This is a genomic window from Bradyrhizobium sp. PUT101, from assembly GCF_052043945.1.
Lineage (GTDB): Bacteria > Pseudomonadota > Alphaproteobacteria > Rhizobiales > Xanthobacteraceae > Bradyrhizobium.
This window is the reverse complement of the sequence record NZ_CP197207.1, coordinates 3,286,433-3,342,166: the sequence shown is the minus strand read 5'-3', so window position 1 is coordinate 3,342,166 and position 55,734 is coordinate 3,286,433. Positions and strand designations below refer to the sequence as shown.

The 55,734-nt window shown below is 65.2% G+C and carries 54 protein-coding genes (2 of these 54 only partly in view); 27 read left to right on the top strand and 27 right to left on the bottom strand.

Features of this window, described 5'->3' with window-relative positions:
• Positions 1-79 carry the 3' portion of an urease accessory protein UreG gene (ureG, locus tag ACSHT2_RS16420; protein ID WP_440642468.1) on the top strand. The gene continues 545 nt to the left of window position 1, outside the view, so 79 of the gene's 624 nt are visible here — the last part of the coding sequence; the start codon falls outside the window, past its left edge; its stop codon occupies positions 77-79.
• 298 nt (positions 80-377) lie between these two features.
• Positions 378-2,039, top strand: coding sequence for a CHASE domain-containing protein (locus ACSHT2_RS16415; protein ID WP_440642467.1), 1,662 nt, complete (start codon positions 378-380; stop codon positions 2,037-2,039).
• Here the strand turns inward: ACSHT2_RS16415 and ACSHT2_RS16410 are convergent.
• From ACSHT2_RS16410 to ACSHT2_RS16390, 5 genes are all read right to left on the bottom strand, one after another.
• Positions 2,036-2,680, bottom strand: a complete 645-nt coding sequence (locus ACSHT2_RS16410) for a TetR/AcrR family transcriptional regulator (RefSeq protein WP_440642466.1) — start codon at positions 2,678-2,680, stop codon at positions 2,036-2,038. The two genes, ACSHT2_RS16415 and ACSHT2_RS16410, sit on opposite strands and share 4 nt — an antisense overlap.
• Before the next feature lie 46 nt (positions 2,681-2,726).
• Positions 2,727-3,866: an OpgC domain-containing protein gene (locus tag ACSHT2_RS16405; RefSeq protein ID WP_440642465.1), complete on the bottom strand. Its 1,140-nt coding sequence runs from the start codon at positions 3,864-3,866 to the stop codon at positions 2,727-2,729.
• Positions 3,867-4,054: 188 nt separating this feature from the next.
• Positions 4,055-4,510, bottom strand: coding sequence for a hypothetical protein (locus ACSHT2_RS16400; protein ID WP_319328964.1), 456 nt, complete (start codon positions 4,508-4,510; stop codon positions 4,055-4,057).
• Between the two features lie 87 nt (positions 4,511-4,597).
• Complete coding sequence (locus tag ACSHT2_RS16395) at positions 4,598-4,969, bottom strand: DUF883 family protein (protein ID WP_440642464.1); 372 nt, start codon at positions 4,967-4,969, stop codon at positions 4,598-4,600.
• Positions 4,970-5,047: 78 nt separating this feature from the next.
• On the bottom strand, positions 5,048-6,160 hold the full coding sequence (locus ACSHT2_RS16390; protein WP_440642463.1) for an AI-2E family transporter: 1,113 nt from the start codon (positions 6,158-6,160) through the stop codon (positions 5,048-5,050).
• Positions 6,161-6,368: 208 nt separating this feature from the next.
• Between ACSHT2_RS16390 and ACSHT2_RS16385 the strand changes: the two genes are divergently transcribed.
• The 3 genes from ACSHT2_RS16385 to ACSHT2_RS16375 all read left to right on the top strand — a co-directional run bounded on the left by ACSHT2_RS16385 (position 6,369) and on the right by ACSHT2_RS16375 (position 8,224).
• A complete protein-coding gene (locus ACSHT2_RS16385; RefSeq protein ID WP_440642462.1) occupies positions 6,369-7,154 on the top strand; it encodes a L,D-transpeptidase in 786 nt (261 codons plus the stop codon).
• A gap of 16 nt (positions 7,155-7,170) precedes the next feature.
• Positions 7,171-7,821, top strand: coding sequence for a DUF2865 domain-containing protein (locus tag ACSHT2_RS16380; protein ID WP_440642461.1), 651 nt, complete (start codon positions 7,171-7,173; stop codon positions 7,819-7,821).
• A gap of 247 nt (positions 7,822-8,068) precedes the next feature.
• A complete protein-coding gene (locus ACSHT2_RS16375; protein WP_007599832.1) occupies positions 8,069-8,224 on the top strand; it encodes a Thivi_2564 family membrane protein in 156 nt (51 codons plus the stop codon).
• Positions 8,225-8,358: 134 nt separating this feature from the next.
• Here ACSHT2_RS16375 and ACSHT2_RS16370 read toward each other — a convergent pair whose 3' ends face one another.
• From ACSHT2_RS16370 to cysD, 4 genes are all read right to left on the bottom strand, one after another.
• A complete protein-coding gene (locus ACSHT2_RS16370; protein ID WP_024340516.1) occupies positions 8,359-8,559 on the bottom strand; it encodes a CsbD family protein in 201 nt (66 codons plus the stop codon).
• A gap of 174 nt (positions 8,560-8,733) precedes the next feature.
• Positions 8,734-10,899 (bottom strand): malate synthase G, encoded by a 2,166-nt coding sequence (locus tag ACSHT2_RS16365; RefSeq protein ID WP_440642460.1) that lies wholly within the window; start codon positions 10,897-10,899, stop codon positions 8,734-8,736.
• Positions 10,900-11,228: 329 nt separating this feature from the next.
• Positions 11,229-13,145, bottom strand: coding sequence for an adenylyl-sulfate kinase (gene cysC / locus ACSHT2_RS16360; protein WP_440642459.1), 1,917 nt, complete (start codon positions 13,143-13,145; stop codon positions 11,229-11,231).
• Positions 13,146-13,167: 22 nt separating this feature from the next.
• Entirely contained in the window at positions 13,168-13,962 is a 795-nt protein-coding gene (gene cysD / locus ACSHT2_RS16355) for a sulfate adenylyltransferase subunit CysD (RefSeq protein ID WP_440642853.1), read from the bottom strand.
• 244 nt (positions 13,963-14,206) lie between these two features.
• Here cysD and cysG point away from each other — a divergent pair, with 244 nt between their 5' ends.
• The 12 genes from cysG (at position 14,207) to ACSHT2_RS16295 (ending at position 25,500) form a co-directional block, all read left to right on the top strand.
• Positions 14,207-15,640, top strand: a complete 1,434-nt coding sequence (cysG, locus tag ACSHT2_RS16350) for a siroheme synthase CysG (protein WP_440642458.1) — start codon at positions 14,207-14,209, stop codon at positions 15,638-15,640.
• A complete protein-coding gene (locus tag ACSHT2_RS16345) occupies positions 15,637-15,954 on the top strand; it encodes a DUF2849 domain-containing protein (protein WP_440642457.1) in 318 nt (105 codons plus the stop codon). Before cysG ends, ACSHT2_RS16345 begins: the two co-directional genes overlap by 4 nt.
• Positions 15,955-15,965: 11 nt before the next feature.
• Entirely contained in the window at positions 15,966-17,621 is a 1,656-nt protein-coding gene (locus ACSHT2_RS16340; RefSeq protein ID WP_440642456.1) for a nitrite/sulfite reductase, read from the top strand.
• Positions 17,608-18,123: a DUF934 domain-containing protein gene (locus ACSHT2_RS16335; RefSeq protein ID WP_271529756.1), complete on the top strand. Its 516-nt coding sequence runs from the start codon at positions 17,608-17,610 to the stop codon at positions 18,121-18,123. The genes ACSHT2_RS16340 and ACSHT2_RS16335 overlap by 14 nt, the downstream gene beginning before the upstream one ends.
• On the top strand, positions 18,120-18,845 hold the full coding sequence (locus ACSHT2_RS16330; protein WP_440642455.1) for a phosphoadenylyl-sulfate reductase: 726 nt from the start codon (positions 18,120-18,122) through the stop codon (positions 18,843-18,845). Before ACSHT2_RS16335 ends, ACSHT2_RS16330 begins: the two co-directional genes overlap by 4 nt.
• 108 nt (positions 18,846-18,953) lie before the next feature.
• Positions 18,954-19,955, top strand: coding sequence for a sulfate ABC transporter substrate-binding protein (locus ACSHT2_RS16325; protein ID WP_440642454.1), 1,002 nt, complete (start codon positions 18,954-18,956; stop codon positions 19,953-19,955).
• Positions 19,956-19,992: 37 nt separating this feature from the next.
• On the top strand, positions 19,993-20,829 hold the full coding sequence (gene cysT, locus ACSHT2_RS16320) for a sulfate ABC transporter permease subunit CysT (protein WP_440642453.1): 837 nt from the start codon (positions 19,993-19,995) through the stop codon (positions 20,827-20,829).
• 9 nt (positions 20,830-20,838) lie between these two features.
• Entirely contained in the window at positions 20,839-21,750 is a 912-nt protein-coding gene (cysW, locus tag ACSHT2_RS16315) for a sulfate ABC transporter permease subunit CysW (RefSeq protein WP_440642452.1), read from the top strand.
• Complete coding sequence (locus ACSHT2_RS16310; protein WP_440642451.1) at positions 21,740-22,774, top strand: sulfate/molybdate ABC transporter ATP-binding protein; 1,035 nt, start codon at positions 21,740-21,742, stop codon at positions 22,772-22,774. The genes cysW and ACSHT2_RS16310 overlap by 11 nt, the downstream gene beginning before the upstream one ends.
• A 178-nt stretch (positions 22,775-22,952) precedes the next feature.
• Positions 22,953-23,456: a CAP domain-containing protein gene (locus ACSHT2_RS16305; RefSeq protein WP_131872080.1), complete on the top strand. Its 504-nt coding sequence runs from the start codon at positions 22,953-22,955 to the stop codon at positions 23,454-23,456.
• Between the two features lie 78 nt (positions 23,457-23,534).
• Positions 23,535-24,710: a DUF3734 domain-containing protein gene (locus ACSHT2_RS16300; RefSeq protein WP_440642450.1), complete on the top strand. Its 1,176-nt coding sequence runs from the start codon at positions 23,535-23,537 to the stop codon at positions 24,708-24,710.
• A gap of 1 nt (position 24,711) precedes the next feature.
• A complete protein-coding gene (locus tag ACSHT2_RS16295) occupies positions 24,712-25,500 on the top strand; it encodes a 3-hydroxybutyrate dehydrogenase (protein ID WP_440642449.1) in 789 nt (262 codons plus the stop codon).
• Positions 25,501-25,655: 155 nt separating this feature from the next.
• On the opposite strand, the gene ACSHT2_RS16290 is transcribed toward ACSHT2_RS16295, so the two are convergent.
• The 6 genes from ACSHT2_RS16290 to ACSHT2_RS16265 form a co-directional block, all read right to left on the bottom strand.
• Positions 25,656-26,480, bottom strand: coding sequence for a sulfite exporter TauE/SafE family protein (locus ACSHT2_RS16290; protein ID WP_440642448.1), 825 nt, complete (start codon positions 26,478-26,480; stop codon positions 25,656-25,658).
• Positions 26,481-26,649: 169 nt separating this feature from the next.
• Complete coding sequence (locus ACSHT2_RS16285) at positions 26,650-27,354, bottom strand: ABC transporter ATP-binding protein (RefSeq protein ID WP_194389927.1); 705 nt, start codon at positions 27,352-27,354, stop codon at positions 26,650-26,652.
• Positions 27,341-29,215 carry a branched-chain amino acid ABC transporter ATP-binding protein/permease gene (locus ACSHT2_RS16280; protein WP_440642447.1) on the bottom strand — a complete coding sequence of 625 codons (1,875 nt, stop codon included), beginning with the start codon at positions 29,213-29,215 and terminating at the stop codon, positions 27,341-27,343. Before ACSHT2_RS16280 ends, ACSHT2_RS16285 begins: the two co-directional genes overlap by 14 nt.
• Complete coding sequence (locus tag ACSHT2_RS16275) at positions 29,212-30,087, bottom strand: branched-chain amino acid ABC transporter permease (protein ID WP_014439677.1); 876 nt, start codon at positions 30,085-30,087, stop codon at positions 29,212-29,214. Before ACSHT2_RS16275 ends, ACSHT2_RS16280 begins: the two co-directional genes overlap by 4 nt.
• Before the next feature lie 9 nt (positions 30,088-30,096).
• Positions 30,097-31,416, bottom strand: a complete 1,320-nt coding sequence (locus tag ACSHT2_RS16270) for a substrate-binding protein (protein ID WP_440642446.1) — start codon at positions 31,414-31,416, stop codon at positions 30,097-30,099.
• 66 nt (positions 31,417-31,482) lie between these two features.
• On the bottom strand, positions 31,483-32,505 hold the full coding sequence (locus ACSHT2_RS16265; RefSeq protein WP_440642445.1) for a carbon-nitrogen hydrolase family protein: 1,023 nt from the start codon (positions 32,503-32,505) through the stop codon (positions 31,483-31,485).
• A 136-nt stretch (positions 32,506-32,641) separates the two neighbouring features.
• On the opposite strand from ACSHT2_RS16265, the gene ACSHT2_RS16260 reads away from it, so the two are divergent.
• Positions 32,642-33,616 carry a LysR family transcriptional regulator gene (locus ACSHT2_RS16260; RefSeq protein WP_440642444.1) on the top strand — a complete coding sequence of 325 codons (975 nt, stop codon included), beginning with the start codon at positions 32,642-32,644 and terminating at the stop codon, positions 33,614-33,616.
• Between the two features lie 11 nt (positions 33,617-33,627).
• Here the strand turns inward: ACSHT2_RS16260 and ACSHT2_RS16255 are convergent, their stop codons facing one another.
• Together ACSHT2_RS16255 and ACSHT2_RS16250 are read right to left on the bottom strand one after the other, a co-directional pair.
• Entirely contained in the window at positions 33,628-35,004 is a 1,377-nt protein-coding gene (locus ACSHT2_RS16255; protein WP_440642852.1) for a flippase, read from the bottom strand.
• 215 nt (positions 35,005-35,219) lie between these two features.
• The gene (locus tag ACSHT2_RS16250) at positions 35,220-36,059 is read right to left on the bottom strand and encodes a protein-disulfide reductase DsbD domain-containing protein (RefSeq protein ID WP_440642443.1); all 840 of its coding nucleotides are present in this window, start codon (positions 36,057-36,059) and stop codon (positions 35,220-35,222) included.
• A gap of 142 nt (positions 36,060-36,201) precedes the next feature.
• On the opposite strand from ACSHT2_RS16250, the gene ACSHT2_RS16245 reads away from it, so the two are divergent.
• On the top strand, positions 36,202-36,846 hold the full coding sequence (locus ACSHT2_RS16245) for a YqgE/AlgH family protein (protein ID WP_440642442.1): 645 nt from the start codon (positions 36,202-36,204) through the stop codon (positions 36,844-36,846).
• 210 nt (positions 36,847-37,056) lie between these two features.
• Here the strand turns inward: ACSHT2_RS16245 and ACSHT2_RS16240 are convergent, their stop codons facing one another.
• Both ACSHT2_RS16240 and ACSHT2_RS16235 read right to left on the bottom strand, forming a co-directional pair.
• Positions 37,057-37,944, bottom strand: a complete 888-nt coding sequence (locus tag ACSHT2_RS16240; RefSeq protein WP_440642441.1) for a TauD/TfdA dioxygenase family protein — start codon at positions 37,942-37,944, stop codon at positions 37,057-37,059.
• Between the two features lie 98 nt (positions 37,945-38,042).
• Positions 38,043-38,822, bottom strand: a complete 780-nt coding sequence (locus ACSHT2_RS16235; RefSeq protein ID WP_440642440.1) for an SDR family NAD(P)-dependent oxidoreductase — start codon at positions 38,820-38,822, stop codon at positions 38,043-38,045.
• A gap of 98 nt (positions 38,823-38,920) precedes the next feature.
• Here ACSHT2_RS16235 and ACSHT2_RS16230 point away from each other — a divergent pair, with 98 nt between their 5' ends.
• Both ACSHT2_RS16230 and ACSHT2_RS16225 read left to right on the top strand, forming a co-directional pair.
• Positions 38,921-39,658 carry an SDR family NAD(P)-dependent oxidoreductase gene (locus ACSHT2_RS16230; protein WP_440642439.1) on the top strand — a complete coding sequence of 246 codons (738 nt, stop codon included), beginning with the start codon at positions 38,921-38,923 and terminating at the stop codon, positions 39,656-39,658.
• A 61-nt stretch (positions 39,659-39,719) separates the two neighbouring features.
• Positions 39,720-40,088: a CsbD family protein gene (locus ACSHT2_RS16225; RefSeq protein WP_271529738.1), complete on the top strand. Its 369-nt coding sequence runs from the start codon at positions 39,720-39,722 to the stop codon at positions 40,086-40,088.
• Between the two features lie 78 nt (positions 40,089-40,166).
• Here ACSHT2_RS16225 and ACSHT2_RS16220 read toward each other — a convergent pair whose 3' ends face one another.
• A complete protein-coding gene (locus ACSHT2_RS16220) occupies positions 40,167-41,879 on the bottom strand; it encodes a DUF459 domain-containing protein (protein WP_440642438.1) in 1,713 nt (570 codons plus the stop codon).
• A 167-nt stretch (positions 41,880-42,046) separates the two neighbouring features.
• A complete protein-coding gene (locus ACSHT2_RS16215) occupies positions 42,047-43,432 on the bottom strand; it encodes a lytic murein transglycosylase (protein WP_440642437.1) in 1,386 nt (461 codons plus the stop codon).
• A 205-nt stretch (positions 43,433-43,637) separates the two neighbouring features.
• Here ACSHT2_RS16215 and ACSHT2_RS16210 point away from each other — a divergent pair, with 205 nt between their 5' ends.
• The gene (locus ACSHT2_RS16210) at positions 43,638-44,513 is read left to right on the top strand and encodes a UTP--glucose-1-phosphate uridylyltransferase (RefSeq protein WP_440642436.1); all 876 of its coding nucleotides are present in this window, start codon (positions 43,638-43,640) and stop codon (positions 44,511-44,513) included.
• A 112-nt stretch (positions 44,514-44,625) separates the two neighbouring features.
• Here ACSHT2_RS16210 and ACSHT2_RS16205 read toward each other — a convergent pair whose 3' ends face one another.
• Positions 44,626-46,122 (bottom strand): sensor domain-containing diguanylate cyclase, encoded by a 1,497-nt coding sequence (locus tag ACSHT2_RS16205; RefSeq protein WP_440642435.1) that lies wholly within the window; start codon positions 46,120-46,122, stop codon positions 44,626-44,628.
• A gap of 144 nt (positions 46,123-46,266) precedes the next feature.
• Here ACSHT2_RS16205 and ACSHT2_RS16200 point away from each other — a divergent pair, with 144 nt between their 5' ends.
• Complete coding sequence (locus tag ACSHT2_RS16200) at positions 46,267-46,527, top strand: DUF7662 domain-containing protein (RefSeq protein ID WP_440642434.1); 261 nt, start codon at positions 46,267-46,269, stop codon at positions 46,525-46,527.
• Complete coding sequence (locus ACSHT2_RS16195; RefSeq protein WP_440642433.1) at positions 46,524-46,787, top strand: hypothetical protein; 264 nt, start codon at positions 46,524-46,526, stop codon at positions 46,785-46,787. The genes ACSHT2_RS16200 and ACSHT2_RS16195 overlap by 4 nt, the downstream gene beginning before the upstream one ends.
• Here the strand turns inward: ACSHT2_RS16195 and ACSHT2_RS16190 are convergent.
• Entirely contained in the window at positions 46,784-49,660 is a 2,877-nt protein-coding gene (locus ACSHT2_RS16190) for an EAL domain-containing protein (protein WP_440642432.1), read from the bottom strand. The two genes, ACSHT2_RS16195 and ACSHT2_RS16190, sit on opposite strands and share 4 nt — an antisense overlap.
• A gap of 151 nt (positions 49,661-49,811) precedes the next feature.
• Positions 49,812-50,810, bottom strand: coding sequence for an NAD(P)H-quinone oxidoreductase (locus ACSHT2_RS16185; RefSeq protein WP_440642431.1), 999 nt, complete (start codon positions 50,808-50,810; stop codon positions 49,812-49,814).
• A 113-nt stretch (positions 50,811-50,923) separates the two neighbouring features.
• Between ACSHT2_RS16185 and ACSHT2_RS16180 the strand changes: the two genes are divergently transcribed.
• Both ACSHT2_RS16180 and rcdA read left to right on the top strand, forming a co-directional pair.
• Positions 50,924-51,115 carry a DUF1192 domain-containing protein gene (locus ACSHT2_RS16180; protein ID WP_440642430.1) on the top strand — a complete coding sequence of 64 codons (192 nt, stop codon included), beginning with the start codon at positions 50,924-50,926 and terminating at the stop codon, positions 51,113-51,115.
• A 618-nt stretch (positions 51,116-51,733) separates the two neighbouring features.
• Positions 51,734-52,243 (top strand): protease adaptor protein RcdA, encoded by a 510-nt coding sequence (gene rcdA, locus ACSHT2_RS16175; protein ID WP_440642429.1) that lies wholly within the window; start codon positions 51,734-51,736, stop codon positions 52,241-52,243.
• A 187-nt stretch (positions 52,244-52,430) separates the two neighbouring features.
• Here the strand turns inward: rcdA and rpmE are convergent, their stop codons facing one another.
• On the bottom strand, positions 52,431-52,658 hold the full coding sequence (gene rpmE / locus ACSHT2_RS16170) for a 50S ribosomal protein L31 (RefSeq protein WP_028182497.1): 228 nt from the start codon (positions 52,656-52,658) through the stop codon (positions 52,431-52,433).
• Between the two features lie 196 nt (positions 52,659-52,854).
• On the opposite strand from rpmE, the gene ACSHT2_RS16165 reads away from it, so the two are divergent.
• Positions 52,855-54,705, top strand: a complete 1,851-nt coding sequence (locus ACSHT2_RS16165) for an ABC transporter ATP-binding protein/permease (protein WP_440642428.1) — start codon at positions 52,855-52,857, stop codon at positions 54,703-54,705.
• A 75-nt stretch (positions 54,706-54,780) separates the two neighbouring features.
• Here ACSHT2_RS16165 and ACSHT2_RS16160 read toward each other — a convergent pair whose 3' ends face one another.
• Positions 54,781-55,227: a GNAT family N-acetyltransferase gene (locus tag ACSHT2_RS16160; RefSeq protein ID WP_440642427.1), complete on the bottom strand. Its 447-nt coding sequence runs from the start codon at positions 55,225-55,227 to the stop codon at positions 54,781-54,783.
• A protein-coding gene (locus ACSHT2_RS16155; protein WP_440642426.1) for a peptidoglycan -binding protein crosses the window boundary here: on the bottom strand, positions 55,227-55,734 show its end. 521 nt of this gene lie beyond the right edge of the window; the window shows 508 of its 1,029 coding nt (coding positions 522-1,029); its start codon lies beyond the right edge, outside the window; its stop codon occupies positions 55,227-55,229. The genes ACSHT2_RS16160 and ACSHT2_RS16155 overlap by 1 nt, the downstream gene beginning before the upstream one ends.

Below are 55,734 nucleotides of genomic sequence, written 5' to 3'. Positions count from 1 at the left end.
CAACCTGAAGAAAAGCGAGGGGCTCGACCGAATCGTCGGCTTCATCGAGGCCAAAGGTGGCCTGAAACGGCCGAGCTGACGGCACGCGACCACTTGGCGCAGGCGTTTTTCGCCGTCAACGTCTGGGTAGCGCCGTAACCGCGGAACAAATTTCGGACACGGCGATTAACTACCTCCGGCGCCCGGGGCAAATACATCCCTGCCAGGCCATCGGCCGGGCGGATTAAGCTTGTCAGGCGACCCAAGTTGCGTAGTGATGCCTCCTCCTCCATTATCTCCGCCACAGTGGTCTATCCTGTTTCGGCAGATGGCCGTTCAAGCGGCGTTCATATGCTCCGTGTTTGTTGCCGACCTCCTGCTTTCGCCTGAGTAATCGCGTGGTCAGGCTGGGTTTCATCATCGGCTTCATCGCTTTGCTCGGGGTCTTGCTCTCCGGGCTTGCAGCCTATCGCGTCCATGACCAGGAGCTGGCGCTGGATCGGATCGCGCTCGCGCGCGCGATCGACGTTCATGCGAGCCTGGTGCAGGACCGCCTCACCGAGCGGGAGCTGCTCGCGCGTGTCGCCTCAGGCCTGTTCCGCGCGCCATCCGTGATCAAGCCGAACATGCTGGAGCCGCTGCGCTCGGCGATCTACGCCTTCAAGACCGATTTCGTGGTGGCCGGCTGGATTGCCCGGCTGAAGCCGAACGAGCTCGCGGCGGCGCAGGCCGCCATCGCCGGCGCCGGCTTCCCAAATCCGCAGATCCGTTCCTACGATGACAAGCCGATCAATCCGGCCGAAATCACTCAGCCGATCGACGTGCTGATGGACCTCGAGCCACGCAGCAACGAGACCAAGACGCTGCCCGGCCGCAGCTACGATCAGGATCCCGTTCGCAGCGCCATGCTGACGCGTGCGCGCGCCGAGAAGAGGTCGGTTGCCTCGGACCCGGTGCCGCTGATCCGCGGGAGCGGCGCGGTCGGCATCATCGTGGCTGCGCCCGTCATCCCCGAGGGAGCAACGGAGCCTGCCGGCTTCGTCACATTCTCCTACGAGCTCGCCACGCTGATGCTCACCAATGACGACATGTCGTTGTTCGCGGTCGCGCTTAGGGATCCGCGCAAGGAAGGCGGCGAGCTGATCGCCAACGATCAGGGCGTGGTCTCGACGCGCAGGGTTGCAGCGGACGGGCCGGCGCCGTCGGCGACGCGCACCGTGAGTTTCGGCGGGCGTGACTGGCAGCTCAGCTACTACGCGAAAACCAACTCGGCGCGTCGTGCCGAGCAGACCGCGATCATCGTGGCGGCGATCGGCTTCGCGATCACGGCAATGGTGTGCGGCCTGTTCGGCTATGTCGCCTACAACAATCTGCGGCTCAGCCGGGAGATCCAGGTCAGGATCGGGTTCGAGCGCCGGCTGACCGCGGTCATCGACGAGCTCAACCACCGCGTCAAGAACATCCTGGCGGTGATCCAGTCGATCGTGACGCGCACCTTGCGCCACGGCTCGGACATCGACAGCGCGCGCGAGCTGCTGATCGGGCGCATCCACGCCATGTCCAACGTGGTCTCGCTGCTGAGCGAGAGCCAGTGGCAGGGCGTCAAGCTGAAGGGCCTGTTCGAGGCGCGCGCCATCCCGCATGCCGACCGCATCGCCGTCACCGGTCCTGATATCGCGGTCAGCGCACGCGCGGCGCAGAGCCTGTCGCTGCTGTTCTTCGAGCTTGCCTCGCATTCCGACGAGGGCCTCTCGCTGGTTGGAAAGCATCCGCACATCACCGCGAACTGGACGGTGACGGGAGAGGACGGCAACGAGGTCTTCCATTTCCGCTGGGAGGAGTTCAACACCAGCGAGGCGACGCGCCGGCCCGATTCCGATTTCGGCCTGATCCTGCTTGATCGCGTTGCGCCCGAGGCGCTAGGGGGCACCGCCAAGCGCTTCTTCACCGACGTCTCCTACGTCTATGAATTGACCGCACCGATGGAGACGGTGGTCGACATGACCGAGCGCGACCGCACGGACAAGATCTCGGCGCCGGTCAGGCCCGTGCGCAACTAACCCTTCGGCCGCAACACGAGATCGACGAGGTTGCGCGCGTAAGCCGGCGTGACCGGCGTGATGCCGAAGACGTAGCGATAGAACAGGCTGCCATAGATCGCATCGTAGAGATCCTCAGGAAGCGCCTCGGCCAGAATGCTGCCATCCTTCTGGCCCGCGGCGATCATCTCGACGAGCGCGTCGCGACGGAATTGCAGATAGCGCGCGTAGAACAGCTCCGCCGAGCCGGTCTTCGAGATGCATTCGGAGATGACGGCGAGCTGGACCTTGCCGAACTCACCCTGGAGCGCTTCGGCATAGGCCGCGGCATGGCGGCGCGCGCGCGCCGCGGGGCTGCCGGAGCTCGCCGGAGGCAGCGGCAGCATCTGCGCGGCGTGGTGGAGAAAGGCGTCGATCAAAAGCGCCTCGCGGGACGGCCACCACTTGTAGATCGTCATCTTGGAGACGCTGGAATGGCGCGCGATCGCGTCGATGGTGGTGGCGGCAAGGCCGGTGGAGGCCATCAGAGCATAGGCGCTCTCGAGAATGGCGTTGCTGGTCTCGATTGACCTTGGCCGGCCGCGCCGGGGCGCGCTGTCAGCCTCGTCACTTCCGCCTTTCGCCCTCGCCACGCCCGGTCTCCTCACGCAGACTTTCGGCATAGCGCAGCCATAGCCTTCGGCCTAGCAGAATCGCACGATTTTGCGACTAGGCCTGCCTCAGGGCGGCAGGCATGTCCTGCCGCTTCGACCAGGCGACGTAGTAGGCGACGGCGGTCATCGCCGCGAAGCCGACGATGCTTACCGCGATCTGCATCACCACCAGGTTGGGGCCGGTGATCAGGATGAGATGGCCGGCAAAGGACAGGAACACGCCGACGCAGAACACGGCGAGCCATTCCTCGCCGCATCGTATGACCGCCTGAAGCGGCTTCAATCGCAGGCCGGGGTGATCGGCCGGAACCAGATGGGTCGCGAGCAAGGCGAGCGCGAGGAAGTGAACCACGCGATAAGGCGCGAGATTCTCCTTGTCGGTCGGCCCGATGCTGTCGAGGAGCGGGCCCGGCAGATAGGCGGACAGTTCCGGCGAATGGCGCGACAGGGTGACCGCCATCGCGAAGACGAGATAGCTCCCTGCGAGTATCCGCAACCAGGGAAGGTCGCGCAGCGCCCGCCCCGGTGCGCCCGTGACGGCGAACCATCCGCCCAGCACCATCAGCATCTGCCAGCAGAGCGGATTGAAGATCCACTCCTGGTCCGGAGAGACGCGAAAATTCCACTCGAACCAGCGTGCGGCAAGGTACAGCGCGACAGATGCCGCAAGCGTCAGGTTCGGCCGTCGCAACAGACCCCACAGCGCGAACGGAAAGAAGGCCATCAGCGGAATCATTAGCTGCAGAAGGTCGAGGTTCAGCGGCTCTTCCTGGAGCACGAGACCGCGAATCAGGATCCGCAGCGGGTGCTCGAGAATCCCCGAGATGTTGTATTCGTGGATGATCTCCGGCGCCATCGATTGCGAGGCGACATAGGCGATGGCGTCGATATAGATCACGAACAGCACGACATAGGCGGCATAGAGCCGCCAGACGCGGCGAAAGATTCGCGTCGCCGCCACCAGGTAGCCGCGCTCCAGCGCCATCCTGCCGTGGATGATCGCGACGCCATAACCCACCACGAACACGAACAGGTCCGCAGCACCGCTGAAGCCGAAGTTGCGCAGCGTCAGCAGGTTGACGACGTTGTTCGGAATGTGGTCGACGAAAACCGACCAGTTGGCAATGCCGAGCGTCAAATACAGCCTGGCGTCGTGATGGAATGCGGCGAGGTTCGCCTTGACGGACGTTTTCATTGAGTAAAATAGCTTTTGGAATCAGGATGATGCTTTTAGCGGCAACCGCCTGCCCATCCGAGTAGCGTTTGCGTGAGTGAGGGTCGGTTTGCACTGGCTGGCGCAAAATTGCGCGGCGTCGCCTCTATCGAATGCGGATAGATGCGCTCGCGGGACTTGCGACGAAATTTTCTAACCGGCTCTGACCGCTACTCGGCAGGTTCAGCCGACACCTCGTCGGGCACACCGGCGCGGCTCGCCAGGATGCCGAGGGCGACGCCGCCGATCGCCAGGATCGGCAACAGCCGCTTCATGCCGATGGCGCGAACGATCTGGAGCCCGGTGGCGAGGAGCATCGGATCTGCAAGCATGCTCTGCGCGGCCGACTTCGCAGCGCGCTCGGCCGCGATCCGGGCACGCTTCTGCACCTCGCGCTTGTAGCCCCAATAAGAGCCTGCCGCGGCCAGAGTCAGCAGGAAGAAGATGCCCGCGCCGGCAAGGCAGGCCTGCACCGGGCCATATTTCTCCAGGACCGAGACGAAGGCGGCGGCACAAAGGAAGCCTGTCGTCACCAACAGCGCGAAGGCCGCGCCAGCGGCAAGGGAGGTCAGCCGAACAGTCGTGCCGGCGGATGCACTGATCCCGTCTATGATGCGCTGAAACATGGCCTTACTCCTCAATCCCCACCAGCCGAATCGTCACGGGCCGACAGCGGCGGCGCGCCGCCGCCGCTTCGATATGCGCTAGCGATCCTACCGGCGCCAGGCGACGCCGATCAGGAAGCCGATGCCGAGCGCCAGTCCGACGGTCGCGAGCGGCCGCTGCGTGATCGCGTCTTCCAGCGTCTCCTCGATGGAGCCGTAGGCGTCCTGTGCTGCCTCCATCATCGCGCTGCCGCGCTCCGACACGTCGTCGATCGCGGTATCCATGTTCTCGCGCGCCTGGCGATAGCCGCGGCGAGCCTGCTTGCTCGTGGAATTGGCAAAGGTGTTGAGCGCGTCGGTGATCTGGTCGGTGAGGGCGGCGATATCGCTTTTCACGGCTGCTACATCCTTCTCAAGGCGTTCTCTGGTGGCTTTGTCGGTCCAGTCTCTCATCCCGGCTTCGGCATTGGTCGTGGACATCAGGAACTCCGAGCTGTTGACGGCTGAGTTGGGCGGAGAACGTTTCGTCGCCGGGTAAGTTCCGTTCAGGGAAACCGGTCAAGCTTGCGGGAGCTGCGGCGAATTCTCCGGCAACAGGTGCTCCTTCAGGATCAGCGCGACGATCAGGAGCGGCGACGACAGGAACGCGCCCATCGGCCCCCACAGCCAGGTCCAGAACGCGAGCGCGAGCAGCACGGCGAGCGCATTCAGGGCCAGCCGCCGTCCGATGATTGTCGGCGTGATGAAGTGCCCCTCCAGAAAGGTGAGGCCGCCGAAGGCGAGTGCGGCTATCAGGCCGCCGCCGATGGTCGGAAAGGCGATCAGCCCCACCACGACCAGCACCGCGAACATCGCCACGGGCCCGATGATCGGGATGAAGTTGAGCGTCGCTGCCAGCGCGCCGAGCCCAGCCGGGTTGGGCATTCCGGTGAGCGCGCAGATGAGGCCGGTGGCGACACCGACGCCGACATTGATGACGGTGACGGTCAGGAGATAATTGCCGAGATGGACCTCGATCTCGTTCAGGATCCGGAGCGTGCGCAGCCGCGCATCATGATCGCTGAAGGTCATGATCATGGTCCGTCGCAGGTCGCGCCAGCTTGCGATGAACAGGATCAGCGTGACGAAGAACAGCAGGAATTCGGTAAAAGTCGGTGACAGGAACTCCAGCGTCGGCTGCACCCACTCAACCTTGGGCATATGGAAGCTCGGCAACCCTTCCGATCCGCCGAGCATGACCTGCATTTCCCGCCACAGCGAAAGTGGCCGATCGAACACGTGCAACTTGTCCTTCAGTTGCGTGCCGAACTCCGGCAGGCGCGTGCTCCATTCCATCACGGGCGAGGCGATCAGCGCCACGATGAAGGCGACCACCGCGGTCACCGCGACCACGATCAGGACGGCACCGAGGCTGCGTGGGACCTTGCTCCGCTCGAGGAAGTTCGCCGCCGGAGACAGCATGGTGCCGATGACGAACGCCATCACCACCGGCAGGAAGAACGCTTTGCCGACATAGAGCACGGCAACGATGGCAATCAGCAAGAGGCCGGCAAGCGCGAACGCGACGAATTCGGTGCGGCGGATCACCGGCGGCAGCTCGGCATGGCTCTCGGGAAGCGGATCGCCTTCGCTGTTGCCGGAAATCAGACGTTCACTTGGAAGGACGCGCACAATATCTCTCCTGCACGGAAACCGCGATCCGCGCGCCCATTGACGACTTCACAACGCAAGGACGGCGCACCGGTTCCATCGCGGCTTCGTGAGCAGCTGCTCGCTTGACTGTGACGTCGGTGCCGCATGCTGCGCCGGAACTTCGAACCAGCCGGCGGAGTTGTTCGGCAGCGCATCACCCTGATGCACCTATCCAACGGGGCAGCACATGACAAAGTTGTTTGCAGTCCGTCGCAGCTTCTCGCCGCGCGTCGTCACCGCCTTCGCTTTCGCAACCGCTCTGCTCGCAGTGCCCTTGGGCAGCGCGAGCGCGCAAACGTTCGGCTATGCGCCGTTCCAGCCACGGGCGTACCCGCAGGACCAGGGTTACTCCCAGAGCGACGTCAACGAGGCGCCGCAGCCCGCCGACGAGGACGCCCGGTTGCCCGACCGGCTTCGCAAGCAGATCGTCAGCTTCGACAGGAGCGAGCCCGCCGGTACCATCGTCATCGATACCAACAACACCTATCTCTATTACGTGCTCGGCAACGGCCGCGCGATCCGCTACGGCGTCGGCGTCGGCCGCGAAGGCTTCACTTGGTCGGGCGTGCAGAGCGTGAGCCGGAAGGCCGAGTGGCCGGACTGGCATCCGCCAGCCCAAATGATCGCGCGCCAGCCCTATCTGCCGCGCTTCGTCGCCGGCGGTCCCGGCAATCCGCTCGGTGCGCGCGCGATGTATCTCGGCTCCAGCGAATACCGCATCCATGGCACCAACGATCCCTCCACAATCGGCAAATTCGTCTCGTCCGGCTGCATCCGCATGACCAACGAGGACGTCATCGACCTGTTCAACCGAGTCAATGTCGGCGCCAAGGTCGTGGTGCTGCCGAAGAACGCGCCGCTGATGGCCAAAGGAGGCGACAAGGCCGGCGAGCCCGTGCGCAAGCGTCCGGCCGTGACGACGTTGTCCTCGGGCCGGCAGGCGTTGAACATCACGACGTCGGCCGTGAACTAGGAGCGAGCGAGGTCATATGAGCAGACGCCTTGTTGGCAAGGTGGCCGGCGGTACGGCGATCCTGGTGGTTGTCTCCGCCGGTCTGGCGTCGGCACCGTCGGCGCATGCGGAGGATTTCTTCTCGGCGTTGTTCGGCGGCTTCCGGATGCGGCCGCCGCCGGAGATCCGGATGCCGTTCCCGCGTGACGACATGCCGCGCTACGATGCGCCGCGCCAGCGGGCCTCCTATGGCGGCGGCACGGCCTATTGCGTGCGCGGCTGCGACGGCCGCTATTTCCCCGCGCAAGGCAGCGATGCCGAGAGCAAGGCGCAGTCCTGCAAGACCTTCTGCCCGGCCTCCGAAACCTCGTTGGTCTACGGCAGCAATATCGACGACGCCACGACGGAGAACGGAAAATCCTATTCCGACCTGCCGAACGCGTTCCGCTATCGTAACGAGATCGTAGCGGGGTGCACCTGCAACGGCAAGGACCCGGCTGGGCTCGCCCAAGTCAAGGTCGAGGATGATCCCACCCTGCGCAAGGGCGATATCGTCGCCGGCGCCGGCGGCCTCGTGGTCGCCAGCCGCAACGCCAACGACCGCCGCGGCGTCGCGATGAATTTCTCGCCGCTGCCAGACTCGGTGCGCGCCAAATTCCGCCAGGTCCCCGTGGTGGCGAAGGAGTAGGGTTGCCGCAGCGCAGGAGATCCTCGCCCCATCGGTCGTCGTCTCCGGACAAGCTCGCCGCGACCGCACGCAGGTCCGGATCTGCGATGGCGGACGCAACCTCGTCGGAAGAATGAAATCGTAGGTGGCTCGACCGATCGTAGAATGACGGATTCTGCGAGAGACTACAGCAGGTTGCCGAAATGGAACCGATCAGAGTGCAGCGCGTTAAGGACGGCGGCGCATTTTGCCACAAGGGGGTCCTGCAATGCTGGTGGGCGTACTCGTTACCTTTCTCGTCGTCATTCTCGTGCTTTATCTCATCAACATGCTGCCGATGGATGGCCGCGCCAAGCAGATCGCGCGCGTGGTTGTCATCATCATCGGCATCGTGTCGCTGCTGAAATATCTCGCAGTGTTCTAGCCCGGACGCAGCGAAAGCGAAATCCGGGACGTGCCTCAACCGACACAAGTGCCGGATTCGCTTCGCATCATCTGGGCTACGAATCTCCTAAAACAAAAAGCCCCGGCCTGAGCCGGGGCTTCGTGGTGCTGCGCTTAGTGCAGCCCTTTGAGCCAGTCGTCGACGTCCTGTCGAACCTGGTCCTTGGCCTTGCCGTAACGTTCCTGCAGCCGGCCCTCGAGCTGTTCGCGGCGGCCCTCGATCAGTTGAAGGTCGTCGTCTGTGAGCTTGCCCCACTTCTCCTTGGCCGAGCCCTTGAACTGCTTCCAGTTTCCTTCGATCCGATTCCAGTCCATGACCATCTCCCGTTGTTGATGGCCGGACAACGCCAGGCGCGAGCAGCCGGTTCCGCGGCGTATCGCGACGTTTCGTCCGCGCTACGATGCGCAACAAAAAGCCCCGGCGCTGGCCGGGGCTTTTGGCCTTCAACAGATCCGCTCGGCCAAGCGCCTTGTCAGCCAAGCGCCTTCTCAACCCAGCGCCTTGGCCTCGCGGCGGCGGGCGGTGAGGATGTATTCGGTGTAACCGTTCGGCTGCACGCGGCCTTTAAAGATGAGGTCGCAGGCCGCCTTGAAGGCGACGCCGTCGAAGGCGGGCGCCATCGGCTTGTAGATGGGATCGCCCGCGTTCTGCTTGTCGACGACGACGGCCATGCGCTTCAGCGATTCCATCACCTGCGCCTCGGTGATCACACCCTGGTGCAGCCAGTTGGCGAGATGCTGGCTGGAGATGCGCAAGGTGGCGCGGTCTTCCATCAGGCCGACATCGTGGATGTCGGGCACCTTGGAGCAGCCGACGCCCTGGTCGATCCAGCGCACGACATAGCCAAGAATGCCCTGGCAATTGTTGTCGATCTCCTGCTTGACGTCGTCTGGCGCCCAGTTCGACTTCGATACCGGAATGGTGAGGATGTCCGAGAGCTTTGCGCGCGGCCCGCCCTTGGCGAGCTCCTGCTGGCGCGCGATGACGTTGACCTGGTGGTAGTGCAGCGCGTGCAGCGTCGCGGCGGTCGGGGAGGGGACCCACGCGGTGGTGGCGCCGGCCTGCGGATGGGCGAGCTTCTGTTGAAGCATATCCGCCATCTTGTCCGGCGCGGCCCACATGCCCTTGCCGATCTGGGCGTGGCCGGGCAGGCCGTCGATCAGGCCCATGTCGACGTTCCAGTCCTCATAGGCCTTGATCCAGGCCTGCGCCTTCATCTCGTTCTTGCGGATCATCGGGCCCGCTTCCATCGAGGTGTGGATCTCGTCGCCGGTGCGATCGAGGAAGCCTGTGTTGATGAACATGATGCGCTTGGAGGCGCGCTGGATGCAGGCCTTGAGGTTGACGGTGGTGCGCCGCTCCTCGTCCATGATGCCGACCTTGAGCGTGTTCTCGGGCAGGCCCAGCATCTTCTCGACGCGGTCGAAGATCTCGCAGGTCAGCGACACCTCGTCGGGGCCGTGCATCTTCGGCTTGACGATATAGGCAGAGCCGGTGCGGCTGTTCCTGACCTTGGAGTTGCCCTTGAGGTCGTGAATGGCAAGCAGGCCCGAGACGGCGGCATCGAGCAGGCCCTCGGGGACTTCCTCGCCCTTCTCGTCCAGCACCGCGTCGGTGAACATGTGGTGACCGCAATTGCGCATCAGGAGCAGGCTGCGACCGTGTAGCTTGAGCTCGCCCTTGCCGTCAGGCGTCTTGTAGCTGCGGTCGGCGTTGAGCGAGCGCGTTAGCGTCTTGCCGCCCTTCTCGAAATCGGCCGAGAGCGTGCCGTTCATCAGGCCGAGCGTGTTGCGGTAGACCAGCACCTTGTCCTCGGCATCGACCGCGGCGACCGAGTCCTCCATGTCGAGGATGGTGGAGACCGCAGCCTCCATGATCATGTCGGCGACGCCGGCCGGATCGTCCTTGCCGATCGCGCTGCTGCGATCGATCTTGACCTCGATATGCAGGCCGTTGTTGACGAGCAGCACCGCGCTCGGCGCCGCCGCATCGCCCTGGAAGCCGGCGAACTGTGCGGCGTTCTTCAGCGCGGTGGCGTTGCCGCTCTTCAGCTTCACCGCAAGCTGGCCCGCGACGACGCTGTAGGCGGTGACGTCGGTGTGGCTGCCGGTCGCGAGCGGCACGGCCGCATCGAGGAACGCCTTGGCCTTGGCGATCACCTTGTCGCCGCGCGCCTTGTTGTAGCCCTTGCCGCTCTCGGCAGCGTCGTGAGGAATCGCGTCGGTGCCGTAGAACGCGTCATAGAGCGAGCCCCAGCGCGCGTTCGCCGCGTTCAGCGCGTAGCGCGCATTGGTGAGGGGCACGACGAGCTGCGGACCGCAGATCTTGCCGATCTCCTCGTCGACATTGGCGGTCTCGACCTTCTGCGTCGCCGGCTCCGGGACGAGGTAGCCGATCTCCTTCAGGAAGGCGGTATAGGCGTCGAGGTCGAACGCCTTGCCCTTGTTGGCGCGGTGCCAGTCGTCGATCTTGGCCTGCAGCGTGTCGCGGAATGCGAGCAGCGACCGATTCTTCGGCCCCACTTCCTTGATGATGGCGGCAAGCCCGGCCCAGAACGCATCCGGCGCGATCCCCGTTTTCGGGGCCGCTTCCTTGGCGATGAAGTCAAACAGGACGGGAGCGATCTTCAATCCGTGGGCGTCGACGCGTTTCATGATGGGCTTTCTTGTTGGAAATGGCTGTTTTTGGCTGCTTTTGACCCGAAAGCAGCAAAATGCGCCCACGCGGGGCGACTTTCGGGGCCTATTAGCCCCAAAATCAAGGCCGTGAGAAGACCCCCAGGGGGTTGTCAAAATGTCAAGGAATAGGGGTAGCCGCACGCCGCGCTGTCATTCCCCGCAAAAGCGGGGAATCCGGTGCGCCGAATACTGGGGCGCCCGGTCCCCGCTACGCCAAGGCTTCGCCGGGCTCTTTGGTGTTGGGCCGGCGAAGCCTTGGCGTAGCCGGCAAGCCTGGCGGACGACGGCGAGGGGCTGGGGCAGAATCAAATATTCGCCGCGAGGTCCACGACCTCGTCGAACAGCACGCCGGTGGTCTTGAGCATGTGCTCGATCTCGTCGGCCGCCTCCGCGACCGTCCGGGCCGACGTGTCGATCACGAGTTCCGCCGCCTCCGGCTTCTCGTAGTCGTTGCCGATGCCGGTGAACGAGGCGAGCGCGCCGGCGCGAGCCTTCTTGTAATGGCCCTTGGGATCGCGCTCCTCGCAAATCCCCGCCGGTGTCGCGACGTGGATCTCGCGGAATGCGGTATCGGCAATGCGGCGTGCGGCGGCGCGGTCCTCGCGAGCGGGCGAGACCGCGGCGACGATCGCGATATGGCCGTTGCGGGCGAGATGCGTCGCGACCTCGGCGAGGCGGCGGATGTTCTCGCTTCGGTCGGCGGCGGAAAAGCCGAGATCGCTGTTGAGCCCGGCGCGCAGCGTGTCGCCGTCGAGCAGAACCGGCGAGCCGCCATTGGTGAAGAGCCGCCGCTCCAGCGCTTTTGCCAGCGTCGACTTGCCGGAGGCCGGCAGGCCGGTCAGCCAGACCACGGCACCGTTGTGGCGGTAGCGCGCCGAGCGCTCGTCCGGGCGCAGCGCCGATTCCACCGGCACGATATCGACCGGCACGGCGCGCTGGCCGGCATCGACCGACAGCACCAGGCCGCCGCCAGCGATGCGTCCCGAAACCTCGATCACGAGACGGCCGGTGCGCGGGTTCTCGGTGTAGGGATCGGTGGCGATCGGATTCGAAAGCGAAATGTCGATCTCGCCGACATGGTTGCGGCCGATCGCCTTGTTCTCGGTGCTCGAGAGCTCGCCGGGATCGACCGCCTTCTCGATGGCGACGACGGTGGCGCGGCTCTCCTTGGGACCGCTGCGGACCAGGATCTGCTCGCCCTTGGCAAGCGGCTTGTCGTGCAGCCAGAAGATGCGTGCGCGCAGCCGGCGCGTTTCGCGCGGAGCACTGCCTGCATGCGCGATGATGTCGCCGCGCTCGATGAACAGCTCGCGGTCGAGCGTGATGCCGACCGAGCGGCCGGCGCCCTGCCGTCCAGCCACCGGCGTCACCGGCCAACTCTCGACGGTCCTGATCCTGGCGATCTTGCCCGCCGGCATGATCACGATCTCGTCGCCGGCAAGCAGGCTGCCGGATTCGATGCGGCCGGCGACAATGCGCCGGTCGTCGAACTTGTAGATCGCCTGCACCGGCAGCCGCAGCGCCAGCGCTTCCAGCGGCCGCGCCGGCTCGAGCCTGTCAAGTGCCTCGACCACGGTAGGTCCCTTGTACCAGCCGATCCGGCCGGTGCGCTCGGCGACGCCGTCGCCGTCGCGCGCCGAGATCGGGATCACCGCCGTCGGCGTCACGCCGAGGCCGCTCAGATGCGCGGAGATCTCGTCGCTGATCGCCTTGAAGCGCAGGTCCGAGAAATCGACGCGGTCCATCTTGTTGACGACGACTGCGACCTGCTTCACGCCGAGCAGATGCAGGAGATAGCCGTGCCGCCTTGTCTGGTCGCGCACGCCTTCGAGCGCGTCGATGATCAGCACCGCGCCGTCGGCCTGCGAGGCGCCGGTGATCATGTTGCGCAGGAACTCGGCGTGGCCGGGCGCGTCGATCAGCACGATGTCGCGCGAATTGGTGCGGAAGCGGATCTGCGTGGTGTCGATGGTGATGCCCTGGTCGCGCTCGGTCTGGAGCGCGTCGAGCAGGAACGACCATTCGAACGGCATGCCGCGGCGCGCGCTGACGGCTTTCAGCATTTCGAGCTTGCCCTCGGGCAGGCTGCCGGTCTCGTGCAAGAGGCGGCCGACCAGCGTCGACTTGCCGTGGTCGACATGGCCGACGATGACAATGCGCACCTGGGGACGCGTGGTGCCGTTCGGAGTGGCGGACGAAGCCGGGGTGACGATCATGTTCATGCGGGCGCTCGCGTCCTTGAGGTCAGAGATAGCCGGCGACGCGCAGGCGCTCGAAAGCGTCCTCGGTCTCGTGGTCGAGAGCGCGTCCGGCGCGCTCCGGCACCTTGGTCTGTTCGAGCTCGATCAGGATTTCGTCGATGCTGGACGCTGTCGAGGCGACCGGGTTGGTGATGTCCTGATCACCCAGCGAGCGATAGCGCTTGCCATCCCTGGCGAGATACAGCGGGATGATCGGAATGTTCTCGCGCTTGGTGTAGGCCCAGATGTCGGCCTCGGTCCAATGCAGGATCGGATGAATGCGCAAATGCGCGCCTTGCGGCGGCGACGCGTTGAAATGATCCCAGAATTCCGGCGGCTGGTCGCGCACGTCCCAATTGCCCTCAAGGCCGCGCGGCGAGAACACGCGCTCCTTGGCGCGCGTTGCCTCCTCGTCGCGGCGGATGCCGGCGATCAGGCCGTCAAAGCCGTATTTGGCGAGCGCCATCTTGAGGCCTTCGGTCTTGCGCGCAGCGGAGCGCGCGGCCGGCGGCAGCGTCGGGTCGACGGCATCGATCGGCGGGCAGGGCTCGACCCGCAAATCGAGATCCCACTTCTTGCCGTAATGATCGCGGAAGCGATACATCTCCGGAAACTTCTTGCCGGTATCGACGTGAAGGGCGGGAAACGGCATCTTGCCGAAGAAGGCCTTCCGCGCCAGCCAGATCATGACGTTGGAATCCTTGCCGAGCGACCACAGCAGGGCGATCTTCTTCAGTCGGGCGAAGGCTTCGCGGAAGATATAGATGCTTTGCGCCTCGAGCTGGTCGAGATGGTCCATGCTCGGGGCAAGCTCGGCAGAAAATTCTTGCGCACGCACGCGCTCGGCCAGCGCCGGGTTGCTCATCCGATCAGCAGCGGAATCGTTCTTGAGAAGATGCATCTCTGCCACTTTGCGTTTGGAGGCGAAAATTCTATAGTTGCAGTGCGGAGGAGAAGAAAAAATTTTCTCTTTGCGCGCTCGAAACGAGACATATATAGAAAATAATTCCAGTCAACCCCGTTTGTGGGGAAGCGAGTAGCGCATGCGGTTCTTGCCGGTGTTTCTCGATCTCAAGGCCGGTCCGGTGGTCCTCATCGGCGCGGGCGAGCTATTGCGCGCCAAGCTGCGCGTGCTCGCCGCTGCCGGCGCGCGCATTCGCGTGCATGCGATCGACGGCAATCCGGATTTTGGCCTCAGCTCCGAGGACGCTCGCGTTGAACTCGCGGGCGGGGATCCGCTCACCGCCGATCTCTCAGGTGTCATCGCCATTGTCTGCGCGGGTGCCGGCGATGTCGGCGTTGCGATGTCCGGGCGGGCGAAGGCGCTCGGCCTGCCCGTCAACGTCATGGACGATCTGGAGCACTCCAGCTTCATCTTCCCGGCGATCGTCGACCGCGGCGATGTCGTGGTTGCGGTCGGCACCGGCGGGACCTCGCCGGTGGTGGCGCGGCGCGTGCGCGAGAAGATCGAGGCGCTGCTTCCGGCCCGCATCGGCGAGCTTGCCGAGTTCATCGGTACCTTCCGCAAATCCATCAACGAGCGCATCGCCGAGTTTCCGCTGCGTCGTCGCTTCTGGGAGCGCGTCATCGACGGTCCGATCGGCGCGGCCGTGCTCGCCGGTCGCAAGGGCGAAGCGGACGCATCGCTCAAGGCTATCTCCGATCCGTCCGAATTCGCGCGCGCCGACAAGCCGGAAGGCTCGGTCGCGCTGGTCGGTGCCGGCCCCGGCGATCCTGACCTTCTCACCATCAAGGCGTTGCGCGCCTTGCAGGATGCCGACATCGTCTTCCATGACGAGCTGGTCTCGCCCGAGATTCTCGACCGCATCCGCCGCGACACCACGCGCGTGCCGGTCGGCCGCCGTGTCGGCAAGCCCGGCATCGGCCAGGACGCCATCAACAAGCGTATGATCGAGGCCGCGCAAGCCGGCCAGCGCGTGGTGCGGCTGAAGGGCGGCGACCCCTTCGTGTTCGGCCGTGGTGGTGAAGAGGTCGAAGCGCTGCGCGCCGCCGGTGTCGCCTATTCTATCATCCCCGGCATCACCGCGGGGCTCGGCGGCGCCGCCGATTTCGAGGTGCCGCTTACCTACCGCCATGAGGCGACCCGCATCACCTTCCTCACCGCGCACAAGGCGCGCGATGCCGAGAACGTGGATTGGTCGACGCTGACCGACACCAAGATGACCGTCGTGGTCTACATGGGCATGACGGCGGCGCCGGCCGTGCGCGCCGGCCTGTTCGCGGCCGGCCGCTCGCCGGAAACGCCGGTTGGCGTGTTCGCCCGTGTCACGCGGCCCGATGCGCAGGGCGCGATCGGCACGCTACGCGATCTGCCCGAGCTCGTACGGCGGATCCAAGGTGGTCCCGCCATCCTCATCATCGGCGACGTGGTCCGGCATGCCGGCTCGCTTGGCCGTCAAACCTCCAAGAAAACCCCGAAGCAAATCATCTCTGACCTCCTGGATGCAGCCGAATGACCTCCCCGCTTGAACAGAAGAAGATCAAAATCGCCGGCCCCTCGGTCGTGACCGCCAACCGCACCTGGGACGGCATCGTCGTCTACCGCACCGCCACCAAGGGCTGGTCCGCGGAGCTGTCGGAAGCCGCGATCGTGCGCAACTCCGACGAGGCCAGGGCGTTGCTTGCGGAGTCCGTCGCAGATGATGTCGGTGCGATTGGTCCCTATATCGCGCCGGTGCAGATCGGCGAGGATGGCAAGATCCTGCCCGGCAATCTGCGTGAACAGATCCGCCGCACCGGCGTCACCATCGGACAGCCGGCCCAGGTTTAAGGCACGCACTTATGTATGCTTACGACGAAATCGACCGCACGCTCGTCAACGAGCGCGTCTCGGAGTTCCGCGACCAGGTGAAGCGGCGCCTCTCCGGCGAGCTCACCGAGGACGAGTTCAAGATCCTGCGGCTTCAGAACGGCGTCTATCTGCAACTGCACGCCTACATGTTCCGCGTCGCGATCCCCTACGGCACGCTGGCGACGAACCAGCTGCGGGCGCTTGCCCATGTCGCGCGCAAATACGACCGCGGCTACGGCCATTTCACCACGCGGCAGAACATCCAGTTCAACTGGATCAAGCTCGCCGAGCTGCCGGATGCGCTGGCTGATCTCGCCGAGGTCGGCATCCATGCGATGCAGACCTCCGGCAACAACATGCGCAACGTCACCTCGGACCAGTGGGCCGGCGTCGCGCCCGGCGAGATCGAGGACCCGCGCATCTGGTCGGAGCTGATCCGCCAGCATACCACGCTGCATCCGGAATTCTCGTTCCTGCCGCGCAAGTTCAAGATCGCGATCACCGCGTCGGACCATGACCGCGCCGCGATCAAGATCCACGATATCGGCCTGCGGCTGATCAGGAACGAGAAGGGCGAGACCGGCTTCGAGGTGCTGGTCGGCGGCGGTCTCGGCCGCACGCCGTTCATCGCCAAGACCATCAAGCACTTCGTGCACGGCCGCGACATCCTCAGCTACATCGAGGCTATCTTACGCGTCTACAACCAGTACGGCCGCCGCGACAACATCTACAAGGCGCGTATCAAGATCCTGGTGCACGAGCTCGGCATCGAGAAGTTCTCCCGCGAGGTCGAGGAGGAGTGGCAGCACATCCGCAACTCCTCGCTCCAGATCGACGACGAGGTGATCGAGGACATCCGCTCGCGCTTCACCTATCCCGCCTACGAGAAGCTGCCGCACATGCCCGACGAGCTGCGCCAGGCCGCGGCCGATCCGGATTTCGAGGCGTGGCGCAAGAACTCGGTGGCCCCGCACAAGGTGCAGGGCTATTCGATCGTCACGATCTCACTGAAGCCGACCGGCGGGCCTCCGGGCGATGCCACGGCCGAGCAGATGGACGCGCTGGCCGACCTCGCCGACAAATATTCCTTCGGCGAAATCCGCGTCGGCCATGAGCAGAACCTGGCGCTGCCGCATGTCGCCAAGCGCGACCTGCCGGCGCTGTGGAAGGCGCTGGACAGGCTCGGGCTCGCGACGCCGAACGTCAATCTGATCACCGACATCATCGCCTGCCCCGGGCTCGATTATTGCTCGCTGGCGAATGCGCGCTCGATCCCGATCGCGCAGGAGCTGACGCGGCGCTTCGCCAATCACGAGCTCGCCAATCTGATCGGCCGGCTCCACATCAACATCTCCGGCTGCATCAATGCCTGCGGCCATCACCATGTCGGCCATATCGGCATTCTCGGCGTCGAGAAGAACGGCGAGGAAGTCTACCAGATCACCATCGGCGGCCGCGCCGACGAGAACGCGGCGCTCGGGACCCTGATCGGGCCGGGCGTCAAGTTCGACGAGGTCGCCGATGTCGTCGAGGACATCGTGGAAGCCTATCTGGCGCTGCGTGAGCGGCCCGAGGAGCTGTTCATGGACACGGTGAAGCGCCTCGGCGTCGAACCCTTCAAGGAGCGCGTCTATGCCACTCGTTAACGGCGGAAAGATCGTCGACGACGGCTTCGTCAAGCTCGCCGTCGATACGCCGCTGCCCGAGCGCGGCGACATTCTCGTGCCGGCCGAGCGTTTCCTCGGCGAGGCCGAGGGCTTGCTCCAGCGCGCCGGCAAGGTCGGCGTGATCTGGCCGAACAATCGCGACATCGCCGAGCTCGTGCCGTATCTCGGCAGGATCGCGGCCGTCACGCTGGTGTTCCCGACCTTCCGCGACGGGCGTGCCTACAGCCAGGCACGGCTGCTGCGAGAACGTTACAATTACCGCGGCGAGTTGCGCGCCACCGGCCAGGTGCTGCGCGACCAGTTCGTGTTCATGCTGCGCGCCGGCTTCGATGCCTTCGAGGTCAAGAAGCAGGCGGACGCGGAAGCCTTCATGCAGACGGCCAGGCGCTATTCGGTGTTCTACCAGCCGACCGGCGATGGCCGCATCACGGCGCTGCACCGGCGCATGCAGCTGCGCCATTCCGAAGGCGTCGGCACGTGAACGCGATCGCGCCTCAGATTTCGACGGTCTCTGCGTTGCCTTCGGCGGACGAGCTCGATCGGAGCTTGCGCGATGCCTCGCCCGCCGAGATCATCGCCGCGGCGCTGAAGACGGTCGGGCGCGACAGGCTCGCGCTGGTATCGTCCTTCGGCACGGAATCGGCGACGCTGCTGAAGGTCATGGCGGACGTCGATCCCGCGATTCCGGTGATCTTTCTCGACACCGGCTGGCTGTTCGAGGAGACGCTGGCCTATCGCGATATGCTGATCGCAAAGCTCGGTCTGAAGGACGTCCGGTCGATCAAGCCGGCCGAGGAGACGCTCTCGCGCGCCGATCCCGACCGCGACCTCTGGTTCTCCGATCCCGACGCCTGCTGCCGCATTCGAAAGGTCGAGCCGCTGGCGCGGGCGCTGAAGCCGTTCTCGGCTTGGCTCAACGGCCGCAAGCGCTTCCAGGGTAGTGCGCGCGCCGATATTCCCGTCGTCGAGGACGACGGCGCGCGGTTGAAGTTCAATCCCTTCGCCAACGTCTCGCCCGAGGAGATCGAGACGATCTTCACCCGTGCCAAATTGCCGCGGCACCCTCTGGTTGCGTCAGGATTTCTGTCGGTTGGCTGTATGCCTTGCACCAGCAGAACGGCCGAGGGCGAGGACGCGCGCGCCGGCCGATGGCGGGGCCGCGCCAAGACAGAATGCGGCATTCACACGATGAAGGTTTCGTAGCACGGTCGCGCTGCCACGCTGCGAACAAGAAAATCCGGTTCCGTTGACTCAAGGGTGTTTCGCCCCGAGTTATGCCTGCCATCGATGACATCGGCGTCGTCGAGGTGAATGGAGATGGACATGATGCGCCGTATCGTTCCGCTCGCTGCAGGACTCCTCTGGGCAAACTCGGCTGTCGCTGCTGACATCAGTTTACTGAACGTATCGTACGATCCGACACGTGAGCTCTATGTCGAGTTCAACAGGGCATTCGCGAATGCCTATCAGAAGGAGACCGGCAAGAGCATCGAGATCAAGCAGTCGCATGGCGGCAGCGGTTCGCAAGCGCGCGCGGTGATCGACGGATTGCAGGCCGACGTGGTGACGCTCGCGCTCGCCTATGACATCGACGTGATCGCGAGCAAGGGACTGACCGCGGCGGACTGGCAGAAGCGCCTGCCGCAGAATTCATCCCCCTATACCTCGACCATCGTGTTCCTGGTGCGCAAGGGCAATCCCAAGGGCATCAAGGACTGGGACGATTTGATCAAGCCGGGCGTCGCCGTGATCACGCCGAACCCGAAGACATCGGGCGGGGCGCGCTGGAATTATCTTGCAGCCTGGGGCTTTGCGCAGAAGAAGTTCGGCTCGGCCGACAAGGCCAAGGATTTCATCGGCAAGTTGTACCAGCAGGTCCCGGTGCTCGATACCGGCGCGCGCGGCGCCACCGTAACCTTCGTCGAGCGCGGCGTCGGCGACGTGTTGCTCGCCTGGGAGAACGAGGCGCACCTCGCTTTGAAGGAGTTCGGCGCGAACAAGTTCGAGATCGTGGCGCCGCCGCAATCGATCCTGGCCGAGCCGCCGGTCGCGATCGTCGACAAGGTCGCCGACAGAAAGCGCAATCGCAACGTCGCGGATGCCTATCTCCAGTACTGGTACACGAGGGAAGGTCAGGAGATCGCCGCGCGCAACTTCTACCGTCCGCGCGATGCCGAAATCGCCAAGAAGTACGAAAATGCCTTCGCCAAGGTCGAGCTGTTCACGATCGACGACGTTTTCGGCGGCTGGACTAGGGCTCAGAGGGAACATTTTGCCGACGGCGGCGTCTTTGATCAGATCTACAAGAACTGATCGGGCGCTGTCTTAAGAGGCTTTTGCAGGGGGCCTGGTGAGCGCAGTTGCAGCACGACGCCGGACATTGCCGGGCTTCGGTCTCACCATGGGACTGACGCTGACCTGGCTCTCCGTGATCATCCTGATTCCGCTCGCCGGCCTGTTCCTGAAATCGCTCGAGCTCAGTCCGGAGCAGTTCTGGAACATCCTCTCCAGCCGCCGCACGCTGAACGCGCTCCGCGTCTCGTTCGGCCTCGCCTTTGCGGCGGCCTGCGTCAATCTCGTCATGGGCAGCATCATCGTCTGGGCGCTGGTGCGCTACCGCTTTCCGGGCCGGCGGTTGTTCGATGCGATCGTCGACGTGCCCTTCGCGCTACCCACGGCTGTCGCCGGCGTGGCGCTGACCGCGCTGTTCGCCGAGAAGGGTTGGCTGGGCGCTCCGCTCGCCGCGCTCGGCATCAAGGTGGCGTTCACGCCGCTCGGCATCTTCGTCGCGATGATCTTCATCGGTATTCCCTTCGTGGTGCGCACGGTGCAGCCGGTGCTCCAGGATCTCGATCCTGAGATCGAGGAGGCCGCGGGCAGCCTGGGCGCCAGCCGCTGGCAGACCATCATCCGTGTGATCCTGCCGTCGCTCGCGCCGGCGCTGCTCACCGGCCTCGCGCTCGCCTTCGCCCGCGCGGTCGGCGAATACGGCTCCGTGATTTTCATCGCCGGCAATCTGCCGAACGTCTCCGAGATCGCGCCGCTCCTGATCGTGATCCGTCTCTCGGAGTTCCGCTACGCCGACGCGACCGCCATCGCGGTGGTCATGCTCGTCGTCTCCTTCGTCATCATCTTCGCCGTCAACCGGCTCCAGCGCTGGGCGCAGAGCCGGATCCCGGTGCGCTGAGGGCGGATCATGACGATGCAGATCGCCCATTCAGGCCCGGTCACCTCGTCCGACGAGAAGGCCCGTGCACGTGAAGCCCTCGCGCGGGACAGTCTTCGCACCGAGCCGAAGGCCGTGCGCATTGCCATCATCACGCTCGCGATCGCGTTTCTCACCATCTTCGTCGTGCTGCCGCTGGTGGTGGTGTTCGCGCATGCGTTCTCGAAGGGAATCGCCGCCTATTTCGCCGCGCTGGCCGAGCCGGAGGCGCTGGCTGCGATCAGGCTGACGCTGCTGGTCGCCGCGATCTCCGTCGGCCTCAACCTGGTGTTCGGCCTTGTCGCCGCCTGGGCCATCGCCAAGTTTGACTTCCCGGGCAAGACCTTCCTGATCACGCTGATCGACCTGCCGTTCTCGGTGAGCCCGGTGATCTCGGGCCTCGTCTTCGTGCTGCTGTTCGGTGCGCAGGGCTATTTCGGCACCCGGCTGCAGGACCACGACATCCAGATCCTGTTCGCGGTGCCCGGCATCGCGCTTGCCACCACCTTCGTGACCTTCCCGTTCGTGGCGCGCGCGCTGATCCCCCTGATGCAGGAGCAGGGCACGCAGGAGGAGGAGGCCGCAATCTCGCTCGGTGCCTCCGGCCTGCAGACCTTCTTCCGCGTCACCCTGCCCAACATCAAATGGGGCGTGCTCTACGGCGTTCTGCTCTGCAATGCGCGCGCGATGGGCGAGTTCGGCGCGGTTTCAGTCGTCTCCGGACACATCCGCGGCGAAACCAACACGATGCCGCTCCTGGTCGAGATTCTCTATAACGAGTACCAGTTCGTCGCCGCCTTCGCGATCGCCTCGCTGCTCGCAATGCTGGCGCTGATCACGCTGATCGTGAAGACCGTTCTCGAACGCCATCTGGACGAAGGACAAGACGCAAGTGACCATTGAAGTCAGGAATCTCATCAAGACGTTCGGCAGCTTCAAAGCCCTCGACGGCGTCGATCTCAAGGTCGACAGCGGCGAGTTGGTGGCGCTGCTCGGTCCGTCCGGTTCCGGCAAGACCACGCTGCTGCGGATCGTCGCGGGGCTCGACTGGCCCGATTCCGGCGAGGTCTTCATCAATGGCGAGGACGCGCTGGCGCAGGGCGCGCGCGAGCGGCATGTCGGCTTCGTGTTCCAGCACTACGCGCTGTTCCGCCACATGACGGTGTTCGAGAACGTCGCCTTCGGCCTGCGCGTGCAGCCGCGCGCGGTCCGGAAAGACGAGGCCGCGATCCGCGCCCGGGTCAAGGAACTGCTCGATCTCGTGCAACTCGATTGGCTCGCCGACCGCTATCCGAACCAGCTCTCCGGCGGCCAACGCCAGCGCATCGCGCTCGCCCGCGCGCTCGCGATCGAGCCGCGCATCCTGCTGCTCGACGAGCCGTTCGGCGCGCTCGATGCCAAGGTCCGCAAGGAGCTGCGCAAATGGCTGCGCTCGCTGCATCACGAGATCAACGTCACCTCGATCTTCGTCACCCATGACCAGGAGGAGGCGCTCGAAGTCGCCAACCGCGTCGTGGTGATGGACAAGGGCAGGATCGAGCAGATCGGCACGCCCGACGACGTCTACGAGAGCCCGGCGAGCGCGTTTGTCCATGGCTTCATCGGTGAATCCATCGAGCTACCGGTCCAGGTCGAGGGCGGTGCTGTCAGGCTCGCCGACCGGCCGCTTCGGCTCACGGCGGACGGGCTTGCGCCTGGCGCGTCAAAACTGTTCGTGCGGCGACATGACATGCTGGTAGGCCCGCCCGGCAGCGGCGCCTTCGAGGGCGCGGTCCGGCATGTCCGCAATTTCGGCCCCGTACAGCGCGCCGAGGTCGTGCTCTCGGGCGGCCAGACCATCGAGATCGATGCCCCCCGCGACAAGGAACTTCGCGCCGGCGACACGATCGGACTGGAGCCCCGCCGCTACCGGATATTTGCGGGTTGAACACCCGTCATTCCGGGGCGCGCGTCAGCGCGAACCCGGAATCTCGAGGTTATGCAGCGAGATTCCGGATTCGCTGATACATGTCGTCCCGGAACGACTTGCGTTGATTTTCTTCAAAATTCACCTTTCAGCCACGGTTGATATGCAACAACGCCCCCTCATTTGGGGGCCTCGATTCATGCGCGCTGCGGCCGCAATTCTCATCACTTTGCTGCTCGCCGGCTGTGCCGGCAACGAAGCACCGGTCCAGCAGCCATCCATGTACACCGACATGGCGGTTCCGGGCTCCAAGCTCGATGCGCAGGCGGCTGCGGTGATGATCTCGCAATACCGCCAGAACAACGGGCTCGGCACCGTCGTGATCGATCCCGACCTGATGCGGCTCGCCGAGTCCCAGTCGGGCGCGATGGCGGCCGCGAACAAGATGGACCACGACGTCCGCGCGCCGCTGGCCAAGCGTCTCGCCGCCGGCGGTTATCCCGCGACCGTGGCAGTCGAGAACATCTCGGCCGGCTATCATACGCTGGCGGAAGCGTTTTCCGGCTGGCGCGACTCGCCTCCTCACCGCGCCAACATGCTCAAGGGCGGTGTCACAAAATTGGGCATCGCGGCGAGCTATGCTCCCGGCACCAAATACAAGGTGTTTTGGACCATGATCTTGGCCTCGACGGAGCCTCGATAAGCCAGACTTGATCTCGGGACGCATTGACGCCGCGGTGGAGTGTCGCCACGGTGGCCAGCCTTTTGCTATTGTTCCCTTATGACCGATCATAGTCCGGAAATCACAACGATCCCCACGAACGCGCAACGCGTCCTGGTCCTCCAGGGCGGCGGCGCGCTCGGCTCCTATCAGGCCGGGGCCTATCAGGCGCTGTGCGGCTACGGCTTCGAGCCGGAATGGGTGGCCGGCATCTCCATCGGTGCGGTCAACGCTGCCATCATTGCCGGCAATGAGGGCCAGACGCGCGTCAAGCGGCTCAAGGAGTTCTGGGAGATGGTCTCGGCGCCGGTACCGTGGAAGCCGATCGGCAAGAGCGACCACAGCCGCGAGCTGTTCAATTCCACCAGTGCTGCGCTGATTGCGACCTTCGGCGTGCCCGGCTTCTTCACGCCGCGCATTCCCCCGGCGCCGCTCTGGCCGCCGGGGCATCCCGAAGCGGAAAGCTATTACGATACCTCGCCGCTCAAGAAGACGCTGGAGCGTCTCGTCGATTTCGACCGCATCAACGACCTGAAGACGCGCCTGTCGGTCGGCGCGGTCGGCGTCACCTCGGGCAACTTCAAGTATTTCGACAATTACGAGTTCAAGAAGCTCGGCAAGACGATCGGCCCCGAGCACATCATGGCCTCCGGCGCGCTGCCGCCCGGCTTTCCCTCCGTGATGATCGACGGCGAGCACTATTGGGACGGCGGCATTGCTTCCAACACCCCGCTCGACTACGTGCTCGATGCCGAGGTCGAACGCGACATGCTGATCTTCCAGGTTGATCTGTTTTCCGCGCGCGGCGACCTGCCGAACTCGCTGCTGGAGGCAGCCGAGCGCGAGAAGGACATCCGCTATTCCAGCCGCACGCGGATGAACACCGACAAGAACAAGCAGCTGCACAACGCGCGCCGGGCCGTGCGCGACCTGATCGGCAAATTGCCGGACTATCTCAAGAACGATCCTTCCGTCGAATTCCTGGCGAAGGTGTCGCGCGAAAGCACCGTTACGGTGGTGCATCTGATCTACCGCAGCAAGAACTACGAATCCTCGTCAAAAGATTACGACTTCTCGCATGTCGGCATGGTCGAGCATTGGGAGGCCGGCGTGCGCGACGTGCATCTGTCGATGCGCCACAGGGACTGGCTCGAGCGGCCCCAGTCCGGCGAGACCATGGTGACCTACGATCTCACGGGGGACGTCACCGCGCCCCCGGCAAAAAGGAGCGAATAGAATGGGTAGTCTGTCAGGCAAGAACGCCGTCGTGACCGGGTCGACCAGCGGCATCGGGCTCGCCTATGCGCGCGCCTTCGCCGCCGCCGGCGCCAATGTCGTCATCAACGGCTTCGGCTCACCGGAAGACATCGAGAAGGAACGCGCCAAGATCGAGTCCGACTTCAAGGTCAAGGCGATCTACTCGCCTGCCGACATGACCAAGCCCGCCGAGATCGCCGGCATGATCGCGCTCGGCGAGAAGACGTTCGGGTCGGTCGACATCCTCGTCAACAATGCCGGCATCCAGTTCGTCTCGCCGATCGAGGAGTTTCCGCCGGAGAAGTGGGACCAGATCATCGCGATCAACCTGTCCTCGGCCTTTCACGCCATCCGTGCCGCCGTTCCCGGCATGAAGAAGAAGGGCTGGGGCCGCATCATCAACACGGCGTCCGCGCATTCGCTGGTCGCCTCGCCCTTCAAGTCGGCCTACGTCTCGGCCAAGCACGGCATCGCCGGTCTCACCAAGACCGTGGCGCTGGAAGTCGCGACCCACAAGATCACCTGCAACTGTATCAGCCCGGGCTATGTCTGGACGCCGCTCGTCGAGAAGCAGATCCCCGACACGATGAAGGCGCGCAACCTGACGCGCGAGCAGGTCATCAACGACGTGCTGCTCGACGCGCAGCCGACCAAGGAGTTCGTCACCTCCGAGCAGGTCGCAGCGCTCGCGCTGTTCCTGTGCGGCGACGACGCAGCCCAGATCACCGGCACCAATCTCTCGATCGACGGCGGCTGGACGGCAGAGTAATTCCGCGTCGTTTCTGCTGGTCCGCTGTCGTGCCCCCGCTTGATCGGGGCATCCAGTACGCCGCGGCCTATCGAGGCGATCACGGCTTTCTCGGAGCACTGGATCGCCCGGTTCAAGCCGGGCGATGACAGTGAGAGTGCGGCGCGGTCTCTGGCCTAATGCGTCCAGGCCAGCGCCGTCACGAATGCCGACGACAAGTTCAGCTCGGCAAACATGATCTTGCCGGCGACCACGAACAGCACGCTGGCAAGCGTCAGCCGCAGCACCGTCTCGGGCACGCGCGTTGCGCTGTAGCTGCCCACGATGATGCCGGGCAGCGAACCCATCAGAAGCACGCCCATCAGCGCCCAGTCGACATCGCCAAGCGCCCAGTGGCCGATCCCGGCAACCAGCGTCAGCGGCACGGCATGGGCGATGTCGGAGCCGACGATGGACGCCATCGGCAGGCGCGGATAGAGCAGCAGCAGCACCGTCACACCGACCGCACCGGCGCCGACCGACGAGATCGAGACGAGCACGCCGAGCACGACGCCCGTGACGACGGTCGCAACCGCCGTGGTGCGCGCGTCGACCTGTTCGAGGCGATGGCGATAGCGCTCCATGATTGCCTTGCGGAAGATCAGCGAGGTCGCGGTCAGCAGGAGCGCGAAGCACAGCACGACATTGACGAGGCCGCGCTCCGCATCGCTCTTGAGATCAAGCTTCCACAGCACGAACAGCGTCAGCGCGCTTGCCGGAATGCTGCCGCAAGCGAGCCGCAGCACCGCCGGCCAGTGCACGCTCCGCGACCAGCCATGCACCACACTGCCGCCGGTCTTGGTGGCAGCGGCATAGAGCAGGTCGGTGCCGACCGCGGTGGAGGGGTGGACGCCGAACAACAGGATCAGCAGCGGCGTCATCAACGAACCGCCGCCGACGCCGGTCATGCCGACAAGCAGGCCGACAGCGAATCCGGAGGCGACGTAGAGTGGATCGAACATATCAAGGGAATCTTAGGTTGATCTCGTCGGGTGGGCAATACGACGTAGAATAAACTTTCCCTGACGAGCAAGTCGTTGGATTAAATAAGAAAAATCTTTCCGCGGCGCGGCGACAGACAGTCGTTTCGCCCAAATCGGTGCCCTATCGCGAAACAGCCGTTCGCAGTGCTCACGCGCCGACGCCGAGGAAATCCCGCGCCAGGTCAGGGTTGGCGGTAAGCTCGGCGGAGGTGCCCTCGAACACCACGTGGCCGTTGTTGAGGCCGTAGACGCGGGTGGCGAAGCTCAGCGCTGCGGCGACGTTCTGCTCGACCACGATCATAGTGCGTCCCTCACGGGCGAGACCTGCGGCAACGTTGACGAGATCGCGCACGATCAGCGGCGCCAGTCCCTCGAACGGCTCGTCGAGCAGGATGATGCGGGCGTCGCGGATCAGCGCGCGGGCGATCGAGAGCATCTGCTGCTCGCCGCCCGACAGCGTTCGTCCGAGAGACTTGCGTCGTTCCTTCAGGCGCGGAAACACACCGTAGATGCGCTCGAACGACCACGCGTTCGGCGCGGTCAAGGCCGCGATGCGCAGGTTCTCCTCCACCGTCAGGCCGCCGAAGATCGCGCGCTCCTCAGGGACAAGCTGCACGCCCATGTTGGCGATGGCGGATGGAGCGAGACCGCTGATCGGCTTGCCATCGAGCCGGATCTCGCCACTCCTCGGGGCGAGCACACCCATGATCGAGCGCAGCGTCGTGGTCTTGCCGGCACCGTTGCGACCGAGCAGCGCCACGACCTCGCCCTCCTCCACCCGGATCGAGAGGTCGAACAGGACGTGGGAATCGCCGTAAAGCGTGTTGATGCGGTCGACTTCAAGCAGGCTCATGCGCGTGAAGCCCTCCGAGGTAAGCGTCCTGAACCTGCTGGTTGCCGCGGATCTCGTCCGCCGTGCCGTCGGCGAGCAGGCGGCCTTCGTAGAGCACGGTGATGCGCTCGGCGAGGCCGAAGATTGCGTCGAGGTCGTGCTCGACGATGACGATGGTGCAGGTCCGGGCGATGTCGCGGATCAGTGCGCAGGTCGCGGCGCGTTCCGACGGGCTCATGCCGGCGAGGGGCTCATCGAGCAACAGCACCTTCGGGCTCGTCGCAAACGCCATGCCGATCTCGAGCCGCCGCTTCTCGCCGTAGGCGAGGACGTGCGCCGGTGTGTCGGCGCGCGCTGCAAGATCGAGCAGCGCCATGATCGCGTCGATCTGTGCCTCCACCTCCGGCAGGCTGTCGGCCGTTCGCAGCAGGTCGATCCGCAGCGGTCCGCGGCAGCGCGCCAAGGCGGCGATGCGCAAATTCTTCCGCACCGAGAGATTCGGAAAGAGCTGGTTCAACTGGTTGGACTTGGCGATGCCGAACTGCGCGGTCCGGCTGACCCCGTGGCCGGTCACTTGCGATCCGAACAACAGCACATGACCCGAGGTCGGGCTGACCTCGTCCAGCAGCATCTTGAACAGCGTGCTCTTGCCGGCGCCGTTCGGGCCGATCACGGCATGAATGGAGCCGCAGCGCACCTTGAACGAGACGCCGTCAACCGCCTTCAGCCCGCCATAGTTCCGCGCCAGCGCGCAGGCTTCCAGGGCAATGTCGCTGTCGCCGGTGGCGGGTGACGGCAATGGCAGGGCGGTGTCGCGTCCCCTGCTCGATGCAGTTTTCACCGCGACGCCGGCCTCGATCGCCTCGGTCACGGCCTCTGCGGCCTGCCGCGCGGCGAGAGTTCGGCGTTCGGTCCACCAATGGATGATCTCGCCGCAGATGCCGCGGCGCAGGCCGACGACCAGGACGATGAAGGCGATGCCGAGCACCAGCTTCCATAGCGTGGTGAGGCCGGGAATGAGCTGGAGATTGTCGCGCAGCCACAGCCAGACCGCGGCGCCGACCAGCGGTCCGATCAGGGTGTTGGCGCCGCCGACGATGGTCTGGACCACGAGCTGGCCGGACGTCTCCAGCGAGAATGCATCCGGCGGCATGTAGCTCTGGAACGAGCCGAGCAGGCCGCCGGCGAGTCCCGCATAGAGCGCGGCGATGACGAAGGCTGCGAGCTTGTAGGCCGGCACGTTATGGCCGAGCATTGCGACGCGCGCGGTGTTCTCCTTGATCGCGAGCAGGATCGCGCCCACGGGAGAGCGGACGATGCGGCGTGCCAGCACGTAGCCGCCGAAGAAAATCACCGCGAACAGCACGTACATCGGCAGGCCTGCGCCGATGCGGATGGCATGCTCGCCGAAGCCGAGCACGGGCACCGGCACGCCGGGAATGCCGTTTTCGCCACCCGTGTAGTGCGACAGCGGCGAGTTCTCGATGAAATAGGCCATCTGGCCGAACGCCAGCGTGATCATCGTGAAGTAGATGCCGATGCGGCGCACCGCGAGCCAGCCGACGACGAGCCCGAATGCGCCGGCCGATATTGTGCCGGCGGCGAGCGCCAGCCACACGCTGCTCAGGGTGCCGGAAACCAGCAGATACGCCGTGACGAAGCCGCCGACGCCGTAGAACGCGGCCTGGCCGAATGACAGGAGGCCGGCGAGGCCAAACAATATGTCGAAGCCGAGCCCGATCAGTCCCCAGTTCAGCACCCGCGTCAGCAGGTCGATGGAAAAGCCGAGATGCGGCAGCACCACCGGTGCCGCAATCAGCGCGGCAAGAATCGCGAGCTCCGGAATGTGGCTCCGAAGCGCGTTCGATCGCGACTTGTTCATACCCGTCCTTCCGAGCCGAACAGGCCCTGCGGGCGCAACACCAGGAGCAGCGCCATCAGCGCGTAGAGCATCACTTCCGAATAGGAGGAGTTGAATGCGCTGGTGAGGCTGACGATCTCGCCGGCGATCAACCCGCCGACCACGGCGCCCGGGAACGAGCCGAGGCCGCCGAGCACGATCACGACGAAGGACTGCGCCATGAAATTCGCGCCCATGTCCGGTGTCACCGCGACGACCGGAGCATAAAGCATTCCGGCGAGGCCGACTGCGACGACGCCGATCGCGAACACCAGGAGGAAGGTGCGCCGCAGATTGATGCCGAGGATGCCGACCATGCCGGGGTTCTCGATTCCGGCGCGAACCACGAGACCCATCGACGTGCGGTAGAGAACGAGATAGAGGCCGACCAGCAGCGTTGCGATGATGGCGATGAGCTGGAGGCGGTAGGTCGGATAGATCAGGAAGCCGAGCTGCGTTGCGCCCTGTCCCCATGACGGCGTCGGCACGCGCTGCGCGTTGCCGCCGAAGACGGCGCGCACGCACTCCACGAGCACGATGCCGATGCCGTAGGTGACGAGGATCTGGTCTTCATGCGGCCGGCCGTAAAAGAAGCGGATGATCAGGCGCTCGAGCAGAAAGCCGAGCACCAGCATGAAGCCGCAGCCGACCGCAATCGCGAGCAGGAACGACTGGGTGTATTGCAGCATGACGAAGGCGGCATAGGCGCCCACGGCGAACAACGCGCCGTGGGCGAAGTTCAGGACACCGAGCGTGCCCAGGATGATGGTCAGGCCGCTGCTGACGAGCGCCAGCAGCGAACCGAGGGCGAGGCCGTTGAAGGCCTGCGAGGCGAGGGCGGGCCAGCTTGGCATCTGGGCGGCTCAGGTATAGGGGCCGAGCTTGCAGCCGAACAGGTCCGGCGGATTCATCACGCTCTCGCCTTCGGCGACGTCGACGATCTCGTAATAGTCCTCGGGCCCCTTCATCTCCGCCGGCGCCTTGCCGCGCAGGACCGGTATCGGACGCACCATCTGGTGATCCTCGGCGCGGAAATAGACCTTGCCGATCGTGGTCTCGTAGGGCTGCTCCTTCGAGGCCTCCATCGCTTTGATGACCTCGACCGGATTGAAGCTCTTCACCCGCTCGACCGTCAGCGCCCAGAGATAGGTCTGCATGTAGCCGATATGGGCGCCCCAGCGCGGGTGATATTTGTTCTTCGCGACGAAGGCGTCGACGAAGCCCTTCGCGAGCGGATAGCGGTCCGACAGCGTCCACCAGAAGTCGCAACTGCCATAGACGCCCTGCATGATTTCGGCGCCGAGCTCCTTGTCCTGGAACGAGGACAGGTTCGGCACCACCAGCTTCATCTTCTTGAGCACGCCGAATTGCTCGGCCTGCTTGGTCGAGGCGACCGCGTCGGAACCGAAGGCGATGTTGACGAACACGTCCGCACCGCTGTTGGCAATGTTGAGAAGCGCCGAGGAATAGTCGGTGGTGCCGAGCGGAACCACTTCCTTGGCGACCTGCTGCCAGCCCTGTTCCTTCGAGAACTTCGCGAAGCTGTCATAGACGGTGTGGCCGTAGGTATAGTCGGGCACCAGGAAGGCGGTCTTCATGTTCTTGCCGAGCGCCTTGGCGACGACAGGCGCGAGCGCCTTGGCGGCCATGTAGGCGTTCTGCTGCGAGCGGAAGCCATAGCGCTGGCAGTTCTTGCCGGTAATGTCGTTGGAGCCGGCGATGCCCACCATGTAGAGCACCTTTTCGCGCGAGCCCAATTCCTCCAGCGCGATCGCGCTGGCGCTCGACACCGAGCCTGCCAGCATGATCGCCTTGTCGCGCTGGATGAACTGCGTGGCGCTCTGCACGTCGAGATTGGGTTTGCCCTCGGTGTCAGACACCTTGTAGCGGATCTGGCGGCCGAGCACGCCCTTGCCTTGCAGGCCCCATTTCTTCGCGGCATCGCTGCCCGCGTTGATCTCTGAGATCGCAAGCTCGTAACCAAGCTTGAGATCGCCGCCGTCACCGGAGAAAACGCCGGTGAGCGGAATGGTCAGTCCGACGAAGACCGAGTCCGAGGTGACGCCGTCCGGGAAGGTGCCGATGCTGGCCGGCGTCTGCGCCCAGGCGGCGCTACCTGGAAGCACGAGACCGGCAGCGGCGCCGGCGCTTCCGAGCAGAATCTGACGACGATCGAGCTTCATGACTCACCTTCCAAGTTTCATCACCGCCGGATCGGCCGGTGGATTGCGGTTGGGTACGAGCCGGGCTCACGACCCGGCATCGATGTGATCGCTCTCCGCGTCCGGCTGGGACGCCACGCTTCCGGTGAAGGACACGGGATTGAGCCGGCGGCGGTTGACGCTGAGGTCGAAAATGTCGAATCGGTTGTAGTAGCCGACCACGTCATGAAACTGCTTGGGCTCGACGCAGCGGTTGAGGTCGATCTCGGCGTAGAGGATGCCTTCCTCGTCGCGCAGCGCCTCGCCGATCTGCTCGCCGGTCGGATCGAGGAAGAAGGTTTCCGCGCGCGGTGTCGCGTCGAGCACGGCGGCAGCGGAGGCGTCGCGCGCCACCAGCATGTCGCGCGCCGCCTTGTCGAGCACGCCCGCGGTGACGAGGCCGAACACCTTTGCTTCGAAGCAATGCGCGCTCGCCCGGATCCGGGTCGCTGCTGCGATGTGGTAATTGCCGCCACCGGCCGGCCGGCGAGTCGGCCAAACCGGCGGCCAGCTCGAAATATGAAGCTGCTCACCCTGCGCCATCAGCGAATAGCGTGCCAACGGGTTGGTGTTCTCGCCGCAGATCAGTTGCCCGATCTTGCCGAGCCTGGTGTCGACGACGCGCAGGCCCGCGCCGTCGCCGCCGCTCCAGATCAGCTTCTCGTAGAAGGTCGGCACCAGCTTGCGGTGGTGGTTGAGGATCTCGCCGTCCTCGCCGATCAAGAGGTTGGTATTCCAGATGCAGCCGACGCTCGCGGGCGACTTCTCGCTGATGCCGATCGACACCACGACGCCGAGCGCGCGCGCTTCGTCGCGGATCGCCTTGATCTCGGGGCCGTCGACCAGCACAGACTGATCCGCCATGCGGACGAACAGGTCGTGATTATCGATCGGAGCCCAGAGCGCAGCCCATACCGGGAATGCGGGAATGAACGTCTCGGAGAATGCCACGATCTCGGCGCCGGCGGCGGCTGCCTCACGGATGAGCGAGATTGCCTTCTTTGTGGTCGCCGAGCGGTCGAGAAACACTGGCGCGGCATGGACCGCGGCGGCCTTGAAGCGAGGAAGCATGGCTTTGTCCTTGGTTCAGGACAGGCTAGTGGGGTCCCCGGGGCCCCGATACAGACAATCCTGCAAGACGGCTTGCAGGGGGCGGCAATCCGTCCCACCGTACGTCGCTGGCACAACGCTTGCTGTCTGGTCGGGCATGCAGGAGTTCAACTCACTCGACTGGGACGACCTCAAGATATTCCTTCACGCGGCCCGCGGCGGCAGCCTGGGCAGCGCGGCGAAGCGTCTGCGGGTCGACCAATCCACCATCAGCCGGCGGATCGCGCATCTCGAATGCGCGCTCGGCGCGACGTTGTTCGAGCGTTCACCGCAGGGGTTGCGTGTCAACGAAGCCGGCGAGCGCCTGCGCTGTCACGCCGAGCGGATCGAGAGCGCCGTCATAGCGATGCATCAGGACGTGCAGCGCGGCGGCAGCCGGATGGCGGGCCGCGTCCGGCTCGCGACAATGGAAGGTATCGCCTCGCTCTATCTCGCATTCCGCTTCGCACCGCTGCGGCAACGCTATCCCGATCTCACCGTCGAGCTCCTGACCTCCCCGCAGGCGGTCTCGGTCAATCGCCGTGAGGCCGATCTCTTCCTGAGCTTCTTCCGTCCGCCGGGACAGGGCATGGTGTCCGAGCGGCTCGGGAGCTTTCAGCTCGCCCTCTACGGTTCACAAGGTTATCTCGCACGCGAGGGCATGCCCGAACGGCCCGCGGACCTCGCGCGCCACAGCTTCGTCACCTATATCGACGATTTGATCCAGCTAGACTCGGTGCGCTGGCTCGACGACATCATCCGCAATCCTCCGGTCAGCTTTCACTCCAACAGCATGATCGCGCAGATGAACGCCGCGGCCGGCGGCATCGGCCTGGTGCTGCTGCCGAGCTTTGCGGTGGCTGGCCGCAGCGATCTGGTTCCAGTGTTGCATGGGAGGATGTCAACGACGCGCGAGGTCTGGATCAACGTCCACAGCGACCTCCAGTTCGTGCCGCGCATCCGGGCCGTCTCGAGCTATCTCAAGGCGATGTTCAAGTCCGACCCACTGATGCAGGCGGATACGTCAGGCCGTAAGATGCTCGACGCGCTGCTGGTGGCGGATGCCGCGGTCGTCGCATTTCAGAGCGGCTGAAGGCGCGACGGCTAAGCCGTGCGGCGGCCGAACGCCAGCACGTGCAGGCCGAGCCGCTGTCGCACGATCCAGAACAACAGCACCGTCTCGAAGCTGAGCGAGATCGAGGTTGCGGCCGCGGCGCCGTGGCCGCCATAGCGCGGCACCAGCGCAATGCAGAGCACGAGGTTCATCACGAAGGCCAGTGCATAGGCCAGCGCGCAGATCTTCTGCTGCCCGAGCATGTTGAGCAGGCGCTCCACCGGCCCGATCGCGGAGCGCACCACGAGCCCGATCGCGGCGACGAACATGATGTCGTAGCCGACCACGAATTGCGGCCCGAACAGCCACAACAGCGGCTTGCCGAGCGCCAGCAGCACGATGGTCGCGGCCAGCGACGGCCAGAACGTCCAGTTGATGGCATGCGCCACATAGGCCGAGAGGCGCGCCTTGTCTCCGAGCGCATTGTACTCCGCAAATCGATGCGCCGTCGTGGCCGACATCGCGTAGTGGATGAACGAGACCAGCGCCAGCGTCTTCACGACAGCGAAATAGACGCCGACCTCGTCCGAGGGGCGGAATTGCTGCAGCACCAGCACGTCGGTGTAGGACAAGAGCATGTAGAAGCTCTCGACCAGCAGGATCGGTAGTGAGATGGCGAGCCAGCCCCTGATGTCGTAGGCCTTGGGGCCCGGCCCGATGTGATCGGCGAGCTTGCGGTTGAGCGCCAGCATCTGCCCGGTCATCGCGATCCACACTGCACCTGCGCTCGCGACCATCGCGGCGACCGCGCCGAGATGATAGCCAAGCAGGAAGGCCGCGGCCGTGAGGCCGATGATCAGCGCCTGGCGGATGATGAATTGCGGCATCAATCCGAGCTGCATCCAGTCATGCGAGCGCGCGATGCCGTCCTGAGTGTTGGCGACGACGAAAGCAGGAAGCGTCATGCAGCCGATATAGAGCGGCAGCTCCTCGGCCGGATCGATCCAGGGCGACAGCAGCTTGACGATGCCGGCAAGCGCGAGCGAGGCCAGCGAGGAGACGGCAAAGGTCAGCCAACGGCTGCCGGAGAGAAAGCCGCGCAGCAGCGCTTGCTCGCCGCTGGTGCGGTACTCCGGGATGATCTTTTGCGCCGAGGCGGAGATGCCGAAATCCATCATGCTGCCGAGCAGCAGCACCCAGGTCCAGACATAGACATAGATGCCGTAGTCGGACGTGCCCATCCAGCGCGCAAGCAGAACCTGCGAGACATAGGCGAGACCCGCGCTGATCACGCGGATGATAAAGATGGTGCCGGCGAGCCGCCGCGTCAGCGACGCCTCGCTCGATCCGCCCGTCAGCTTGGCCCGCAGCCGCGCGATCAGTCCGGCCGATGCGGTCGTTGCGGGTTGTGCGTCCATCACGGCCACGTCGAACAGTCCCCAGGCGTGCCGCAAGCTGCGGCATGCCTGGGAACTAGCAACCATTCGTTAAGATTCGGTTGGGTGAAGACGCTATTGCCCCACTCTCAGCTGTCGTCCCGGACTGGCGCTGCGCTTGTCCGGGACGACAGCTGAATGTGGAGCGCGAGCCGAGCAACTCACCCGTTGCCGCCCGGACTGTCGCCACGAGCGAGAGCGTCGGCTCACTCCAGATTCGTATTGAACTCGTACGCCTTCTCCGGTCCGACCAGCGTGAACTTCAGCGCCGCACCATCCGGCTTGGCGCCCGGCGGCAGCCCGTCGAGCTCGAAAGAAAACCGCGTCACCCCAGGCGGGCCGTGCGGCACCGGCGCCGGAATCGGCAGCGCCCAATCGGGCGTCGGCCCTTCCACGAACAGATTGACGTTGCGGCTGTCCGGCGTCACCACGTCGACCACCACATTCTTGGGCCCGTCACGCTTGGCGTCGCGGATGGTAAGCGGATTGGGGTCGCCGATATTGGCGGGCTTGGGCACGGTGTCGAGCGCGGCCCGCAAGTTCGCATCCTCGGTCGAGGCGACGCTGTTGAAGCCGAGCTCGGCGCTGGCCTCGACCGGAATGCAGAGCTTCTCGCAGACCGCGTAATTGATCTCGGCGCGCAAGGTCACGGGCTTGTCGGCCGCCTTGGCGACGATGCGCAAGGGCAGCACGATCTGGTTGTGGTAGCCGATCGAATGGCCGCCCGCGCCGTCGTCGAATTTCAGCGGCGCCGGCCACATGATCGTCACCGCCTCGACATTCTCGGACTTCGAGAAGTCGAACCGCGGTGGAACGCCGGAATCGCCGGGTGTGCGCCAGTAGGTCTTCCAGCCGGGCTGGAGCTGGAACGCGATACCGCCAAGCAGGACCGCGCCGCTGCGCGATCCCGCCAACAGCCGCACCGCGGAATGTCCGTCGCGCTGCCACGGCGAAGCGTCATCGGCGCGTGCTACGATGGCCAACGACGACGCAAGCAGGGTTGTCGCGACGCCAATCGCCGCACGCAGGGGAACTCTTGTCAGCATGGCACGTCTTTACAGGGTCGGCCCAGGGCAAACCATTGAATTGCTTGTGATGGATGCACTTGAATCAAGTCGGAGCAAGGCTTGATTTGACAGCCGCCCGGCCCGACATCAGGATAGGAATTGAAACCGGAGTGCTTCACCGATGGCTCCCACAGGCAAGAGGACGGGCGAAAGCACCCGCAGCTCGGGCCCCGCACTGCCCAATTCGGCCGGTTATCTCGACGGCCGGCTCCTGATTGCGATGCCCGTGATGGGCGATTCCCGGTTCGAGCGGTCGGTGATCTATCTCTGCGCCCATTCGGCCGAGGGAGCGATGGGCATCATCGTGAACCACCCCGCCGGCAGCATCGACTTCCCCGAGCTGTTGCAGCAGCTCGGCATTATCAAGAAGGGCGAGCACATCAAGCTGCCGGAGAATGCCGAAAGCATGAAGGTGCTGCGGGGCGGACCGGTCGACACCGGCCGCGGCTTCGTGCTGCATTCCAGCGACTTCTACATCGAGAACGCGACGCTGCGGATCGATGACGGCGTCTGCCTCACCGCGACCGTCGACATCCTGCGCGCGATCGCCCACGGCTCCGGTCCCAAGCACGCCATTCTCGCGCTCGGCTATGCCGGCTGGGCGCCGGGACAGCTTGAGACCGAGATCCAGAGCAACGGCTGGTTGCATTGCGATGCGGATGCGGATCTGATTTTCGGCGACGACGTCGACGACAAATACAACCGCGCTTTGCAGAAGATCGGCGTCGATCCCGGCATGCTCTCGAACGAGGCCGGGCACGCGTAGCCGCTATAGCCGCACTCGCGACATCCTCCGGTGTCGTGCGTCATCCTCTGCTGTCGTCCCGGACAAGCGCGCGCAGATCCGGGACCCATACTCCCAGGGCGATGTTCGAGGCAGGCCGGTCACTGCAAGTCTTCGCCAAACCACGTCCTGTGGTTATGTGTCACGGATCTGCGCTTCGCACATCCGGGACGACAGCGGAATGTGGCGCCTCTACTCCGCCGCCTGCTGCTGCACCGTCGGCTCGGTTCCTGCCACCGTCGCCCGGCGCATGTCGCGGGGCTGGGACTGGTCGTAGCGGCGGACGCGGTGCATGGTCTGGCGGTTGTCCCACATCACGAGGTCATGCAGCTTCCATTTGTGGACATAGACGAATTCCGGCTGCGTCGCATGCTCGTTCAGGTCGCGCAGCAGCAAGCGGCCCTCGGGCACGCTCATGCCGACGACCTTGCCGGCATGCGACGAAAGATACAGCGATTTGCGGCGATGGACGGGATGGGTCCGCACCAGCCGCTGCAGCACCGGCTTGAACATCTCCTTCTCCTCGTCGGTGTATTCGGTGAAGCCGAGCGATCCCCGCGAATACATCAGCGAGTGCTCGCAGACGAGGTCCTCGATCTCCGCCTTGGTCTCGTCGTCGAGTGCGTCATAGGCCGCGCGCATGTCGGCGAATTCGGTGTTGCCGCCCTTCGGGTTCACCACGCGCGCCGACAGCAGCGAGAATTTTGCCGGGATGGGACGGAACGAGCTGTCGGAGTGCCAGAGGCAGTTGCCGAGGTTGAACAGATGCGTGCGGCTGTCCTTCGCCAGCGGCTTGCCGTCCTTGCCGAGATTGGAGACGTCGTTCAGGCCGGATTGCAGCCGGTAGTCTTTCGCCTTGGTCACGGTGCCGCCGCGCGCGTCCTCGCGCCGGCCGAAATTCAGCGCGAAGGCCATCTGCTGCTCGTCGTTGATATCCTGGTCGTGGAAAACCAGAACCGCATATTTGTCCATGGCCGCCTCGACCTGGCGCGCTTCATCCGGTGTGAGAGGCTTTCGCAAGTCGAGGCCGGAAACCTCGCCGACAAAATGCTTCTGAAGCTGCCGGATGGCGATCGTCATGACGTTCTCTCCCGCGGGTCGCGAGCGGTTACCCCCGCTCTGTTGACGAAAAAGCTACTCCCGCGTCAGTCGTTGTCAACGCTTCGAGCGCATGGCTCTCACGCGTTGCGCGCCATCAGGCCACCATCGACCGGGATCACCGCGCCCGTGAGGAACGACGCCGCCGGCAGGCACAGGCTCAGCGTCATATGCGCGACCTCCTCGGGGTCGCCGTAGCGGCCGAGTGCGGTGCGGCGCTTGGCGTAGATGGTCTTGTGCTCCTCGGAAATGCGGTCGGTGATGGCGGTGCGGATCGGCCCGGGGCAGATGCAGTTGACGGTGATGCCCTCGCGGCCGAGCTCCACCGCCAGCGAGCGGGTGAGGCTCGCAACGCCACCCTTCGCTGCCGAATATGGGCTGTGCAATGCGGTGGCCCCGAGCGCTTCGGTCGAGGCGATGTTGACGATGCGCGGGCTCTTCGACTTGCGCAAATGGGGCAGCGCAGCGCGGATGATGCGCGGATGCGCCGTCAGCATCACGGCGATGCCCTTGGCCCAGGCGTCCTCATAGGCCTCATCGTCGATCGCGACACGCACGGAGATGCCGGCATTGTTCACGACGATGTCGATTGCCCCGAAATGCGCGGCGACATCGCCGACCACGCGCTTGATCTCGCCGCCGTCGGCGACGTCGAGCTTCCACGCCCTTGCTGAGCCGCCGCTCGCCGCAATTTCCCTGGCGACAGCATGCGCGCCTTGCTCGTCGAAATCCGTGACGGCCACGTTCGCGCCCTCGGCGGCGAACACACGCGCGGTCGCGCGCCCCATGCCGCTGGCCGCGCCGGTGACGAGAACCGTGAGGCCCTTCACGGACCGGCTGAGCTCCCTGGAGTCGGACATGCTGTTTTCCTCGCGCCGTGCTTGTTCTTGTTGTGATTGACAAGGCTGGCATCGATCCGCAGACAGGTCAAACAAGCAAGACGAAAGGGGAGGCCGCGATGGCGAACGAACTCGATTTCTCGGGCAAGCAGGTGCTGGTGGTCGGCGGTTCCAGCGGCATCGGCAACGGCATCGCGCAGGCTTTTCGCGCGAGAGGCGCGCATGTCGCGGTTTGCGGCACGCGTGCTCGGCCTGCGGAATATTCCATCGAGGCAGGCTCCGATCTCACGGGCCTCGCCTATGCCCAGCTCGACGTCGGCAATGCCGGAGCGGTCGAGGCGTTCACGCCGTCCTTCGACAGGCTCGACGTACTCGTGCTCGCGCAGGGCGCGGTGCTCTATCGCCGCGGCGAGTTCGAGATGGCCGGCTTTCGCAAGGTGGTCGAGGTCAACCTGATGAGCCTGATGGCCTGCGCGACGCGCTTTCATTCCATGTTGCGGGATTCCAAGGGTTCGCTGATCATCGTGTCCTCGACCGCGGCCTATCATTCCACCATGGGCAATCCCGCCTACAACGCGTCGAAGACCGGCGCGGTCGGATTGACGCGGACGCTGGGCGAGGCGTGGGCCGAGGACGGCATCCGCGTCAACGGCATCGCGCCGGGGCTCGTCGACACCAAGATGACGAAGGTGACGACCGACAATCCGAAGCGGCTCGAAGGCGCGCTCGCGCGCATCCCGCTGCGGCGATTGGGCACGCCGGCCGACATGGCGGGCGCGGCGCTGTTCCTGGCCTCGCCGCTGTCGTCCTACATCATCGGCCAGACGCTGGTCGTCGACGGCGGGCTCATTCTCTAGTCCCGTGGAACTGCACTGCTTCTGATCGGTTACTTGGGTTGACCCCCCGAGGAGGAGCAACATGGATACGGATCGGATTGTTGGATCGGCCAAGGAATATGCCGGACGCGCGGAAGGCGCGATCGGAGACGTCGCAGGCGATGCGAAGACGCAGGCGTCGGGCAAGGCACGGGAAGCTGCAGGCACGGTGCAGAATCTCTACGGCCAGGCCAAGGATGCGGTGCGTGATGCCACGGACACCGCCGCGAGCTACGCCAAGGACGCCTACGAGAACAGCGGCGAGACCTTCCGCGACGGCTCGAAGGCGATCGCGCAGAAGGTGCAGGACAACCCGCTCGGCGCGCTGCTGGTCGCCGGCGGCATCGGTTTCGCGCTGGCGCTCCTGATGTCGCGACCCGCGCGCCGCCCGCCGCCGCGTTGGCGCTATTAATTTAGGGCCGAGCAATACCGCGTCGTTCCGGGGCTCGCGTTGCGCGCGTCCTGGAACGACATCTCAAATCAACACAGATTACCGGAATATCTCCGCCGATCGCCCGACGTTGGCAGGCGGGCGCGGAATCCCTGGATTGGAATTCGGATTGCGCGGCCCTGGGGCCGGCGTCCATTGCCGCGGCTGCGGAGAGCCGAAGCCGAAGAAATCCCGGACTGCGGGCGTTGCCTGGGCCGGCTGTTGCGGCGGGACCTGCGGCTTCTTCGGCGCGAGCTTCGGCGGCGCGATCACCGCGGCCGCTCCCGGCGAACGTTGAGCCGCACCGCCGTCGGGCGTCGTTGCGGCCATTGGCGTGTCGCCCTTGGCCTGCTCGCGGCCGACCTCCCGATGCGGCCAGGCATAATCGTCGGCGCGGCCGGCCGGAGCCGCCAGCGGTTCACCCTTCACCATGGTCTTGGCCGCGAGCGCATCGACGGCAGCTGGACGCGTACCCGGCCCACCCAGCAATTGATCGGTCGAGATCGAGGCCGCAACCAGCGGCACGATCGGCCCTGCCAGCGGCCGCGGCGCCGGCTTGCCCGGCTCGGCGCTGGTATCGGGGGTAGCGGGCTCGCTCGGCAGCGCGATCGGGCCGAAGCGTCCCGCAAGCAGGCGCGTGATCTCGCGCTCGACATAGTGCGCGAGCTTGCGCGCGCCGGCCTTGGTGAAATAGACGCCGTCGGAGCTGCGGAGCTGACGGATCTGGCCTTCGAAGTCCGGGCCCTTCTGGAGGAAGCGGCCGGCTTCGTCGACAAAGCCGTCCCACACGTCGACATAGGTGATGCCGGCCTTGGCCGCGCCCTCACGGTACAGCGAATCCAGGAACAGCGTGTCCGCGGTGCCCTTCGGTCCGCGAACTGCGGGCAGGCCGACCCAGAGCACGGGCACGCCCTTGGACTTGAGGAGGTTGGCGAGCTCCTCGATCTTCTTGCCGTAGTGCTCGACCCAGCGGTCGTCGCGGAATTCGTAGAGGCCGTTCGGGTTGCGCGCGGTCTTCTCCGGCGCGGCCGCAGGCGTGTCTGCATTGTCGGCGTCGTCCTGCGGCAGGTCGACATCGGCAGGCTTGTCGTCGGGCTTGGCGGCGGTATCGGTGCCGCTGGGCTTGGCGTCGCCGGGCTTGGTGTCACCCGGCTTTGCTTGCGGCTTGGCGCGCGCACCCTTGTCGTTCTTCTTGTCCTTGTCAGAGGCCTTGTCCGGCTTCTCGGCGGCGGGCTCGCGGATCGCGATGCGGTCGTTGAGGCCGAGCATGACGACGATCACGTCGGGCTTTTCGGTCTCGAGAATGCCCCTGGCCGCCGCCGCCCAGTCCGCGGGCTCACCCTTCGGCTGATACTTGATGAGGCCGGACGTGGTCTTGTGCTTGCGGATCACGCCCATGTCGGGCTGCTCGCTGTAGGCGTCTTCCAGGCCATAGGCGAGCCAGTCGGCCATGGCATCGCCGATCACCAGCACGTTCTTCTCAGGGATGGTGTCGCGCTTGGCCGGCCCCGGTGCGCGCGAAAAATCCTGGCGCGGCGCCTGCGGCTGTTGCTGATGGTACGGTGCGAAGAAGTCGCCGCCGAACCATCCGCCGCCACCTCCGCCCCGTGGCGGGGGTGGCGCCGCGCGCTGCGGCGGGCCGCCGAAACCGGGGAAGTTGAAGAATTGCGCCGAGGCAGGTCCTGCGACCGAGACCAGGATCGCAAGCGCCGTCCCCAGCGCGATCAGCGGGCCGGTCTCGGTCAGCGCCTTGAACAGGGACTTCTTCGACATGCGATCACGGGCACGCGCAAGGGGATTTGGAAGTAGCTCAATATAATAACGGAATCAGGCCGCAAACGGGCAATTCTCTTTGCAGATTCTTCTCCATACGCCGGGGAGCAGCCGCTGGCGTCAAGGTGCCTGCCAAAATCCGCCTCAGGGTCACTTTCGGCGCGATTTTACCGCCCGCGCAGCCGGTCCAGCACGTCCGATGAGGCAAACCCGTCGGCGGGCACCCCGATCGAGGCCTGGAAGTGGCGCAGGGCTTCCCGGGTCTGACCGCCGAACTGGCCGTCCGGGGTGCCCTTGTAGAAGCCGCGCTGGGCCAGCAGCTGCTGCAGTTCCAGCCGCTCGGTGCGCGCCAACTCCCGCTCCTGGCGGGGCCAGGGCTGCACGAAGGGCTGCCCCCCGCGCAGGCGGTCGGCGAAATGGCCGATCGCCAGCGCATAGGCCTCGGCCGGGTTGTACTTCATGATGACGCGGTAATTCTGCAGCATCAGGAAGCCCGGTCCTTGCGCGCCGGCCGGTGCCAGCAGATAGGCTTTCTCCGCCGTGCGCGGGAAGGGCTGGCCGGTCGCCCGCTTCAGCCCAAGCTTCTCCCATTGCGCGATCGTCATCGCCTTGGCGCGGTCGGCCAGCATGTAGTTGAAGCCCTGGGGCACCACGACCTCGTAGCCCCAGGTCTGGCCGGGCTGCCAGCCGTCCTTCTTCAGGTTGTTGGCGGTGGAGGCGATCAGGTCGGTGGGATTGTCGACGACGTCGCGCCTGCCGTCACCGTCGCCGTCGACCGCAAAGCGCTTGAACGCGGTCGGCATGAACTGCGTCGGGCCGAAGGCGCCGGCCCAGGAGCCGCGCAGCTGCTCAGGCCTGAGATCGCCGCGGTTGAGGATCTCCAGCGCGGAGAGGAACTCGTCCTTGAAATAGGCCTGGCGGCGGCCGATGCAGGCGAGCGTCGCGGTCGATTGCAGCACGCTGCGGTCGCCCATCTGCGTCGAGTAATTGGACTCGATGCCCCAGATCGAGGCGATGATGTAGCGGTCGACGCCGGTGGCCTTTTCGGTGGCGTCGAACTGCGCCTTGTACTTGGCGAGAATTTCGCGGCCCCTGGCGAGGCGGTTGTCGTTCACCAGGATGTCGAGATAGTCCCAGATCGACTTGGTGAATTCCGGCTGCGAGTCCATCAGGTCCATGATGCGCAGGTCAGGACCAAGGCCTGCGGTGAAGCGCTGAAAATTCTCCTGCGTGATGCCGCGCCGTGCGGCATCGGGCCACATCGCGGCGACGCAATTGCTGAAATTGCCCGCGGCCTCGCGGATCGCGGCGGCCGTCATCAGCGGATGGCCCGAGGCGCCGTCCTCGCCGCTCCAGGGTTGCGCGCCGCCGGGGCCGGGCGGCGCTTGCGAAGGTGCCGGATTGGAGCCGGAAAAGATCCCGCCGAACAGGTTGGACAGGCCGTTCTGCGCCTGGGCGTGCGCGCAGGCCGGCAGCAGCGAAGCGGCAGCAACCATCGCTGCGCCGGTCAGAAATCCCGCCCGTTTTGCCAGCCCTGCCATCGTTTGCATCATGTCCCACCCGTCGGCCTGAAAAAATCCGCCACAGGAGGCCCGGTTAGCGTTGCCAATAGCTTAACAAAGGTGAAATTTTGGTGACGGCCTTTTTCTTAACTCTGTCGGGGCGAGGCCCCACATCCGCCTTTGTTGCCGGCTGCAAACAGGCTAGCAAGATGACATTGCTCCCGTCACATGTGTCTCCAGGTATTCGATCGATCACATGAGAATTCGCAAAGCTGTATTCCCCGTCGCCGGCCTCGGCACCCGCGTCCTGCCTGCCACCAAGGCGATGCCGAAGGAAATGTTGACCATCGTCGACAAGCCGCTGATCCAGTACGTCTATGACGAGGCGAAGGAAGCTGGTATCGAGCACTTCATCTTCGTCACCGGCCGTAACAAAAGCGTCATCGAGGATCATTTCGACCGCATGTTCGAACTCGACACGACGCTGGCCGCGCGCGGCAAGAAGGCCGAGCAGGACGTCCTGGCGCAGAACCAGCCGGAGGCCGGCGCCGTCAGCTTCACCCGCCAGCAGGCGCCGCTCGGCCTCGGCCACGCCGTCTGGTGCGCACGCGACATCGTCGGCAACGAGCCGTTCGCCGTGGTGCTGCCCGACGAACTCGTGCTCAACACGCCCGGCTGCCTGAAGCAGATGATCGAGATGGCATCCTCGCTTGGCGAGAAATCCAATCTGATCGCGGTCGAGGCGGTGCCCGATCACCTGACCCATCAATACGGCATCTGCGGCGTCGGCAAGCGCAACGGCAAGATGTTCGAGGTCGACGGCATGGTCGAGAAGCCGGCCAAGGGCACGGCGCCCTCCAATCTCTCGATCACCGGCCGCTACATCCTTCAGCCGGAGATCTTCAAGATCCTGGAAACCCAGGAGCGCGGCGCCGGCGGCGAGATCCAGCTCACCGACGCCATGATCGGGCTTGCCAAGACGCAGAAATTCTTCGGCGTCGAGTTCGAGGGCGAGCGCCATGATTGCGGCTCCAAGCCCGGCTTCCTGCGCGCCAACATCGCCTACGGCATGAAGCGCCCGGAATTGCGCGACGGACTGATCGCCGAGATGAAGAAGTATCTGGGGCAATAGCGCCGGATTCTCGGCACCGAACCCTTCCCTGTGGTTATGGTCCCGCGTTCGCGGGGACGACACCGATGGTATGGCGGATTGCGTCGCGCCCAACCACAGCCGTGGAGTAGCCTCACGCCGCCAGCGACAGCTTGGGAATGCTGGCAACCACCGACTGGTTGCGCCCGCCGGCTTTCGCGGCATAGAGCGCCTTGTCGGCGGCGGCGACCAGGACCGGCCAGTCCATGCCGGCGGTGGGGACGAGGCCGGCGATGCCGCAGGAGACCGTCGAAATCGCCTGATCGTCGGACCAGCCCTGCACCTTGAGGCGGATCGTCTCGGCGACCTTGAAAGCGTCGTCCGGCGAGGTGTTCGGCAGTAGTACGGCGAATTCCTCGCCGCCATAGCGGGCGGCGCAGTCGCCGGCGCGGCTCACGGAATCGGAAATGCAGATGGCGATGCCGACCAGCACCTGGTCGCCGGCCTGATGGCCGAACGTGTCGTTGTAGGCCTTGAAATGATCGGCATCGATCATCAGGAGCGCGAGCGGCGCCTTCTGACGCATCGCGCGCCGCCATTCGACGTCGATGACGATATCGAACTTGCGGCGGTTCCTCAGGCCCGTGAGCGCATCCGTCGTCGCCATCTCCTCGAGCTTTCGCTCGGCGTCGGCGCGCCGGCCGATCTCGCGCGCGAGCACGAGCGTCGATCCCAGCACGAACAGCGCGAGCACCAGCACCACGGCGCCGATGCGGAACGCCTCCCTCTGCCAGAGCGCGAACACTGCGGCCACGGGCTTGCCCGCCACCACGAACAGCGGTCCGCTGTCGCCGCTGCGGACATAGAGCCGCGGCGTCGGATCGACCGGGCCCTGTCCGGAATAGGAAGCGCCGACCCGGAGATTGTCGGCCTTCCAGCTCCGGCGGTCGTTCAGGTTCGTGCCGATGATGTCGAGATCGAACGGCCGCCGCATCATGATGGTGCGGTCGCGCTTGAGCACGGTGATGGTGTCTTCAGGGTCGAGATTCAGCCGCTCGAACAATTCGTGGAAATAGCTGAAGCGAATCGAGCCTGCGACGACGCCGAGGAAGCCGCCGTCGGTATCGCTGACGCGCCGGCTCAGCACGATGGAATAGGCGTTGCGGAACAGCATCGGGCGGCTGATGAAGAGCCCGGCTCCGGGATTGTCGCGGTGGACCGTGAAATAGTCCTCCTCGCTCCGGTTCTCGGTGAGGGGATCGAGCGTGGAAGCATCGATGATCAGCCGGCCCTCGGCATCGAACACCTGGATGGCGCCGAAATGCCGGGCCGTCGTCGCGTGGTCGAACAGGATCAGGTGGCGGATCGTCCTGGAGACCGTCGCGAGCTCGGGCAGCAGCATGTTGCTGGCGACCGCCTTCAGCGAAAGGTCGTAGATTTCGATGTTGCGGCCGATGTCGGACTCGATGGTGGTCGCGAGGTTCTCCAGCGTCTGGCGAGCGAGCGCCTCCTCGCCGCGGCGCATGTCCAGCATCACATTGACGCAGATGGCCGAGAAGCCGGTCACCGTCACCACGGACGAGATGATCAGCAGCTTCGCCGAAATCCGCCACGGCCGCCGGGCCGTGATTTCGCGCCATCCAAAGGGCATCGTTCGCTCCCGATACCAGTGGATGCGCCTGAAAGCTTGCGTAGTGTTTAAGGCAGGACGGCGCTACCGCAATGAGTTAAGAATCGGTGTATGGGTCGAACGGTTTTAGGCAGGCCGGGCGGGACTTCGGACGAGAGGACGCTGGTGAACGACTACGACGCGTTGCGCGACTATCTGATGCGGCAGAAGCAGGAGGAGTTCGTGCTGAGCTTCGAGCAGATCGAGGAGATCATCGGCGTGGCGCTGCCGCGCGCGGCGCATCGTGCCTCCTGGTGGGACAGCCTGCGCAGCCCCGACATCCAGATGCCGCAACGCGAGGCCTGCCTCGCCGCGGGCTTCGTGGCGACGCGGATGCCGGACGGTCAGAGCGTGCGGTTCAGGAAGCAGAAGCCGCAGAAGCGGTGAATTCGCCCCGCATGATCCTGCGCTGGCTGAGGGGGATCCTTGGCACAGCGCTGATCGGATTGGGCCTGCTATTCGCACTCGCCTTCGAATCCCGCTACTGGCGCTGGCGCGACTGCTTCAACGAACTCGGCCGCTGCTACGATCCGGTCTCGCAGGACGTCTATCTCGAACAGGCGGGATTGGTATGGGTCGGTCTTGCGGTGGTCTCGCTGCTGCTGGGGCTTGGACTGGTGATGAATCTGCGGCGCAGACAGAGCTAGCTCGCCGCTTCCAGCCGCACTTCCGTCAGCAGGCGCATCGCCGCATCGGCGTCCATCGGCTCGCCGAAGGCGAAGCCTTGCGCGTATTCGCAGCCCATCTGGTAGAGCTCGACCGCATCGGAATCGGTCTCGGCGCCCTCCGCCACCACGTCCATGCCGAGATCGTGCGCGAGCGCGATGATCGACTTCAGGATCACCGGGCGGGTGCCGCGGCTGGTGGTGCGCACGAAGGACTGGTCGATCTTGATGGTGTCGAAGGGGAAACGCTGGAGATAGGCCAGCGACGAGTGACCGGTGCCGAAATCGTCGAGCGACAGCCCGGTGCCGAGCTCGCGGATCCGCGTCAGCATCTGCGCCGCGTGCTCCGGATTCTCCATCACCAGCGATTCCGTCAGCTCCAGCTTCAGCGTGCCGCGCGCCACCGAGGAGCGCGACAGCACGGTGCGGATGTCGTGGATCAGATCGTGGCGCAGCAACTGCCGTGAAGACACGTTGACGGAGGCGAAGATCGGGTCGCGTGAGCGCATCGCGCGCTGCCACACCGATAGCTGCTTTGCGGTCTGGTCGAGCACGAACATGCCGAGGTCGACGATCAGCCCAGTCTCTTCCGCGATGGTGATGAATTCCGAAGGCGCCATGCGTCCGAGCTTCGGATGATCCCATCGCGCCAGGGCCTCGAAGCCGGCGATCGAGCGATCCTCCAGCCGCACGATCGGCTGATAAAGGATGGTGATCTCCTGCCGCTCGATGGCGCGGCGCAGCTCGCTTTCCAGCGTCAGGCGATCCGTCTTCCGCGCGCGCATGGCGGGCTTGTAGACGTCGATGCGGTCGCCGCCGATGCGCTTGGAATGATACATCGCCAGCTCGGCGTCCTTGATGATCTCGTCCGTCAATTGTGCTTGCGGATCTGAGAGCGCCAGCCCGATCGAGGCCGTCAGGAAGATCTCGCGGTCGTTGAAGGCGATCGGCGCGCGGATGGTCTTGCGGATGGTCTCGGCGAAGGCGGTGATGCGGGCCGGGTCCTGTTCGGAGAGCAGGATCAGGCCGAACTGGTCGCCGGCCATCCGGGCCAGCGTGTCCTGCGGCTTCAGGATACGGGTGAGGCGGCGGGCCAGCGTCAGCAGAATGGAATCGCCGACCGCGATGCCGACGGAATCGTTGACCTGCTTGAAGCGGTCGAGATCGATCACCATCAGCGTCGGCCGCAGCGTCGGCATGGTCTTGGCGAAGTTGGCGACAGCACCCAGCCGGTCCATGAACAGCTTGCGGTTGGGCAGGCCGGTGAGGTTGTCATGCACGGAATCGTGCAGCAGGCGTTCCTCGGCGTTGCGGAGCTCGGTGACGTCGGTGAGCGTGCCGACGACGCGCGAGACCTCGCCGTCGGAGCCGACCACCGGACGGGCCTTCAGCGCGAACCACATGAAATGACCGTCCGGCGTGCGCAGGCGGAAATCCTGCACCAGGCGGCCGCGGCGCTGGTCGAGCACACTGTCGAGCGCGGCGCGGAAACGGTCCTGGTCGAGCGGATGCAGCACCTCGAGCCAGGACGCCGCGGGGCCTTCCAGCGTGCCGCGCTTGAGTCCGAGCAGGGCCTCGGTCTCGGGGCTGGTGAACACCTTGTCGGCGGACACGTCCCAATCCCAGATCAGATCGCCGGAGCCGGCGAGCGCCAGCGCCCGCCGCTCGATGTCGGAGACGATGCCGGTGGTGGCGCCGCCGCCGGCGAAGGCGTGCTGCATCACTGTGAATCCGATCAGCATCACGATCAGCACGAGGCCGCCGAGCAGGGCTGGGCCGACGATGTCGTTGGTGACGGAGCCGGCGACGGTCATGCCAGCCGCGACCACCCAGACCACCAGCAGGAACCAGGTCGGGATCAAGAGCACCGCGCGGTCGAAGCCGTGGGTGGAGAGATAGACGATCAGCGCAAAGCCGGCGAAGGCGATCAGCACCAGCGAGATGCGCGCGATGCCGGAGGCCACGGCCGGATCGAACAGCGCCAGCGCCACCAGGGAGCCGAGGAAGGCGAGCCAGCCGATCGTGATGTGGGAATAGCGGACGTGCCAGCGGCTGAGATTGAGGTACGCGAACAGGAACACAAGCAGCGTTGCCGCAAGGATGGCCTCGCCCGCCGCGCGCCAGATGCGCTCGGCGTTGTTCGACATGTCGAGCACCTTGCCCCAGAAGCCGAAATCGACGCCGATATAGACCAGCACCGCCCAGGCCAGCGCCGCGGCGGCCGGGAACATGATGCTGCCCTTGACGACGAACAGGATGGTCAGCACCAGCGCAAGCAGGCCGGAAATGCCGATCACGATGCCCTGGTAGAGCGTGAAGGAATTGACCTTGTCCTTGTAGGATTCCGGCTCCCACAGATAGAGCTGCGGCAGCTTGTCGGTGCGCAGCTCCGCGACGAAGGTGACGACGGCGCCGGGGTCGAGCGTGATGCGGAACACGTCGGCGGTGGCGCTTTCCTGACGTTCCGGGCGGTCGCCGATCGAGGGCGTGATGGTCGCGATGCGCGACAGGCCGAGGTCGGGCCACAGCAACCCCGAGGAGACGATGCGATAATGCGGGGCGACGATCAGGCGGTCGAGCTGGTCGTCGGTATTGTTGGCGAGCGCGAACACCACCCAGTTCTGCCCGCCTTCGCGGGCGCGCACCTCGATGCGGCGGACGATGCCGTCGGTGCCGGGCGCGGTGGAGACCTGGATGCGATCGGCATCGCTGCGCTGATGCTCGAGCACGCCGGTGAGGTCGATCGCGGGCGCGTCGCTGCGGACGCTGACGGCGTCCAGCGCGCGCGCGGGATACGCGGCGACAAGAATCATGAGGCCCAGCGCGATGGGCGCGAGGCACCTGATCAGACGCAAGGTCAGTTCTCCGCGTTCGACGCAAACTCTGAGTGCAAGGCGAATCTAGAAGGCGATTCAGACCGGACCGAAGTGGTTCGGCGCGTCGCGATAGATGCCATGAAAGCGAGGAAAATCAAAGGGTTTCCGGCTTGGCCTGTGGGCCGGCGGCCTAGGCCTCCAACACAATTTTGCCAATATGTGCGCTCGTTTCCATGCGCCGGTGGGCGTCGGCCGCCTTTTCCAGCGGGAAAGTGCTGTCCATCACCGGCTTGATGCGGCCTTCGCGCAGAAGCGGCATCACTTTTGCCTCGATCGCGGCCACCATCGCCGCCTTGTCCGCATTAGTACGGGGGCGCAGCGTCGAGCCGGTATGGGTCAGGCGCTTGACCATCACCTTGGCGATGTTGACGCTGACCTTGGGGCCGTTAAGGGTCGCGATCTGGACGATGCGGCCGTCGACCGCCGCGGCATCATAGTTGCGGTCGACATAGTCGCCGGCGACCATGTCCAGGATCAGGTTGACGCCAAGGTTGTTGGTCTCGGCCTTGACCACGGCGACGAAGTCTTCGGTCTTGTAATTGATGGCGCGATCGGCGCCCAGCTTGAGGCAGGCATCGATCTTGTCCTGCGATCCCACCGTGACGAACACCTTTGCACCGAATGCTTTCGCAAGCTGGATCGCCATGGTGCCGATGCCGGAGGAGCCGCCATGGATCAGCAGCGTCTCGCCGGCCTTGAGGCCCCCGCGCTCGAACACGTTGTGCCAGACCGTCATCAGGGTTTCCGGCAGCGCGCCGGCTTCCTTGATCGACAAGGCCGGCGGCACGCTCATCGCCTGGGCATCCTGGGCGATGCAATACTGCGCATAGCCGCCGCCGGCGACCAGCGACATCACCTTGTCGCCGATCTTGTGCCGCTTGGCATTGCTGCCGACCGCCACCACCTCACCGGCGATCTCGAGGCCCGGCAGGTCGCTGGCGCCGGGCGGCGGCGGATAGGCGCCGGAACGCTGCGCGATGTCGGGCCGGTTCACGCCCGCGGCCTCGACCTTGACCAGGATCTCGTCCGGGCCGGGCTGCGGCAGCGCGCGCTGTTCCGGCACCAGCACCTCCGGTCCGCCGGGCTTGGAGATGGCGATCACGGTCATTTGCGCGGGCAGCTTGTCCATGATGTGTCCTTGAGCAAAGGTGCGGGATGCAACGAGACCCTTGCTTAGCCAGCGCGGTCCAAGCTGGCAACCGCCTCGGCATTGTGGTCCGCGCGAACGCAGGAGGAACGAGGATGGCGATGGAAGACGACGACCGCCCGCGCAAGAAGATCACGCACGAGATCGGCCAGGATCTTTCACTGTTGTCGGTCGAGGAACTTACCGAGCGCGTCGCGCTGCTCAAGACCGAGATCGCGAGACTGGAGGAAGCCGCCACCAAGAAGCGCGCCTCGCGCGATGCGGCGGATCACTTTTTCAAGAAGTAGCCAGCCACATCAACGGCGGTCGTCCCGGACAAGCGCGCCTCAAGCGCGCGCAGATCCGGGATCCATACTCCCAGGACGAGGTCGTTGCGCGAGGCCGGCAACTCCGAGTCCCCGTCACCACATCCGACGGTGGCTGGATCCCGGATCTGCGCTCCGCTTGTCCGGGATGACGGCGGAGTGTGTCGCTGAGTTGGGTGACCGCCAACTCTTGTTCCGCACCCCACTCGGCCGCTGGCCGACATGGCTAACGAACTCTCAAAAAATTAGCTCGTTTACGGTCGATTAAGCTTTCGGGTTTATGACTGGAACTGTCCTCGTTTGGACACCGAGTGGCTCCTGTCCACTCTGTTTGACGCCTCCCTGTTATCAACTTTCAAAGCCGCCGGTCTCCGGCGGCTCTTTTTTTGCGCAAAGCGGTTTCGAGCGGAGCGTATGCCGGTTCGCGTCGAGAAGACGCGCCGAAACAGGAATATCCGCCCAGTTGCATTCCGGGGAATGACGCGCGGAAACCATATCCGCGCTTGTCACTGGACTCGGCGCTCCCAGCGCGCAATGATTTGTTCATCATAAGCCGGCGCCAAGCCGGACAGTCAGACAGTTGCGTAAGGGGCGTTAACCATGGAACGTTTGCAGGCCGAAGGCGCTCTCGTTCAGCTCAGCGAGCGGTTCACCAATTCTGCGGCGTTCGGCGTTCTGTTCCGTGAAGGCATGGACCTCGTCGAAGAGACCGCCGCCTATCTCGACGGCGCCGGCCGCGTCGAGGCCAAGGCACTCGATCGCGCCGTCAGCCTCTCCTATGCGACCGAGAGCATGCGCCTCACCACGCGTCTGATGCAGCTTGCTTCCTGGCTGCTGCTGCACCGCGCGGTGAAGGAGGGCGAGATGACGCTGAGCCAGGCCAACCGCGAGAAGACCAAGGTCAAGCTCACCGCCGCCGATCCCGGTCCCGCCGACACCATCGAGAAGCTGCCCGCGCAACTCCAGGAACTGATCCATCGCTCGATGAGTCTGCAGACCCGCGTGCGCCGCCTCGACAGCACGATCCACACTCCGCCGGCCGAGCACGTGGCGATCGGCAACCCGCTGGTGCCGCACCTCAATGCGCTGAAGGCGGCGTTCGAGCGGTAGGGTCTATCAACAATCTCGGTCGTCATTCCGGGACGCGCCTCTTGGCGCGGGCCCGGAATCCATACTCCCGATCGTGGCTATGGATTCCGGGCTCGCGACTTTGTCGCGCCCCGGAATGACAGCGCCCCACAAACAAAAACGCCCCCGGTCTGTCGGGGGCGTTTTGCGTCTCAGCCTTGTGGCCGGCTCAATCCTTTTTGAGAAAGCCCGAAAACTTCTTCTGGAAGCGCGAGACGCGGCCGCCGCGGTCCATGATCTGCGTGGAGCCGCCGGTCCAGGCCGGGTGCGACTTCGGGTCGATATCGAGGTTCAGCGTGTCGCCTTCCTTGCCCCAGGTCGAGCGCGTCAGGTACTCGGTTCCGTCGGTCATGACGACCTTAATCGTATGATAATCCGGATGAATTTCGGCTTTCATGGCAATTCCTCGGCGCTCCGGCGCCTTCTTGGGTGGCTAGCGAATGACGGATTTGGGCGGCTCTATACCGCACGAAACCCGGCAAAACAAGCCATGCCGGGCTGGTGAGCGGGCTTACCCCTAAGGGACTTCCCGGATTTGCCACTACCCCTACACCGGCCTATTGGGAGCAAGCCAATACAATGGGTCGGATATCATGAGCGCAGTGGAACGGCTTGATGACCAGCATATCAATCGGCCCGCAATGAACGCCGCGGATATTCCGTCGATCGAGGCCGAGCTGATCGAAGAGCCCGCCAAGGGCCGCGCCAAGCTGCGGCCGCTGCTCGCGCTCGCGCCCTATGTGGGCCGCTATCGCGGCCGGGCGGCGCTGGCTTTCGTCGCGCTGACGATCGCCGCGCTGACGACGCTGCTGGTGCCGATCGCGGTGCGCAGGATGATCGATTTCGGCCTGACGCCCGAGGGCATCGAGCTGATCAACAGCTACTTCTCGGTGATGCTCGCGGTGGTCGCGGTGCTCGCGCTCGCGAGCGCGGCGCGCTACTACCTCGTGATGACGATCGGCGAACGCATCGTCGCCGACCTCAGGCGCGACGTCTTCGCCCATCTGCTCTCGCTCTCCCCCGCCTTCTTCGATTCCGCCCGCAGCGGCGAGCTGATCTCGCGGCTCACCGCGGACACCACCCAGCTCAAATCGGCCGTCGGCGCCTCCGTCTCGATCGCGCTGCGCAACATGATGATGTTTCTGGGCGCCGCGGCGATGATGGTGATCACGAGCCCCAAGCTCTCCGGCTTCGTGCTGCTGGCCATTCCCTTGATCGTGCTGCCGCTGGTGGCCTTCGGGCGCTGGGTGCGGCGCCTGTCGCGCAATGCGCAGGACACGCTCGCAGAAGCCTCGGCCTATGCCGGCGAGCTGGTCGGCGCGATCCGCACCGTGCAGGCCTATACCAGCGAGCAATTTGCCGAGAAGCGTTTCGGCGGCGAGGTCGAGCAGGCCTATGAAGCCGCCCGAACCTCGACCCAGGCCCGCGCCGTGCTCACGGCCATCATCATCTTCATCGTGTTCGCAAGCGTGGTCGCCATCCTCTGGATCGGCTCGCATGATGTGCTCTCCGGCGCGATTACGCCGGGCCGGCTCGGTCAGTTCGTGCTTTATGCCGTGTTCGCCGCGGCGGGCCTCGGCCAGCTCAGCGAGGTCTGGGGCGAGGTCTCGGCGGCCTCGGGCGCGGCCGAGCGCCTGTTCGAGATCCTGCACGTGAAGCCCGAGATCACCGCGCCCGCGGTGCCGCGGGCGCTGCCGGTGCCGGCGCGCGGCGAGGTCGGCTTCGATCAGGTCAGCTTCGCCTATCCGGCGCGGTCCGACGTCAAGGTGCTCGACGCCGTGTCGTTCACCGTGCGCCCCGGCGAGAAGGTCGCGATCGTCGGCCCATCCGGCGCCGGCAAGAGCACGATCTTTCATCTCTTGCTGCGCTTCTACGACCCGCGTAGCGGGACGATCTCGCTCGACGGCGTGCCGGTCAAATCCGCGGACCCGCGCGATTTTCGCGCCCGCATCGCGCTGGTGCCGCAGGACTCGGTGGTGTTCGCCGCGACGGCCCGCGAGAACATCCGCTTCGGCCGGCCCGATGCGACCGATGCCGAGGTCGAGCGCGCCGCCGAGCTGGCGCATGCCGCCGAGTTCATCCGCCGCCTGCCCGAAGGTTTCGAGACCGCGCTCGGCGAGCGCGGCGTGACGCTCTCCGGCGGCCAGCGCCAGCGCATCGCGATCGCGCGCGCCATCCTGCGCGATGCGCCGCTGCTGCTGCTGGACGAGGCTACCTCCGCGCTCGACGCGGAAAGCGAGACGCTGGTGCAGACCGCGCTGGAAGAGCTGATGCGCCACCGCACCACGCTCGTGATCGCGCATCGCCTCGCAACCGTGCTCTCCTGCGACCGCATCCTGGTGATGGACCAGGGCCGGATCGTCGAGCAGGGCACGCATGCCGAGCTCGTGGCGGCGAACGGACTTTATGCGAGGCTGGCGCGGTTGCAGTTCGAGGGGGCGTGAGGTGGGCCACATGGACAGGCCGCCCAATTCGCGGTGTCGTCCCGGCGAAGGCCGGGACGGTGCTGGAGCGAACTCCTACGGCTTCCATTCCATCTTCAGCACCGGCCGGCCCGAGGTCGGGTTCACGTCGTCGCCGGCATGGGCAAAGCCGTTGCGCTCGTAGAAGCGGATGGCGCGGGCATTGTCCTTGTTGACGAGCAGCGTGATGCCTGTCGGCGACAGGCGCTTGGCCTCGTCCACCAGCCGCCGCGCGGCATCCGAGCCCCAGTGCTCCGGATCGACCACGAGCTGGTCGAGATAGCCTTCGCCATCGATCGTGACGAAACCGGTCAGCGCACCGTCCTGCTCCGCCACCACGATCGAGGCCTTCGGCACCAGATCCTTGCGCCAGCGCTCGCGCCACCAGTTCAGCCGGTCCGCGAAGTCGATCTGCGGATAGGCCTGCTGCCAGGTGCGATGCCAGAGCTCGATCGCAGCGGCTTCGTCCTCGGGTCGGTAGGGGCGAAGGTGGAGCGCGCTCACTACCGCTCCGTCAGCTTCAGCTCGATGCGCCGGTTGCGCTTGTAGGCCTCCTCGGTGTTGGCGGGATCGAGCGGCTGGAATTCGCCGAAGCCGGCCGCGACGAGGCGCTGGGCGGGCACGCCGAGCGAGATCAGATATTGCACCACCGAGATCGAGCGGGCCGCGGACAGGTCCCAGTTCGACTTGAAGTTCGGGCCGTTGACCGGACGCACGTCGGTATGGCCGTCGACGCGGAGCACCCAGGGAATCTCGTTCGGGATCTTCTTGTCGAGCTCGATCAGCGCAGTCGCCAGCGTGTCGAGCTCGGCGCGGCCCTCGGGCAGCAGCGTCGCCTGGCCGGTATCGAAGAACACTTCGGACTGGAACACGAAGCGGTCGCCGACGATGCGGATGTCGGGGCGGTTGCCGAGGATGGCGCGCAGGCGGCCGAAGAATTCGGAGCGGTAGCGCGACAATTCCTGCACGCGCTGCGCCAGGGCAACATTCAGGCGAGAACCCAGATCGGCG

What these genes read in the sequence shown, in the direction of transcription:
- ACSHT2_RS16410 (WP_440642466.1), bottom strand. Translation starts at nt 2,680, where the DNA reads ATGCCGAAAGTCTGCGTGAGGAGACCGGGCGTGGCGAGGGCGAAAGGC.
- ACSHT2_RS16405 (WP_440642465.1), bottom strand. Translation starts at nt 3,866, where the DNA reads ATGAAAACGTCCGTCAAGGCGAACCTCGCCGCATTCCATCACGACGCC.
- ACSHT2_RS16400 (WP_319328964.1), bottom strand. Translation starts at nt 4,510, where the DNA reads ATGTTTCAGCGCATCATAGACGGGATCAGTGCATCCGCCGGCACGACT.
- ACSHT2_RS16395 (WP_440642464.1), bottom strand. Translation starts at nt 4,969, where the DNA reads ATGTCCACGACCAATGCCGAAGCCGGGATGAGAGACTGGACCGACAAA.
- ACSHT2_RS16385 (WP_440642462.1), top strand. Translation starts at nt 6,369, where the DNA reads ATGACAAAGTTGTTTGCAGTCCGTCGCAGCTTCTCGCCGCGCGTCGTC.
- ACSHT2_RS16380 (WP_440642461.1), top strand. Translation starts at nt 7,171, where the DNA reads ATGAGCAGACGCCTTGTTGGCAAGGTGGCCGGCGGTACGGCGATCCTG.
- ACSHT2_RS16375 (WP_007599832.1), top strand. Translation starts at nt 8,069, where the DNA reads ATGCTGGTGGGCGTACTCGTTACCTTTCTCGTCGTCATTCTCGTGCTT.
- ACSHT2_RS16370 (WP_024340516.1), bottom strand. Translation starts at nt 8,559, where the DNA reads ATGGACTGGAATCGGATCGAAGGAAACTGGAAGCAGTTCAAGGGCTCG.
- ACSHT2_RS16365 (WP_440642460.1), bottom strand. Translation starts at nt 10,899, where the DNA reads ATGAAACGCGTCGACGCCCACGGATTGAAGATCGCTCCCGTCCTGTTT.
- cysC (WP_440642459.1), bottom strand. Translation starts at nt 13,145, where the DNA reads ATGAACATGATCGTCACCCCGGCTTCGTCCGCCACTCCGAACGGCACC.
- cysD (WP_440642853.1), bottom strand. Translation starts at nt 13,962, where the DNA reads ATGGACCATCTCGACCAGCTCGAGGCGCAAAGCATCTATATCTTCCGC.
- cysG (WP_440642458.1), top strand. Translation starts at nt 14,207, where the DNA reads ATGCGGTTCTTGCCGGTGTTTCTCGATCTCAAGGCCGGTCCGGTGGTC.
- ACSHT2_RS16345 (WP_440642457.1), top strand. Translation starts at nt 15,637, where the DNA reads ATGACCTCCCCGCTTGAACAGAAGAAGATCAAAATCGCCGGCCCCTCG.
- ACSHT2_RS16340 (WP_440642456.1), top strand. Translation starts at nt 15,966, where the DNA reads ATGTATGCTTACGACGAAATCGACCGCACGCTCGTCAACGAGCGCGTC.
- ACSHT2_RS16335 (WP_271529756.1), top strand. Translation starts at nt 17,608, where the DNA reads ATGCCACTCGTTAACGGCGGAAAGATCGTCGACGACGGCTTCGTCAAG.
- ACSHT2_RS16325 (WP_440642454.1), top strand. Translation starts at nt 18,954, where the DNA reads ATGGAGATGGACATGATGCGCCGTATCGTTCCGCTCGCTGCAGGACTC.
- cysW (WP_440642452.1), top strand. Translation starts at nt 20,839, where the DNA reads ATGACGATGCAGATCGCCCATTCAGGCCCGGTCACCTCGTCCGACGAG.
- ACSHT2_RS16305 (WP_131872080.1), top strand. Translation starts at nt 22,953, where the DNA reads ATGCGCGCTGCGGCCGCAATTCTCATCACTTTGCTGCTCGCCGGCTGT.
- ACSHT2_RS16300 (WP_440642450.1), top strand. Translation starts at nt 23,535, where the DNA reads ATGACCGATCATAGTCCGGAAATCACAACGATCCCCACGAACGCGCAA.
- ACSHT2_RS16295 (WP_440642449.1), top strand. Translation starts at nt 24,712, where the DNA reads ATGGGTAGTCTGTCAGGCAAGAACGCCGTCGTGACCGGGTCGACCAGC.
- ACSHT2_RS16290 (WP_440642448.1), bottom strand. Translation starts at nt 26,480, where the DNA reads ATGTTCGATCCACTCTACGTCGCCTCCGGATTCGCTGTCGGCCTGCTT.
- ACSHT2_RS16285 (WP_194389927.1), bottom strand. Translation starts at nt 27,354, where the DNA reads ATGAGCCTGCTTGAAGTCGACCGCATCAACACGCTTTACGGCGATTCC.
- ACSHT2_RS16280 (WP_440642447.1), bottom strand. Translation starts at nt 29,215, where the DNA reads ATGAACAAGTCGCGATCGAACGCGCTTCGGAGCCACATTCCGGAGCTC.
- ACSHT2_RS16275 (WP_014439677.1), bottom strand. Translation starts at nt 30,087, where the DNA reads ATGCCAAGCTGGCCCGCCCTCGCCTCGCAGGCCTTCAACGGCCTCGCC.
- ACSHT2_RS16270 (WP_440642446.1), bottom strand. Translation starts at nt 31,416, where the DNA reads ATGAAGCTCGATCGTCGTCAGATTCTGCTCGGAAGCGCCGGCGCCGCT.
- ACSHT2_RS16265 (WP_440642445.1), bottom strand. Translation starts at nt 32,505, where the DNA reads ATGCTTCCTCGCTTCAAGGCCGCCGCGGTCCATGCCGCGCCAGTGTTT.
- ACSHT2_RS16260 (WP_440642444.1), top strand. Translation starts at nt 32,642, where the DNA reads ATGCAGGAGTTCAACTCACTCGACTGGGACGACCTCAAGATATTCCTT.
- ACSHT2_RS16250 (WP_440642443.1), bottom strand. Translation starts at nt 36,059, where the DNA reads ATGCTGACAAGAGTTCCCCTGCGTGCGGCGATTGGCGTCGCGACAACC.
- ACSHT2_RS16245 (WP_440642442.1), top strand. Translation starts at nt 36,202, where the DNA reads ATGGCTCCCACAGGCAAGAGGACGGGCGAAAGCACCCGCAGCTCGGGC.
- ACSHT2_RS16240 (WP_440642441.1), bottom strand. Translation starts at nt 37,944, where the DNA reads ATGACGATCGCCATCCGGCAGCTTCAGAAGCATTTTGTCGGCGAGGTT.
- ACSHT2_RS16235 (WP_440642440.1), bottom strand. Translation starts at nt 38,822, where the DNA reads ATGTCCGACTCCAGGGAGCTCAGCCGGTCCGTGAAGGGCCTCACGGTT.
- ACSHT2_RS16230 (WP_440642439.1), top strand. Translation starts at nt 38,921, where the DNA reads ATGGCGAACGAACTCGATTTCTCGGGCAAGCAGGTGCTGGTGGTCGGC.
- ACSHT2_RS16225 (WP_271529738.1), top strand. Translation starts at nt 39,720, where the DNA reads ATGGATACGGATCGGATTGTTGGATCGGCCAAGGAATATGCCGGACGC.
- ACSHT2_RS16220 (WP_440642438.1), bottom strand. Translation starts at nt 41,879, where the DNA reads ATGTCGAAGAAGTCCCTGTTCAAGGCGCTGACCGAGACCGGCCCGCTG.
- ACSHT2_RS16215 (WP_440642437.1), bottom strand. Translation starts at nt 43,432, where the DNA reads ATGATGCAAACGATGGCAGGGCTGGCAAAACGGGCGGGATTTCTGACC.
- ACSHT2_RS16210 (WP_440642436.1), top strand. Translation starts at nt 43,638, where the DNA reads ATGAGAATTCGCAAAGCTGTATTCCCCGTCGCCGGCCTCGGCACCCGC.
- ACSHT2_RS16205 (WP_440642435.1), bottom strand. Translation starts at nt 46,122, where the DNA reads ATGCCCTTTGGATGGCGCGAAATCACGGCCCGGCGGCCGTGGCGGATT.
- ACSHT2_RS16185 (WP_440642431.1), bottom strand. Translation starts at nt 50,810, where the DNA reads ATGGACAAGCTGCCCGCGCAAATGACCGTGATCGCCATCTCCAAGCCC.
- ACSHT2_RS16180 (WP_440642430.1), top strand. Translation starts at nt 50,924, where the DNA reads ATGGCGATGGAAGACGACGACCGCCCGCGCAAGAAGATCACGCACGAG.
- rcdA (WP_440642429.1), top strand. Translation starts at nt 51,734, where the DNA reads ATGGAACGTTTGCAGGCCGAAGGCGCTCTCGTTCAGCTCAGCGAGCGG.
- rpmE (WP_028182497.1), bottom strand. Translation starts at nt 52,658, where the DNA reads ATGAAAGCCGAAATTCATCCGGATTATCATACGATTAAGGTCGTCATG.
- ACSHT2_RS16165 (WP_440642428.1), top strand. Translation starts at nt 52,855, where the DNA reads ATGAGCGCAGTGGAACGGCTTGATGACCAGCATATCAATCGGCCCGCA.